The following is a 57,671-nucleotide window of genomic DNA, read 5'->3' on the forward strand; positions in this document are numbered from 1 at the left end:
ACAAATATATTGCTAGTTTTGTTGTTAAGGCAATATGTAGATGGGTGTTTTTATGGAAATGATTTCATATAACTCTTTCATATTTGCGTTATCGAGTGCAAATATCCCATATGTTGCTACCACTTGCACTCAAATTATCAAATATCTGTTGTAATGAGGTCAATAAGATATCAATACCAACAATACCGATTAATTGTCCATTTTTATGTATTGGCATAGCATAAGTAAGACTTGGTTCTCCTGTCACAGAATCTTTATACACTTCTGTTTGAAACAAACCATTGTTTTCTAGTGCACCAATATACCAGCTACGTTGTGTAACATTATAGCTATGTCCTTGACCGCCCCTTACACCAAAAAGAACTGATGTATTTGTAATATTATTTTCTATGATCTCACCTGTTGGCAAACCAATATAACTCGCAAGTAATCCAGCAGTAATCCTGTGCCCTCTTAACAATGGTCCAACATTAGCAATGATTTTTTCTTTAGAATCTAATTCCTCAAAAGGCATAGCCTCTATCATAGACACTAGTCCTTGAAGTGCCATGGTAGATCGAACATTAACATCTTGCAGCATTAAATCCACAGCATGTAATTGTTCGGCTTGTGCGTGTAAGGCATTCTTCATTGACACTTTTTCACTCATTAACATATTGCCCACACTTAACCCTAAAATTGCCACAGCGATAATCAAGCTAGCAATCAATGCTACCCTAGTCTTAACAGCTATATTCACAATCCTCTCCTTTAAGAACAAAATATATTTTTACATACTATAAACTCACTTTTTACAATAAATGCTTTTTGATTAGATGATGCATAATATTGTAAATAAATGGATAGTTTTTTATAGTTTGTATAATGAGGTGAGCTTGGATTATATAAAATAAATTTAATTTTTTTCAAAAAAATATTTATAAAACTCAAAAATTTAATGAATATGTTTCTATATTATACAATTTAATATAATTAAGTGCTTTTGTGTAACATATTATTGCGTATGAGCTTTTTGGTATATTGTTTTATTGGATGACTTTTGATGATTTATATTTATCAATTCCCAAGACATTATTTCACTTTATACAAAACCACAATGCTTACATATACATATAAGTTGCATTTCTAAAAAAATATTACAACTTTTTACCTATCTATCAAACATTATCTTAACATTGCTTTTTTATAGCACTTTCTTTATAGGGTTAAGAGAATAAAAATACTAAAATTGCGTGTAAGGTTCAGAATCTATACACAACACTTTTCAATCAATTATTTTTCAGGGTTTACTCTACCAAAAAGTCCTTCTATACAAATTACCAATACAACCTAATTGTCTTATTAATATTCTAAAAAAGTCTTCAGGCACAAAACATTTATTGCCATTAATGTGAATTAGAATATGATATTATCTGCTTCTTTTAGACGCTCTTGCTGTTCTATTTGTTCATAGTTAATACGTGAAGTATCTGTATAATAAATAGTCTCATCCCCAATTCTTTGTTGATAAACCCCATTTGGCGTTCTAAAGCTTCTTTGCATACCCGGATTAATCTCTAGAGCCCTCTGCATGAAGTCAGCAAATACAGGTGCAGAAATATTTCCACCATATGCACCACCGCCAATAGACATGTTATCATCTCTACCATACCATACTATTGCCTGTAAATCTGGCGTATAGCCGCAAAACCACACATCTCTTGATTGATTTGATGTTCCTGTTTTTCCTGCAACTTGTAAGCCATTGACCTTTGCACGATAACCTGTACCTTTTTGAACAGTGTTACGCAAAATTGATGTAATCAAAAATGCTTGTTGTGGTGTCGTCACGTTATGTTGCGTAGTTTGGAATAAAAATTCTTTTCCTTGAGGATCTATAATCTTTGCAACTACATAGGGTTTTACAATTGTACCTGCATTAGAAAAAAGACTATATTGCATGGCAGCTTTCATGGGTGACATAGATAGGCTACCAAGCACAACCGTTAAATCCCGCGGAAAATTCTCAAAACCAAAGGATTCTAATCCTGCATATAGGGCACCTTCAGTAATCTTTAAAGCAGTGTCAATAGCAGGAATGTTTAATGACTTTTCAAGTGCAGTCTGCATAGTAACAGGTCCCAAAAATTTACGCGTGTCATTATTTGGCTGCCATAGATTAGATCCACCACCAAATCTCTTTGGAGAATCTATTACAATTTCAGCTGGAGAGTAGCCCTTATCAAACGCAAGTTGATATACAAAGGGTTTCATGGTACTACCAAATTGCCTATTTGCTTGTGTGGCACGATTAAATGAACTCTTATTATGATCTATACCACCAACCATTGCTAAGACCTCACCAGTATGAGGATTTGTGACAACAATTGCTCCATTCAGTGTTGTCGCGCTTCGTGCTCTCAGTTCATCTACCTCAGAGTCCGTGAGCTTTGGCTTTTTCTGCCAACTTCTTACATTCTGTGCTCTCTCTACAATTCTATATTGAATATTCTCATATCCCTTTAACAAAGCAGCTCTTGCAGCTTCTTGGTAATCAAGATCTATAGTGAGATAAATCTTATATCCACCCGATTTTAAATTCCTAATATTTGATAATTCACGTAATGCCTCATCGACAACATATGGAGCTTTATTTTGTGTTAATGTCTGATTATATACCTTTGGGATTTCTTTTACTGCTTGATGGAACTCACTTTGTGAAATCCAACCAAGATCATACATGCGTTTTAATATAGCATTTGCACGATTGAGTGAGTTTTTTAAATGCCTAGTTGGATCGTATTTTACAGGAGATTTTGGCAATCCAACAAGCATTGCGATTTCTTTGAGTGTTAATTCGTCGAGATTTTTCTTAAAGTAACCAAGTGCCGCAGTCTTTATACCATAATATCCGTGCCCAAGAAAAATATAATTGAGATAACGTTCTAATATCTGTTCTTTAGTTAATACCTGCTCGGCACGAATAGAAAGTAAAAACTCTTTTAGTTTTCTGTCTAACGTTCTATCATTTGTCAAAAGCATATTTTTTACAAGTTGTTGCGTTAATGTGCTACCACCTTCCATATAACGCATATTAACCACGTTCTTAAAAATAGCACGCATAATGGCATCAAAATTCACACCATCATGTTCAAAAAACATTGTATCTTCAACTGCTAATAATGCTTCTATAACCCGACCAGGTATTTCATCATATTTTACATAGAATCTATATTCTTCATCAAAAAGATTTGCAACCAAACGACCTTTTGCATCAAAAACCTGTGTGACTTCATTTGGGTGATAATCAACCATAGCATGCACCTGTGGCGATAACTCTTTGTAAAGTTGATATCCATAGTAGCCAACTACGCATACTATAACCGCAGACAATGCGAGAAAGACATAAAAAAGTACACCAAAAACCCTAAAAACACCTTTAGCCTTTTTTGGTGTTTCATAAATGTCATCAAGCCGTGCTGCTGCCATTATCTCTAATCCCAACCATTTTTAGATTTTATAATGTCGTTCTGTGATCGCAAATAAGATAGCATATTTAAAATATATCAAAATGCTACATGTCATCGCGTAAAAGCCTTCAAGCTGTAGCCTATTCACGTTCCAAAGTATCTATGATGTTAAGTAACTTACAATTCTAATCTTTATTGGAGGTCATGATTGAGTAGCAACATTGTCACACTAAGATCTTAATAAAAGCACTTGCTTAACTATCCAGCTAAAGACACGACAAGCACTTCTAAAAGAACATGCCATCACACATCTTCACACTAGTTAAGTAACACACCCACTCAACTACTTAAATCTCTAAGAGTTAAAGACTTTGCATACAACCAAAGACATTCAGAGACGATGCTGCTCTACACCTACCCCACTATCTAAAAATTATCCCAAATGTAAAAACTTAATAATATAGAAAAATTACTTACTTTTCTTCTTTAAAGTTCTTAAAGTTGAAGCTGCTACTTTGATTCGAATAGAAGTGCCATCCTCAAGCTTTAAACGCATACTTCTAAGGTTTGGTAGGCTTCGTTTTTTTGTCTTATTATTTGCATGACTTACATTGCATCCCACCATAACACCTTTTCCAGTAATATCACATCTTCGCGCCATAAAATATCCTTAACTATCAAAATAAAGCTTTTATTCTATCGTATATAGTCTTATATATCGCTTAAACTACGCGGTCTTTTTATTCTTTTTTAACTCTTTCTCAAATTTCTTTCTCTTTAGTAATGACAATTTATCCACAAACAAAATTCCATTTAAATGATCCATTTCATGTTGCACAGCCACTGCCATAAAGCCACTAAAATTTTTTTCATGTATAACACCAAATCTATCTTGATACTTCACCTTTATTTGATCAAAACGGCTAACTTCTTCATAGAATCCAGGCACAGACAAACAACCCTCATTCCACAGAATCTCACCTTCTGTATGTAGAATAATAGGATTAATCATCTCAAGTAGATCTTCTTTATATTGTGTATTATCCTCTTCTCTTGGTATATTGACAATTAGAATTTTTAAAGGTTTTGCCACTTGGATTGCAGCTAATCCTACACCATTATGTGCTATCATAGTTTCATACATGGAATCTAAAAATTCATGCAATGAATCATCAAAAACTTGAACTTCCTGCGAAATTGTACGTAATATTTTATTTGGATAATGAATAATTTCTAGTACCATAAGAACACTCCAAATGCAAACTAAAACACAATTCTATCCAAAAATAACTTACATGTAAATGCAAAACAGATTCAATATATAACTTTGAACGGCTATAATATCGCTTTATTTTTATGATTGGAGTGATTATGATTGATACACATATCCATCTTGATTCTAAAGATTTTAGCAATGATCTTGCTTTAGTGTTAGATAGAGCAAAAAAAAATAATGTAGAATCTTTTATAATACCTGCCGCCTCTACGCATACACTAAATGATGCACAACAAATTGCAAATACTTATGATAATGTATATTATGCGGTGGGAATCCACCCTTGTCATGCTGATGAGATGTATTTAGATCTTGCAAATAAAACCCCAAATACGCATGTCTTAGAAACTCTGCAAGAATATATAAAATCATCAAAATGCAAAGCTATTGGAGAGTGTGGACTTGACTTTTATCATATTGAAAAAGATGATACGCAAGCAATAGATATGCAAATAGAAGTCTTTAATATGCAAATAGAATGGGCAATAAAATATGATTTACCTTTAATCTTACATGTAAGAGATTCTAAAGATGATTATAAAGCAAGCATGGAAGTAGCAAAGATTCTCTCTCATTATATAAAAACAGGCAATAAGATTCGCGGGGTTTTTCATTGTTATAATGCATGTGAAGTGTTGCTTGATTTTTCAGAATATTTTTATTATGGTATCGGAGGTATTATTACTTTTAAAAATGCTCATGATTTACTCTCTGTAACACCAAAAATTCCGCTATCAAAAATTGTACTAGAGACAGATGCCCCATATCTTGCCCCTACACCACATAGAGGAAAAAGAAATGAATCAAGCTTTCTTATACATGTCGCAAACAAGCTTAGCGAGATTCTAAACCTCACGACTAATGAGATTATAAACCTTACTACAAATAATGCAAAAAATTTGTTTAGAATCTAAGATATTGGTTTTTAGCAAGAAACAAAAAAGGTTGTGCACATTAGGGACTACAATAACTAAAGATTTAAATCAATAAAATAGTAAAATTAGAGAAAATTTTGAGTGAAGTTGTATCTAAATGGTATTGGTCTTATATAAGGCTTGAGAAATAGCAAGTAAGTCATATATTAGCACTAGTATATAATAAATACCATTCTTCTTTATATGCTTAAGAAAAAAGTAGAAAATTGTAAATACAATGAAGTAATAACTATAGGATTTGAAGATAGAGGTGAATAAAATTTCACTTTATATAATAAATTTTATGCTTTATAGCACGCACCACATTAAGCTATATTTGTAATGTTTTTCGCTTATAATATAACTTAAAGATTCTTGAATATTTCTTACAAATTATATACAAAAATCTTTTTAGGTATTTTTGCATGTGCTATTAAGGCAGTTTTGTGAGTGTTAAGTGTATATAAAATGCAGACTATATCCAAAAAAAGAATCCAATGATTAAGGGTTAAAAAACATGAAAGGTTTAAGTTCCTCTGCATTTTATATAATTATAACTTTATAAAATTGCATATATATATCATAAAGAAAGATTTTCTGCAATTAACTCCAAAGGATGCCTAAAGGCTACATTGACTTTATTTCGTGCCATAGAGTCATCTATTTGCATACGACATGCACTACATTCCGCACTTACAATATCTGCTCCACTTTGTTGGATATTTACCGCCTTTTTATCACCAACAGACTTTGCAAGATCATATTTCTCACTTTGGATTGTAACTCCGCCAAAACCACAACATACATTGTAGTCTTTCATTTCCTTTAATTTAAAGTTTTGTAAAAGTTGTCTAGGCTCTTTATAAATCTGTAGCACCTTTCTAGCATGACATGGATCATGATAAGTTATGCTCCTATCCTCTTTTTTAGAATCTTGCAATAGCTCATTTAAATGTGTGTGATCATGCAACCATTTACTTGCCATATGTGTTTTTTTCTCTAGAATCTTTAACTTTGCGATATATTCACTATTGTCATTACCATACACTTCACTTTCGATCTCTAGTGCATTATGCCAATCATGTAAAAGCATAGCAGCACAAGTAGCCTCTGGTATAAGCAATGCTTCTAAATCTTCAAGTAATGGTAAAAGATAGTTGAGATTTTTTTTGATAAGTTTGGTAGTATTGCGAATATCGCCGCTAAAGAATGCGGGTGCACCACAGCATTCTTGCTTTTTTGGCACAAGCACATCAATACCCAGTTTATCTAAAATCTTTAATAAACTCACGCCAACATTTTTATAGTTATAATTGCTTAAACAACCTATATAAATACCCACTTTGCGTTTTCTATCATTTTGTTTTTGTCTTGATTCTATGAGCCCATTATGACTTTGCAAAAAGCTTTTTGCATTCAATGGCATGATAGCCCTATCACCTATCTTTGGGATTTTAAAACGCATTTTTTTAAATCCATCTTGTGTTTTAAATAAACATGGATTAAAGTAATAGCCCATTGAAAAGACTATATTTAGAACACTTCTTTTACCAAGTAGATAGAACATGATTTTTTTATAAAGTGGGATTCCATATTGTTTAGCAATATCTACACGGGTTCTCTGTATTACCACATCAACAGGTAAATGCATAGGACATTGCTCTACACATGTTGTGCAAAGAAAACATGATTCTATGGAATCTTTTAATTGTTTATCAAGCAATAGTCGCCCTTTTGCATACGCATTTGCTAAGTCGAGATAACCCCGTGGCGATGTAATCTCATCTCTATTTACTCCATAAATTGTGCATGTTGGCACACATTTTGCACACTTGACGCAACTCATTGCACTTTTTTCTAAAATGCTTGGGTGTTTTGTTTGAGTATTTGTATTTATTTGATTGAACTTCCTTATTTCATTTTGGCTTGACACATACTTCCCTTTGTATTTAAATGTGTGGATTCTAAAATATTTTAGTTAATATGCTATTGAGTGAGAAAATATTCATTGGGATTTTATAACCATAAAAACATATATAATGTAATTTATTGTTCTAAAAACTTTTTGACATGCTCTACTATAATTTTTTCGAGTTAGAATTTAATCATATTGGAAAGAGTATTCTACACAACATAATTTCTCTATCATATTAGATAAATTGATAAAAACTAAGCAAAATTACTAATAACATATCGCTACCAATAACATATCTAGGTGGTTTCTAAAAAGCATGAAAGATTCTTACTTTGCATTTTACTATGATGTATAAAATAAAAGATAACATATTAAGCATAGTGTGTGTTTATTATTTTGTCCAAGCAAGTCTATATCAATGGGCTTTATATTACTACATCCTTAGTCACACTAGGATATATATTTAACCAAAAATCAAAATTGTTTTTATAAAACTTATTACTTATATTTACATATATTATAGGAGTATTGCAATAGATCTAAATATTCTTTTGTGTTTATTGTCTGTGTCTCTTTTATAAAACATGAATTATTGAATGCAAATATACGAAAAAGTTTGCACTATTTAGATTCTAAAAACAGCAAAGATGTATAATAATGCTCGATTTAATTTGAGTGAGAGGAAGTTTATGTGTTTTCAGCATCAGCATGGGATTTATAGAATTTTATTCATACTTACAGGCTTTGCATGTATGCTAAATACTATTGGATATGCAAGTGAGATTTCTGCCTATAATAAACACCACATTGCATTATCAAGCGATAATGATGTTTATTTTGAGCCCACAAACTATGATAGATATTATACAGCAGGGCATAATCTTAGTTATACATCAAAAGAGTGGCAAAATAGCCCACTTCAATCTTTGGCTTTATTCTCTAGACTTTTTAAAAAAGATCTAGCAAGTTCTTTTAGTATTGGGTTGGGGCAAGAGATTTATACACCCGCGGCACGTTTTGCAGTACATCCACCTGCAGATGATGCACCTTATGCTGGTTATCTTTACTTAAATACTATGATACAAAATCGCACAAGTAATTTTTTAGAACAACTTGAATTAAATATTGGTATGGTAGGTAAAGCTGCACTAGGTAAAGAAGCACAAGATCTAATACATGCACTAGTGCATTATTATCCATTGGCTGGTTGGGATCATCAAATCAAAAATGAATTTATACTGAATGCATATTATAAAGCAATGTATCGTGTTGATATTGTCCCAAATATTTTTGATATACTGCCTTATGGTGTAATAGCGCTTGGTAATGCAAATACACACTTAGAACTTGGTGCAAAAATGCGTATTGGCTATGGATTGCATGGTGATTTTGGAATCCAAAAAGCAACTTCAAACCATATAGGTACAACAAGTCTAAATGATAATCTTAGATTCTATGTCATGCTGGGTATTGCCGAGCGTTTTATAGGAAGAAATATTTTTATACAAGGAAATTCTTTTGGCGGATTCCAAACAGAACTTGATATGGCAAGATTAATGTATGAAGCAGAGATTGGTGCGTTGATAGCTTGGAAGGGTATATCTCTAGCCTATGTGTATTCATACAAGCAAAAAGAATTTAGCACACAATTACTTGATTCTAACTATGCAACATTGCGTTTAGAGATAAGCTTTTAATTGATTTATAATGAATCCCTGCATGACACAATGTAAGATAAATATGCAAATTTAACAAACTTCAGTGCGATGAGGGCTATTAAATCCTACTTTATCGCTTCATGAGAGTGTATATTGTAATAATTTACAATATGCTTAGATAAATAGAATCTAAAAGCCTCATAACATTTACGCATGTAAGATATTCTTATTTCTTGCGAGATTATTTCTTATCTAAAGATTTTTAATACTACCGATCGTGTGTATACATAACCTTAAATCAGAAATAGTCAATAAAGAATCTTCCATAATGATTATTGTAGGCATATTGATAAGACAATTTATATACAATATCGCTTTAGTGTTTATATTATATAATCGCCTTGATCTTATTTGAATTTAAGTCTACAAAAACTTTTTGTAATACCAAATTAATGCAAATTATAGAATCTCATTTATTGTAAGACATATTATAATGCAATAAAGCTCTTATAAGGCAGAGGCACGGCACAAGACGTTGTTTAAATGCGATATAGATTCTAATATATCCTCATATTTCCATCAAAGCTTTGTGGCACTGCATCACCTTGGGGATTTGTATTTGTCTCCTTGGCATTTTTTGGCATATTATCTTCCACATTAATTCCATCTGGTGTGGCTGGTGGTGGTGCATTTGGTGGGACTGGTTTTTTATTAGGGAAGTATTTTATAAGCTTAGTAAGCTCTGCGGCTTTGTCTGGTTGCATTTGTGCAAGAATATTCCCCATTTGATTTGGTTTCAAGCTTAATAAAATCATAACCGCATCATCTTCTGGCATAGCCGCTAAAATTGGTGCAGCTTTATTATCTTTCATCTTTGCGTAGCTTTCAGCTAATTTTGTATCCTTCGCACCTGTAATTTGCTTTAAAATTTCTTCATTTTGTGCTAATAATCTTTTTGCCTCATTAAGTCGTGCTTCACTTTCTGCTGCTTTTTTTGCTTCTTCGTCTCGCATATCAGCATACATTTTTTTTAATGCACTTTCCTTTAATTTCACCTGCTCTTCTTTTTCTTTCAAAAGCTTTGTATTTTCTGTGGTTAGAATCTGTAGGGTGCTTTGTTGTTGTTGTAATTGCAAAAGACTTGTTGCAAGCTCCTGTTTTCTTGCCTCAAAAATTGCATCACATTGTTTTGCAAGTTGTTGTGCCGCCTCGGGATCAAAACTCGCACTAGCCGCTAGAGACTGCGTTTTTGCCACATTTTTTTCTTCCTTGCTATCTGCAAACACATTTATACATAGACAGCTAACAATAACGCTTCCTAAAAAGACCCTTTTCATTACCATATCCTCACACAATAATTTGTTTATGCCGATTTACAAAATACCACAATATTTAGATTCCATAAAACATTTTCAACTCTATAATCATCAATGTAAATAACATGAAATTTAGATCGTACTATACCACTCTGCACTAACTTTTAGCAAAAATCTCATATTGTTTAGGACAAAATGTCAAGCAAAGAGATACGAAAAAATCAGTAAATCTAGCAGTAATCACTATTTTTATTTCACCTAATTCCAAAATAGCATATACATAAACCTAAATCTCAAATACCAAGGTTTCATACCCCAAGTGCTTCTCGCAAGGCATCTTCTATTTCCGTAGGGTTTGATTTTGTGATAAAGGCATTTGCTTTTAAACTTTGTGCTTTCTCAATATTAGAATCATTACTCATTGATGAATTAACAATGACAGGCATAGTCTTTGTATCTTCATGCTCTCGTATATGTTTTAATACCTCAAAGCCTGAAATTAATGGCATTTCAAGATCAGTCACAACCGCACCAACAGTCTTTGCAATACCAGGCATGTAAAGATACTCAAGCAAAGCCTTACCATTTGGAAAAGTAAAATAGCGTAGTTGCAGTTTTTCCATGATGATTTGAAGTGATTTCTGTGCAGGTTTAGAATCCTCTGCTAACAATATGACCTTATCGCTCTCAATAGCTTTCAACCCTTCAAGTTCTAATTCATGCGATAGCTCTAGTGAGGGAAATGCATCAGTAAGCATACGTTCAACATCCATAATCTGCACAACTGTACCATCATCAAATTTTGTGGTTGCTGTAATCTTATTGCTACCATCAAAACCATACTCACTACCTACAATTACAGAATCCCAACTCCGCTGAATAATACGTTTTACACTCAATATCCTAAGCCCAACAGTGCATTGCGAGAAATTACATAAAATAACAAGATTTTTTTGGCTCTGAATGGAATACTCTTTGAGATCTCGCTTTGGTTCTTGTGCATTAAAATAGAGCCATCTACGCATGTCAACAAGCGGAATACTCTCTCCTCTCACGGTTAAAAATCCAAGTACTATGCCTTCGTTTTCTCCCGCGGTCTCTGTTAGTTCTCCATCATAATAAATTATCTCTCGAATCTTAAAAACATTCATAGCATAGAGTTGAATATCTTGCTCATTTCTTGTGTCTTCTAAGGTAAAGCAAAGAAATTGTGCCTCATTATTTAGATGGAGTGAAGTCGTTTTATCAATATCGCTTATCACAACAAAGCTCCTAACTTTTTTATTCGTTGTTGTTATTTTAACAAAAAAAATCTTTTATCAATACATTTTATATCATTATTTTGTTATAATTGTCCTTTTACACATAATGTTATATTCATAGTTGCTAAAGGGTATTTCTCAATGATTGATGTTAAGCTGTTATTACAAGATTTTGATTATGTAGCACAGAATCTTGCCAATAGGAATATAGAAAAATCATTGCTTGATGTGTTGCAAAAGAGTGCAAGCAATTTGAAGCAGCAAAAAAATATTGCAGAAACTATGCAGGCAGAACAAAATAAGCTTTCACGAGAATATGGCGAACTTATGCGACAAAAAGTGGATTCAAATCGCTTACAAGGCGACAAAGAAAAGCTTGACACATTAAAGAAAAAAGTGCAAGAAGAGGTAGCAAAGGTTAGCCAAGCAGAAAAAGAATTACAAGAATTGCTACTTAAGATACCAAACCTTTTGGGTAAAGAGACGCCAATAGGTAAAGATGAAAATGATAATGTTGTAATTAAGCATGTTTTAGAACCAAGAAAGTTTGATTTTATACCAAGGGAGCATTGGGAGCTTGCAGAAGCAAATAAATGGATTGACTTTGAAGCAGGAGTAAAACTTGCAAAGAGTAGGTTTTCTGTACTTCGTGGTTATGCTGCGAGATTAAACCATGCTTTAATCTCCTATATGCTTGATTTTAATTATAAAAATGGTTTTGAGGTATGCAATGTGCCTGTTATCGTCAATGAAAGAGCAATGATTGGAACTGGGCAATTACCAAAATTTGCAGATGATGTGTTTCGTATTGAGTCTATAAATGATGATACGGATAGTAACATAGAATCAAATAAAGGACATGATCTCTATCTTATTTCTACTTCAGAGATTTCTCTAACAAATCTTTATCAGGACATGATTTTAGCTGAGCAGGATTTGCCTATTATGATGACTGCTTACACTCCTTGTTTTCGAAAAGAGGCAGGAAGTGCAGGAAGAGATACGCGTGGTATTATACGGCAGCATCAGTTTGACAAGGTTGAGCTCGTGGCAATTACTACACCAGAACAAAGCGAGTCTATGCAACAAAGAATGGTAGATAATGTCTCAAAACTCTTAGAATCATTGGAATTGCCACACAGATTAGTGCAACTTTGCAGCGGTGATATAGGCTTTTCTGCATCCAATACAATCGATTTAGAAGTGTGGTTGCCAGGACAAAAGTGTTATCGTGAGATTAGCTCTGTATCAAATTGCACTGATTTTCAAGCACGTCGAGCTAAGATAAGATACAAGAAAGCAGGTAAAAATACGCTTACGCATACATTAAATGGATCGAGTTTAGCTGTAGGCAGAACTCTTGTTGCTATTATGGAAAATTTTCAACGTGCTGATGGTAGCATTGGTATACCTAAAGTATTGGAAAAATATCTTTAGATTCTATATACAAAGTTTATTTAGGGACAAGGAATGGCAGAAGAGCAAAAAAAACAAGAAGATACAGCGGCTGAAGATCTAGCAACACAAGATGATATAAAAGGCTCTGATAATTCTGATGAAAATACAGAATCTAAAGCTAATGAGAAAAGAAAAAAGCCTAACAAGATTATGGCATTTTTTACGCCATTGGAAAACTTTGCTAGAGATAATGTAAAAGATATTCCGCTTATACGTAATGTTGATGAAAAACTTGGGGTCACAGCAAAACGTATTTTGCTTGTTGTATTATTATTGCTTTTTGTGTTGTTGCTTGTTATGTTACTTGTAAGTGCTTTTAAACCAAAACAAGATTCTGAAGCAGAGCAAAAAAATGCTACTCAAAAAACATATCAAACAGATGCTAACAATCAAAATACAAATGGTGCTAACATGCAGGAGAGTGAGGGCACAGACAATCAAGGCAAGGTTATTTTACCAAGCATTCCAGAAGTGACAACAAAGCCTCCAGTTGTAGATAACAAGAATCTTGAAAATTTGATTCAAAAAGCTGATATGCTTTATAAAACAGGTGATAAGCAAGAAGCCCTCATGTTGTTTAATCAAATTGCCACGTATGCAAAAGCCATTGCAAATTATAATTTAGGTGTAATTAATGCTAAATCAAAGGATTATCAAAAAAGTATTGAATATTATGATAAGGCTATTTCAGCAGGTGAAGATGTCGCATTGAGTGCAATTAATGCAGCAGTGAGTGCCTTTAGGTTAGGCGATATGAATAAATATCAATATTATATCAATATTGCAAACACTTATGCTAATCAAATCAGCAATCTCCCACCATATGCATATTCCTACGCTCTAAACCAATACTATCAAGGGCAATATTTTGAAGCACTATCACCACTTAACCATGACACAAACACACACTTTGATAAAGATAGTAAGAGATTGGCAGCAAAAATTTATACGCTTTTTAATGATAATGTGCAAGCCTATGATAATTTAAAGGCAGTGGCAGAAAAGCAAGATGAGCTTGCATTGGGGCAATTATTAGCAAGACAAGGTAGTCTTAATGCTGCAAGAGCACATGTGCATAACTATCTTATTCAATATCCAGATGATTGGCATGCAAAAATGACAATGCAACTCATTAACTTAAAATTGGGTGATTTTATAGAAGCAGCACGCATTATTGATGAATTTGGTGGCGAAAAAACAGAAAAAAATATTATAAATCCCTATCCTATTCAAGCACGAGTTTCTCCTAGTGTTTTTAACGTGCAAATAGCACAGGAAGAGTTTTGGAATAGAACATTTGAGCATTCAAATCTTTTAACAAGTAAAATTTTGTTTTATTATGCTCCTTATCGTGTTTTTAACGTGAATGAAGCATTAAGTATCATTTCTGATGGTGTGTTGGATTCTAAAATCAACCTTGGGAATCTTGAAGAAAGTCACGCAATATTGGTACGAGGAGCCACTATCTCAAATATCAATACAAGCATAGCACAATCCTTGCGTAAAATCAATGAGAATGATTTACGTGGGGCATTAGCAATGATTCAGCATGATGTTGATGAGAATCCAAATCATGCAGTTTTACATTACAATGCAGGACTTATTTATGCTCAGGTTGGTGATTTTGCAAATGCTTATAAGCATTTTTTACGTGCATATCATCTTGATATGACAGACGTGCAAGCAGGTGCATTTGCTATGGTTACTGGTAAGCTTGTGTATAAAGATATAAGCACATTAAATGTGAATCTAGGACAGAGTATAGCTGATAGTAAAATGCCAAGCGAACAGCTTTCGTTATTTAGTAGAATTAAAGAGTGGGTAAATAACCCAAATAATATGGGCGTTTATATACCTGATGCAAATGATAAAAGAGCTATAGCTCTTGCGTTTCAATCAATTAGTGCTATACATATGAGAGACACAAAGAATATTGTTGCTGGATTTGAACGCCTGAAATATTATCAATCAAATGACATTGTGTCAAATATCTTGCTCGATTTAGCTAGAAATTATGGCACAAATGTAAAAAATTCGTCACTGAATATGCAGTATCTCTTTAGAGAAGATAATATGAATCTAGATAATGTCTTTTATGGTCCAAATCTAGCTCGAGAACTTTATATTTATGTCGGTTTTATAACTGGAAATCTCGAGAAAGAGAAAAAGCTATTAAATCATAAGTTAAGCACACAGACCAAAAATCCCAATGGTTTATTACAAGCTTTAGGGCTTTTAAATATTTATCAGCAAAATTTTGAGGAAAGTTATGCCATTTATGATCGACTTATTAATGGTTTAAAGGAAGATGATAGCTATACTCGCTATTTAGGTGCTGTAGCAGCCATTGGTGCAGGACATAAGAATGCTGCAAGTCTCTTATTGCAATTATCAAAAATGGATTCTAGCGTAAATTATGAAAGTCGTTTTGCTTTAGGCGTACTCTACCAAGAAGCAGAAAATTATAATGCAGCAGCACAGCATTATAATAGTATTGCAAACCATGGATTTAAATCGGAATTTATTGATTTTACTATTAATGATTTAAAAGTCAATACTCCAAAATAAGGGGTTAGTATTATGAAAATATTGAATGAATTTGAAAAACATGTGCTTTTGGAAAAAGGCACTGAACCACCATTTAGTGGGGAATATAATGACTTTTTTGAGCATGGGATCTATGTGTGTAAGATGTGTGAAACCCCTTTATTTACTTCAGATTCTAAGTTTAGTGGGCATTGTGGATGGCCGAGTTTTGATTCTAGTATTGGAAACAATGTAAAAGAAGTTTTGGATCAAGATGGAATGAGGACCGAAATCATATGCGCTAATTGTGGTGCACATTTAGGACATGTCTTTAGAGGAGAGGGTTTTACCATGAAAAATACACGTCATTGTGTCAACTCTATCTCTCTTATATTTATACCAAAAGATAAACTCAATCATTCATTACACACTGACTACAATTTATAAATATAGTATAGGTGATTTGTTTTGATTTAATGGAAGTTAAATTTTACAATCAAGATTTATCTCAATATTTAAGTGCAACAATACATTAAGAACTTACAATGTCATATGTAAACTTAATATGTATTTTTGAGAGCTTAATATTTAAAAGTCACATACAGAATGTATCCTTATGTGCAATAAAATATTATTATGTAACTTTAGAGTTTAAGAATATTTATTACGCAAAAAAGATTGAAAGGAAAAATATGCAACAACATGTTTCCCACCAGCAAATACTCCATATTATGCAAATGTTATCCGAAAAAAAGCAGATAATGCCAAAAGATATGCTTGGCAGATCTCTTGCATATACCTGTTTCCTACCACGTTTATCTGATCGATCGTATCTATATGAGAAGTTAAAATGTAGCATTACTCCTAAAAAAGCTTTGCATACTAATGCAGAAAAGTTATCAAAGTTGATACAAACAAGTCATTTAACGCATAATGCAGATTTTAATCAAGAGATTGTCTGCGTGATATTTAGTAGCTTAGAGCAAGTCACAAACAATGAGGATATAAATAGTATAGACTGTTTAAGTATGATAAGGCGACTTTCACCAGCTTTTGTCATCCATGAGAACGTGTTTCTTGATGAATATCAGATTCTAGAATCAGCAATTAGTGGAGCAGACATGATTATGCTTGATATTAAGCATTTGCACACATATTGTGAAGTTTTATATGCTTTAGAATCTAATCCTGCATTGCTAGAATTAAACATAGATGATATTGCTTTGCAAACAAATCTTATAATACAAGATTCCAAACCATATAATAATGATAAAAACTTCATGCATAACATCAAAACACACGTTAATACGCTTATAACATTTGCATACAATCTTGGGGTTATCCCCATTGTGCATGTTGCGAATGCGAATGACTTAAATATACTACAATCACTTGAGGATCTTTTGCATTGTATTTATGCAACAAAGGAAACCATAAATTTAGTATCTAATGAAAATATTATTTTTGCAGATCAAAACCCTATCAATGATAAGTCTTTAATGTATCGTAATATTATTGATATATCTATCGTAAGTGAGTAAACTTGCCAAAGCCAATATTTTAAATCAAAAGGTGATACATAGCAATTATAAAAAACTTTTTTGTAAAAGCAAGGGGGCTATGCACATTATCCCCATTTTTTATTGCTCAATGTAACAAATTATAAAGCTACAATCAGTCTTTTGGCAACTCCGCAACCACACGAATATTTTTGATAATATCCCCCTGCTCTAAAGAATCTAAAACTTTATAGCTTTCCCTTTCGTTCACTGGGATGCGACCAAAAGCAGTGTGTTCACCATCTAAATGCGGTTGAGGAGCGAAACATATAAAAAACTGACTGCCACCTGTGTTTCTTCCCGCATGTGCCATAGATAAAGTGCCGCGATTATGCTTGGTTGGATTATTTTCAAGCTCACATCGTATGGTATAGCCAGGACCACCAGTACCATCACCTTTTGGGCAGCCACCTTGTGCCATAAAGCCAGCTATTACGCGATGAAAATTCAAATCATCATAAAATCCACTATTTGCAAGTGTAGCAAAATTGCTCACTGCTTGTGGTGCATGATTAGGAAAAAGCTGCACATACATGACACCCTTACTTGTTTCAATGATAGCATATTGTAGAGTTTGCAACTCATCTGCAGAAAGATTGTATTCTTTGATTTCTCTCATTATAAAAATCCTTAAAATTTTAGTTATTGATGTATTGATTCTAGCAACTTTGCCAACAAATTTCAAGATTTAATGTTATAATTTAAGACTAAAAGTAAGTTTCGGAGTAGATATGTCGCTTCTATTTTCACGCTTTAAGCTATTCATACCATTTTTCATATTATCTTGTAGCATTTTTGTCCTGCCTCTTTATGCTGATGGATTTGCTGATTGTAACGATTTATATGGATGTATGGACAATAATGCAATAGCAACCCCAACAAATAAAGCAAACGCATATGAGGGCAAGAGTGGTAATACAAGTAAGGCAACAATACACACAAATAAATCAAATGTGAGAAATCAGCAAGGTGGCTTTCTTGCAAGTGGAGCTATGCCTATACTTGGGGCTAGGAAAGGCAGCTTTTTATATTCTGTTGCATTGCTCACGGCATTATTTGATAATGGGGTGCAAAAACAAGGATATGGAATCTTATTGAAGGATGGATATATTCTTGCTGCTGCAGATTTAATGAATGAAGATGGGGCATATCTGCGTAGCGTTATGGCAAAAATGCAAGATGATTCTAGCAAGTCGCTTATGTGTTTTGCTATGCTTCGTTTGCGTGCAACAGATTCTAAGCTTTCATTGCTTAGAGCTGAAAATTATACAGATATCTATTGTAATACCCGTGAAGAGAGCTTCTATCATCAACGTATCAACTTGCATTACTTTACTCCAATTTACAAAGGTATGTTAAAGAATACTATACTTAGTCGTAGTGATACTGTATTGTTTCCTTTTGTAACAGAGAATAATGCTTTATTTTATAAGTCTTCAAGTATTGCAAATATTCAAAAACATAGCGCTATACATGGATTACCTCTTTTTAATTCAAGCGGACATTTTGTAGGGTTTTTGTATAATATGAGTGAACCCAAGAAACGAAATGTAGTTGTGTCAAGTGATGAAGTGCGGGATTTTGTTTGCGATATAGCAAAGAGAAAATTACTGCCCACTAGCGATTTGACACGTGCGTGTATAAAAAATAGTGCTGCGATAAAGTAATGTAGGGAGTGAATGATGCTATTCTTATTAATCATTATTATTGTTGCAGTACTTATTCTTACATTACTTAATATGCAACAAATTAATAAGACTTTTAAAAAGGATAAAGAAATACATCTCGTACAATGTGTGAAATGCGGTATATATGCTACACAAGCAGATATGAAAAAAAAGAATGGGAGAAACTATTGTCGTGAATGTTTATAAAATACAAATTTGCAATAAATGTATGGGATAGTAGTGTGTAAAAGGTAAATTTTGTGTTGAGTCGGTATTTAATCGTTCTTTGTTGTAGCATATTGTTCTCATTTGCAAGTTCCTACACCCAGTATACAGCTCATGCCAATATGCAAGAATTACAACAAGACCCCATGTCTTTATTGCGACAATGTGCCGACGGTATAACAAATTCATGCTCACTTTTGCTTGGGCGAGGTATACCAAGTGTGAATGAGTGCGATTCTCATGTATGTCATATTGTAGGTGCCACATTGAGCGCAAATGGCAATGACAAAGAAGCAATACCTTATCTACAGAAATCTTGTCAATCTAATGAGAATCTTGGTTGTACCCTACTAGGATTACTGTATCAACTACATGGAAATATTAGTGATGCAGAAACTATGTACAATATTGCGTGTAATAATGGTGATGTAATAGGTTGTTATAATATGGGTGTATTACAATCCACACAATTATCACTTCATATGCGTGGACATGCAGCTTTGCAATCTTTTGCTCGAGCCTGCTCCATGCAATACCCACAAGCTTGTTTTAATCTTGCTGTAATATATGCAAACTACAAAAAAGATTCTAGTAATGCACTATATTTCTTTCATGTTGCATGTGATTATGGTATAGCAAAAGCGTGTAAGAATGCACAATTGCTCAAAAAAAATGGTGTTATATTGCCCACGTTGCAGAAAAAACGCGGCCTATATATAAAAAGCCACGACTTTAAATAAACAATTAATTACACATCCTTCTCTGAATAATACAATGATGTTATAGAAAGTAAGAAGCAAGGTTGTTTTTAGATACCTGTTTTTAGTTACATTCAGTTACATGAGTTTATTGAATTCTGAATAAATACACACATAATCTAAGAAAGCATGTATTTTATTGTAAAATAGCGACACTATAACTCCCAAAACTTTTCATTAAGGAGACAATGATGAGCAAACATGAAACGACGCATAGAATGCCACGCACCAATACTATGCTTTTAGATTCTGCGTCAAGTGATACTGCTAATATTGCACTTGACTATAGTCAGAATCCAAAGGGCGACAACCTTACATTCCATACAAAACAATCACTCTTCAATAAGGTTAAGAAACGCTTAGATAAACTTGCAAAGCTTCCTTCACTCAGAGATGAAAAAAATGGTAAAGATTTGAAAGAAGTTCTGCAAGAAAAGGGCATCCAACGAAGAGATTTTATGAAATGGGCAGCAGTTGTTACCGCATCAATTGGACTACCTGCGACTTTTGCACCACTTACAGCACGTGCTGCAGAACTTGCTGATAGAGTGCCTATTATATGGTTACATATGGCAGAGTGTACTGGCTGTAGTGAAAGCTTATTAAGAAGTGAAGATCCAGGTATTGATTCTATTATTTTTGATTATGTAAGTATGGAATACCATGAGACTATCATGGCTGCCTCTGGACATCAAGCGGAAAAAAGCTTAGAAGATGCAGTAAAGAAATATAATGGTCGTTATGTTATGATGGTGGAAGGTGGGATTCCAAAGGATACTGAATATTTTCTTACCATCGGCGCATCTGGTAGAACTGGTGCAGAAGAATGCAGACACGTAGCAGAACATGCAGCAGCTATTTTTGCAATTGGGACATGTTCGAGCTTTGGTGGTGTACAAGCGGCTGCACCAAATCCTACAAATGCGCATCCTTTGAGTGATATTATTGACAAAAAAGTTATCAATGTGCCTGGCTGTCCACCAAATGAGAAGAATATTGTGGGTACACTTATGCAACATATATTATTTGGTGATATGGCACTTGATGCATTTCATAGACCAAAGTGGGCTTATGGACACAGAATTCATGATTTATGTGAGCGAAGGGGTCACTTTGATGCTGGTGAATTTGTGCAACACTTTGGTGATGAAAATGCAAAAAATGGATATTGCTTATACAAAGTTGGTTGCAAGGGACCTTATACTTTCAATAATTGTTCAAAACTTCGTTTTAACTCACATACAAATTGGCCCATTGGTGCAGGACATGGTTGTATAGGGTGTAGTGAGCCACATTTCTGGGATACAATGTCTCCATTTGAAGTACCACTTGGGAATCGCTATCAAACAGCGTTTAGAGGTGCAGGTGCTGATCACACGGCAGACAGGGTTGGTATGGTAGTTTTAGGTGCAACTGCAATCGGTATTGCTGCACATGCAATGCTGTCTGGTGCTATAAAGCCGAAGTAAATTCACATTATATTGTGTTTCACAACACATCAAACACTTATAAATATTAGCAAAAGGAAAAGGTATGTCGAAAAGAATTGTTGTTGATCCTATTACTAGAATTGAAGGGCATTTGAGAATTGAGGTTGTTGTTGACGATAACAATGTGATTACAGATGCATTTTCTAGTTCTACTTTGTGGCGTGGGTTGGAAACCATTATAAAAGGGAGAGATCCAAGAGATGCAGGTTTTATTGCAGGGAGAATTTGTGGTGTTTGCACCTATTCTCATTATAAGGCGGGTATTACTGCGGTTGAAAATGCATTAGGCATTGAGATTCCATATAACGCAAAGCTTGTTCGTACGCTTATGAATTTAGCTTTATTTTTTCATGACCACATTGTGCATTTTTATACATTGCATGGGCTTGATTGGTGTGATATTATAAGTGCATTGAGTGCAAATCCCGCTAAAGCTGCGAAACTCGCATTTGAATACACAGATTCTCCAATAGCAGCAGGTGAAGATGAATTAAGGCTAGTGCAAAAACGTGTTAAAGACTTTGCAAGTAAAGGCTCTCTTGGACCTTTTGCAAATGGGTATTGGGGACATGCGACCTATCGCTTAAATCCAGAACAAAACCTTATTGTGTTATCACACTACTTAAAGTTGCTTGAGATACAACGAGAAGCTGCGAAGATGATGGCTATTTTTGGTGCAAAACAACCACATCCGCAAAGTTTAACAGTTGGCGGTGTTACTTCTATCATGGATATTTTAGATCCTTCAAGACTTGCAGAATATAAAGCAAAGTATGAAATGGTTGCTGATTTTATCAATCGCGCCTATTATCCAGATCTAATCATGACTGGAATGACATATTCAAGTGAACCAAGCGTTTTGGCAGGTTGTAATTTAAAAAACTTCTTAAGTTTCCAAGAAATGCAAGTTGGACACAACGAATATCTACTTGATAGCGGTTATGTGCTTGATGGAGATTTAAGCAAAGTTCACGATGTGAACCTTGAATTAATTGCAGAGGAAGTAACAAATTCATGGTATAAGTATGAAGGTAAGCATAGTAATGGCGAAGTAATCAAACCAACAGATGCACTTCATCCATATGATGGACAGACTACTCCAAATTATACAGGTTTTAAAGATGGTGAAAGCATAGGTTTAAGTGGTAAGAATGAGCGTACAAAGCTTTTACAAACTGATTCTAAATACTCATGGATTAAATCGCCAAGATATGATGGTAAACCTATGGAGGTTGGACCTTTAGCAGCTGTTATTGTAGGTTATGCAAAAGGTAAAAATGAAGCTTTGCATAACGCAGTAGATGCGTTTTTAAAGCGTACTGGTTTAAGCACTAATCATCTATTTAGCACCTTAGGTCGCACAGCAGCTAGAGGATTAGAGGCAAAAGTGTTGGCAGATAATGGATTAAGAGCCTTTGATGAGCTTGTGAGAAATCTTAAAGTAGATACTACAACTTGTGCACCATATATCATTGATAACAGCAAATCGTACAAAGGCTGCTATATTGGTAATGTGCCAAGAGGTATGTTAAGCCATTGGGTGCGTATTGAAGGTGGAAAAGTATCAAATTATCAGGCAGTTGTGCCTTCTACATGGAATGCTGGACCAAGAGATTCTAAGGGGCAAAAAGGACCTTATGAGATGAGTCTTATTGGGACAAAGATTGCAGATTTAACACAGCCTTTAGAAATTATACGACATATCCACTCTTTTGATCCATGTATTGCTTGTGCAGTGCATGTGATGGATACAAAAGGCAATGATCTTGGGGAATATAAAGTAGAACCAGCATTTGCAAGATTCTAATATTGTATGCTTGGATTAAGGAGCTTTTTATGGTAACACGAACAGAGATTGATACAGGTATCGCAAAAGAGATCCAACAACATTTGGAATTTGGTGCAACAACTAGATTCTTGCATTGGGTACGTGCATTTATGATTGTTTTTTTGGTAGCAAGTGGTTTTTATATTGCATACCCATTTTTGCAGCCAGATGCAAGTGGTGAGCCAGTTATTTTCTTACAAGCATATAATAGAGCGTTTCACTGCATGGCAGGATTTGTTTTAATTGCGGCTTCAATTTTTAGAGTATATTTATTCTTTTTTGCTCCATCAAGTAGACCTGAACGCCTATCATTTTGGCAGCTATTAAATCCACTTGTTTGGATAAAAACAATTGGGGCATATCTTTTTATCGCTAAACATCCTCATATCAAAGGAGCATATAATCCTTTACAATTTACTACATATTTTGTATTAGGTTTAGTAACGTTAGTTATTTGTTTAACAGGTGCAAATCTTTATGCAAATGTGTATCATGATGGTTTAGGTGGTGTTATAGGTATATGCTTTGGCTGGGTAGATTCTGTATGTGGTGGATTAGCAAATGTTAGGGCGATACACCATATTGCTACATGGGTGTTTATTGTATTTGTGCCAGTGCATATTTATCTTGTAATTTGGAATTCTGTACGTTATCCAAATGGAGGTGCTGATGCAATGGTAAGTGGCATTCGCTATTCAGAAGAGCAACGAATATAAAGAGAGATTTATAACTTGAATGTTTTAGTGCTTGGTATTGGTAATATTCTTTTTGGAGACGAAGGTATTGGGGTTCACTTATGTAATTATTTAAAAGTGAACTATACTTTTGATAGTGGTGGGGAACATCATATTGAATTTGTTGATGGTGGTACATTGGCAAATATGCTTATTCCCCTTATTGTAGAATATGATCATGTATTACTGCTTGATTGTGTAAGTGTTGAAAACGCACAAGTTGGTGAAGTGTATAGCTTTGATTTTGATAATGTGCCATCATGTATCACTTGGGCTGGTAGTGCTCATGAAGTTGAAATGTTACAAACACTGCATTTAACAAGAATGATGGGCGATTTACCGAGAGTGCATGTCATCGGTATTGTACCTGAAGTAATTGGTGAAGATACTGCTTTTAGTCTAAGTCAATCTCTTTTACGAGGTGCATTAACTATGGAGCAAAGTGCCATCTTATATCTAAAAAATCTAGGATTCCGTATCAATAAGACAAAGAATATATCATTACAAGAAATAGCCAATAGTTCGTATCGAGGGTTTTAGAATCCACCCTTAAATCTCTTTTGTATTAATAAAAATATTTCATAGTAATTCGGATAGATTATCCACTCTATTTCACGATTAAAACATGTACTACTTTTTCCTCATAGCTTTTGTGATGATATAGGTTTGAGACTTATGATTTTTCATGGACATTCTGTAATATGTTTATATAATTAACTTCTAGAAAGTAAGTAGCTTTGTATTATTTAAAACTAGAAAAGCAATAATTTGCAAACCAATAAACTTCAAACAAACACCATAAGCATATGTAAAAATATAATGATAATACGATATGAAAGATAAAAGATGTGGGGGGGGGACATAGTCTAGCTTTGAAACTATGCCCTACTATACTATGATTTTGAAGTAGAATTACTTAGATGACTCGCCTTGTGCTCCTGCTGCATTGTCAGTAGTAGCTGCTGCTTCTGCTGGTTTAGCTTCCTTTGCGTTAGCCTCAGTAGCTCCCTTAGCTTCTTCTTGTGCTCCTGCTGCATTGTCAGTAGTAGCTGCTGCTTCTGCTGGTTTAGCTTGCTCTTGCGCTGTTTGTGCTTGTGCTTTTTCTTCTTTTTTATCACCACACGCAACAAATAAAGTCGCCAACCCTGCGATAACTGTCATTGCCAAAAACTTTTTCATAATAAAACTCCTAGAAAAAATAAAAATAGGTTGTGCATTATAGCATAGATTCTAAAAAATTTAAAATATTTTTACTCTTGAAGTTCGTCAAACATAAATTTTAAAAAATATTTAGTTGTGTAATCCAAAAATAAGCTATGCTGAAAATTGTATTTTTGAAGAAATTTTACTCTAGTATCACATAAAACAGGAATTAAAGTGTAGAATCACACAATAAGAAAATAACAGGACTGATTCCATGTGCGATGATTTAGACTTATTGGGCTATGATTTTGTTTTACCCAACAATTTGATTGCAACAACACCTATTACACCAAAGGAGAATGCAAGACTTTTAATCTATCATGATGGTAAAATAACACACACAACATTTCATAAACTATTTGATTATATTCCACAAGATTACCTTATTGTATTAAATGATACAAAGGTGATCAATGCACGACTTTTTGTCAATAAGTTATCCCTAGAATCTCTTCATAAGACACGACCTCATGAAATGCAAACTTTGCAAGATTATATTTTGCCAACAAAAAGGGAAATCTTTTATCATAAATGGCTGTCTAATAATTTACATTTAGTTCAAATAAAAGGCAAGGCAAAACTATATGATATATTTGTTCTCCGATGGAATAACATAGATATATTTATACAAGTATTAGATATAAAGAATGATGGATATAAACTTGTCTCATTCTTCACATTACATGATATTGCTGCAGTAAGAGAGATTGCACTATGTAAATCTCATACAGACATATTCTCCCATGTTGATGTATTATCACAATCACAAGTCCTCTCTGTATTGCAAGCATGTGGCAATATTCCTTTACCTCCTTATATGAAACGCACAAGCACAGAAAAAGATTCCAAGGATTATCAAAGTATTTTTGCAAGACATGATGGTTCTGTAGCAGCACCTACTGCAAGCCTCCATTTTTCAGAATCTATGTTTAAGGTTTTGAAAGAAAAATATGATCATGCCTTTGTAACTCTGCATGTTGGTGCAGGCACCTTTAAACCTGTAACAAGTCAAAACATACTCAATCACAAAATTCATTCAGAATCTTGTCTTATCAAAGAACAAGAAGTTAAAAAGATTTTAAATGCAAAAAAGCTCTTGTGTGTTGGTACAACCAGTATGCGTAGTGTAGAATGGTTGATAAGAGAGGATTTGACACAACTAAATGGTGATATTATGGGTGAAAATACGATATTTTTACATCCACTTAATCCACCAAAAAAAGTCCATGCCCTACTTACAAATTTTCATCTACCAAAATCAAGTCTATTAATGCTTGTTAGTAGTATGATTGGCAGAAAAGAAACTCTTCGAATTTATCAAGAGGCTATAGAAAATAAATACAGATTCTACTCTTATGGCGATGGTATGCTTATTATTTGAGATAATAATGTGTATATTTTTTGCTTATAAGATTCTACAAAAAAGATATTTGAATTTAAAGGTTATATATGGCTTCTATGCAGAGCAAAGAGCTTACAAGATGGCGTATTTTTGGACTTAAGAAATACATAAAGTTTAAAACATTTTTGCATAATCTAGATTATATTCTTATTTTTTTCCTTGCCCTTTTGTTATTTAGTTTGATTTCATTGTTATTATTCAAGCAAAAAGGTGTGCAATATAGTAATCATGCAGAGGAGATTCCAAAGCTTGAAATGTTTGACTTCACTCTACATCGCCTCAATACAAAGCAAGTAGACATGATTGTAAAAGCTAGTAAGGGTATGCAATATAAAGATAAGGAGCTGTATATTGACTTTTATGGTAGTCGCTTTAATGATGACTCAAGCATAGAAACATTGGAAGGAAAGGAGGTATGGCATAAAGGTAATGAATATGACTTTGTCGCAGGGATTAATTACACAAAAAAACCAAATAGAAAGTTTTTTTCAGAAAAAGGTGTATATAATACATTAACAGAAGTTTTTGCAGGAAAAGGAAGGTTTTTTATCGAAGATACTGATATGACCACAGAGGGTGAAAACATTTTCTATGATGAAAAGACTGATACAATTAGAGCAAAAAATATCGTGACAAGGCTTATAAGATAAAGGGCGAAAATGAGAATATTGTATATAAGTATGTGTATAATCATGACAAATCTTGCATATGCAATAAAACCAGATATTATTGACATTGTGGCACAAAATTTTCAAAGTATTGGAAATACAACAACAATTACAGGGGATGTAGATATTAAAAAAGGGAGTGATAGACTCTTTTCTGACAAGGTGATTGTCTACACAGATAAGGCACGAAAACCCATAAGATATGAGGCAATAGGCAATGTCCGCTTTAGCATCATTACTTCAGATAAAAGAGAGCTTAAGGGTAAGGCAAATAGACTAATCTATTATGTGAAGCAAAATGAATACCGACTATATGATAATGCATTTGTAGAAGAGATAGGTAAACCAAATGTATTGAAAGGTGATGAGATAGTGCTATCAGGCAACGGAGATTATGCAAATATCGTCGGAAAAAAAAGAACTCCAGCAAGAGTTACTTTTACACTTGATAAAGATGAAGAATAAAATCTTGCTTGTATTATAGGAGGCGGTATGATGCGGACTTTTCGATCAAAAGTGCTTTTTACTCTTTTTGTTTTTATTGTATGTAGTTTTGGTGGACTTTATTTCACTATTACAAATGGATTTAATAAAATGGCAGCAAAAGAGGGTAGAGAAATCGCACAAATGATTGGAAATTCTGTATTTCAAACCATACGTATGAGTATGAATATTGGTGTGCGAGAGATAATGGATTCAAGTATTGAGGAGGCAAATAAAATTGAAGGTATAGAATCCATTGCAATATACAGGGCAAAGAGTATTGATGAAATATGGGGTGAAAGGTATTCTCATGATATCCCTGCTAATATTCAAGAGGTATTTACAACAAAGAAGCAACATATTGATAGTGGTGAACGCAAAGGTAGCTTCACATTAAAAAAACCCCTCATTGCAAATGCAAGTTGCCTTGAATGTCATGCAAATGTGCAACAAGGCGATATACTTGGGGTACTAGATTTAAACATATCTTTAGATAGCATGTATGATCAAATTGATGAAACACAGCGATATTTGCTTCTCACAATGGTAGGTGCAGGGATTTTGGTTCTTATTGGCTTGTATATCTTTTTTGAAAAAGAGTTAGTAAAACCGCTTAATAATTTAAGAGATATGGCAAAAGATTTGACAGAGGGTGGAAGCGGTGATTTAACCAAGAGAATTGCAATTAAAAGTCAAGATGAAGTAGGTATCACTTCAACCTATGTAAATCGTTTTATAGAAACAATACAAAATACAATAGCGTTAAGTAAAGGTGTGAGTGAAGAGAATACTGCAACATGTCTCATGCTTTCAGAAGTTGCTGAAACATTATCAGAAAATGCTGACAAGCAATTTATCCTTGTTGATAAGGTTAATGAGCTAACACAAGAAGTAGGAAAGCAACTCGTTATCGTGGAACAAACCGCAAGTCATACAATCCATGACATTGATGAGACAGAAGCAACACTTATAGAATTTACAACAAAATTACAAGATTCTATCAATCTTATCACAGAACTTGCTAAAGATCAAGAAAGTGTTGTTGCACATGCTGATGATCTAACAAGACATGCAAATCACATCAGAGAAGTGGTCTCTATTATTAATGATATTTCCGATCAAACAAATGTATTAGCTCTAAATGCAGCGATTGAAGCAGCAAGAGCAGGTGAACATGGTAGAAGTTTTGCTGTTGTAGCAAATGAAGTAAAACAACTTGCAGAACGCACAAGAAAATCTCTAGGTGAAATTAGCAGTAATGTAAATCTTGTAACCCAAAGCATAAGCGATATGCAACATACAATTATTGATGTGGCAAACTCTATGAGAACAATCACAGATACAACAGAACCATTAATTACTCATGCAAACGATGCAAAAGATAAATTGCAGATTACAAAAAACAACTCGCTAAAACTCAAAGAGACAAACAATACAATTGTGCAAGGCACAAATGATTTAAGCGTGATGATGAATGATATGATGTCACATAGTAAAAGTACGCAAGCAATGGGATATAATATTAATGAAGCAGTAAGTGAAATGACACAAAAAGCACAATCGCTAGAAGATTCTATTTCAAAATTTAAGACTTGATATTATAATATTTCCCATTGGGTTCTTGTCATAACCTTATGCAATAAGCAGGAGAGTAGTATATGATTCTACAAATACTCTATATTATAGCAATCGTTTCAGAATCTATTACTGGTGCATTGGCAGCTGGTAAGTATCGAATGGATTTATTTGGCGTTTTGCTTATATCCTTGGTAACTGCTATTGGCGGTGGAACAATACGTGATATTTTATTTGATATGCACCCCATGACTTGGGTAAAGCATCCTGAATATGTCATTATCCTGTGTTTTTTTAGTATGCTTACTACTCGTATCCCTTATTTTTTTGCCAATATTAGTCGATTCTTTTTATTGCTTGATGCAATTGGGTTGATTGCTTTTAGCATTATTGGCGTTAATAAAGCATTAGAACATGATTTTGGTTTTGTGATTTGCGTTATAGCTGGGGTTGTAACTGGAATTTCAGGGGGAATTTTACGCGATATTTTATGCAATAAAATACCACTTGTTTTCCAAAAAGAACTCTATGCAAGTGTGTCCATTGTAGCATGCGTATTATACTATTGCCTTTATTCTTATACTTCTATACCTAATGATGTTGCAGTTATTATTACTTTAATTTTTGGCTTTTCATTCCGTATGATTGCTCTACATTATGAGCTTAGCCTACCTGTATTTTCATTTGATGAGACAAATTTACCCCATGATAAGCAAAAAGATACAGAAGGAATTTGTAAGCAAAAGCCCCTACTAAAGAACGCTGTATTAAAAGACTCAGATGAACCTAAAAAAGAGAATGTAGCACAACAAGACACTCAACTAAATACAAAAGAAGATAGATAACATAAAATTTAACTCTACAGAATAAACGTATAGAATTTAGAATGTGCCTAACTCCATTAAGTTCTAAAAATCTCTCTCACACATTTTAGAATATAGATTTTATAGCTTTCAAGCCTTTAGCTTATAGCCTTTTATATAACTTGCAAGGTTTTTCTATTTATAACAATAGCCATTTATATTGCTATGCAAGACGATCTTGTATACTACCAATCAGTATATTATCTTGTGTTTGTGTAATATGCACGTTATAATAACCAGCACCGCTATATTCACCATCATTTATAAGAATCTCGCCATCAATATCTTTTGCCCATCGCATATCTCTTGCACTATAAAAATGTGGGCTTAGCGTACTTTTACCCTCAATAATACAGGGAATATGAGTATCAAGCATTGCAGAAAAATGTTGCTTATCAATCTTTGCTAGAATCTTTTTTATTTTATTAATGCGTTGTGTGCGTATCTTTCTTGGAAGTTCATCAAGTATACCTGCTTTTGTATCCTCTTCTTTTGAATATTCAAATACATTTAGTCTATCAAAACGAAAAGATTCTAAAAAGTCGCAAAGTTCATCAAAATCGCTCTCAGATTCTGTTGGATAACCCACAATCACACTGCTACGTACAAAGCTATTTGGTATTTTTCTCATATATTCAAGCAGCTTCATCATATCTTTATGACTTCTTTGCATATGCGACAAGACAGATTTTGCACTATGTTGTATCGGCATATCATAATAATTTTGGAATATTTGTGAGTTTGCAATGCCATCTAGCAACTCTATATCCGTAGAACTTGGATATAGATAAAGGATTCTAGCACTCTTAATAGCCCCTTGTGCTTCTATAGCATTGATTAATTTTAAAAGTCCATCATTTATGCCTTTATCACGCAAAAATGAGCTTGTATCCTGTGCAATAAAGCTTATATCTTTATAACCTTCTTTTGCAAGAGACTCTATCTCACGCAATATGGAATCTATACTTCTACTCTGTAATTTTCCTTTAAAATTAGGAATGGCACAAAATGAGCATTGTTGATTGCAACCCTCACTAATTTTTACATATGCATGGATTTGTGAACCTGTAATAATTCTCTTTTCATCTTTCTGAAGATATACATTATTATTTATGACACCTTTTTTTTCTGCAATCATTGTATCTATTTTGTCATAATCGCTTACACCCGTAAGGATATCAATTTCTGGAATCATTTCTTTAATTTCTTTTGCATAACGTGCTACAAGACAACCGCTTGCAACCAATAATGCCCCCTTCTTACGTCCCTCCAATGCCTCAAATATATGTCCCAAGCTTTCCTTCTTTGCAGCTTCGATAAAGCCACAAGTGTTAATAATGATCACATCAGCGCTACTTAAATCCTGTGTGATTTCATAATCTTGTAATTTGCCCAACATAACTTCAGAATCTACGAGATTTTTAGAGCACCCAAGAGATACTACATGCAATTTTTTCATGACTATTATTCCTTTTATCAGTTTGCTTTTTACTTGTTTATCACATAATTCAAAAGAGAGTTTATAGCAAAATTTTATGAGATATGGCAAATATAAATAGTTTGCTACTGGCTTAATAAGCCAAAACAAAACCGATGTTAAATTATATATGCAGTATCTATAAATTAAACTAAAATTTAGATTCCTTATATAACTTTTTAAGCTTTTAGATTCTATAATTCACGTTTCTATTTTTACAAATTAATCCCCGATAAAAGTTTTGATCATAATAAAGAAGGTAATATGGAAACTTTAGATATTGTATTGATTGTATTTTTGTTATTGGTTGTCCTTATTGGTTTGGGTGGTTATATTTTCTTTGCCTATAAGAATAAGTAAGGAGTGATAATGTTGGTTCATATATGTTGCAGTGTCGATAGTCATTATTTCTTAAGTGAACTTCACAAAGCATATCCAGACGAGAAGCTCATAGGTTTTTTTTACAACCCGAATATACATCCAAAAGAAGAACATGATTTAAGACTGCAGGATGTAAGAAGGAGTTGCAATATGCTCAATATTCAACTCATAGAAGGTGAATATGATACACAAGTTTGGTTTAATAATGTAAAAGGCTTAGAAAATGAACCAGAAAAAGGAGATAGATGTAATGTGTGTTTTGACACAAGGCTTGTTAAAACCGCACAACTTGCAAAAGAAATGCAAATACAAAAATTTACCACAACGCTTTTAAGTAGCCCTATGAAAGAGCAGCAAGTCCTTTATAGACAAGGCGATGTAATCGCAGAAAAAAACGATTTAGAATTTATTAAGATTAATGTTAGGGCAAATGGTGGTGTCAATAAACAAAATGAACTTGCAAAAGAAGATAAGCTTTATAGGCAGAATTATTGCGGTTGCCAGTTTGCCCTAAAACAGCAAAGAAGTAAGCAAGACAAGATTGTCTTTGAGATGATGAGCAGTGTTGGCGGACAAATTATGCCAGCAAGCAATGAGTATAGAAAACTAACATTCAATCAAAGAGATATATTAGAAAAAGAGGGAAAGGGCTATATCTTAACACAACAGGAGAATTTAGCATGGCGACTTTTGCTAGGTAGAGCATGGCATAAAAAAGAGGTTATCCACTCATACATTATCGCTAGATCTAATTCCAAAAAGAAAGCAAAGAGCAGTAAAATAGTATGGACTAAACCAAAAATTGATAATTTTTACCAAATCTTTCAAACACAATTAAACTTGCTTTCAAGTAAAGAAAAGATTAGTTTACTTAGTCAAAAAGAGGAGCAATATGCACTCGATTCCAATCTCCTTGTGGGTTTTTCACAAAAAGATGATAGTGTGTTTATAGACATAAATACTTTGAACTTTTTCCTTAACACAGATTATAAAGATGTGATTGATATGATAAAAAATCCGCCAAAATACATACAAGAAATGCATCTAAGGTATGGATTATGTGGTATGGAAAGTATCAACCCCATCATTATTCTTGATACACAAATTCCACATGATGTTACTTTAGAGATACAAAGTGTATTTCAAAACGAGCGCAATTTTGTAGTATTTGAAGAAATGTAACAGGGCTTGTCTGATAATATTATAAAAACTGAGACATTTTTGTAGAAAAATGCCACATCTGTAATATTTTATGTGTATAAACTTAATTTTATATTATTGCTTTCATGTTATAATCTCATTTTACACTGATAATTATTGAAACTATGAGGAATAATATGGCAAGTACAAGTGTGTTTAATCTTAATCCACAAAAAACTACACATGATCTTAAAGTAACTCCACAAGATATTGATTTTCATGCTGAACTTAATACAAAAATGATTACACCACTATTATCTGGAGATGCATACCATATTGCCATAAAAGAGTTTGATCCACTTGCAAAAAGCCCTCTTTTAACACGTTATAATGAGTTTGGCTTAGCACAGGATCTTCAAAAGGGTTATCGCAATGAATACAATATTGTATTCTATCCTTATGTTGTGAGTTTTGATTTTCATTATGACAATATGTATTTGGAAAATCTTCGCACACTTTTTGCACAGCTTTCAGGTCAAACCTACTGCTCCAATGAAGTTATACGAAACTTAAAAGATTTGCGTCATTTTGATATGTCCTGCGTAGTGTTTGGTGATTTTGATCTAGAATATATAGAATATGAGGGTTGGTATGGAATTAAACATTTTTATCTTGATAATTTTCAAGCCATTCCACTTGAATATTCTCGCTTACTCGCACAAAAATTACATCGCATTTCATCATATCTCTACTTTTCGTTTATAGATTCTACACAAGAGCATATTGTTGGTGTGTATTCAGACTTTAGAGATTATAGCCTTGATTGCTACAATACAAAAATGGAAAGAAAGATTAGCCGTTTACTTGCCAACACAAAACGCACCACCTTTGCAACCTATCAGGTTGAGCCATTAAGCCCCATGGCTTTATCATATCGTCTGCGTTCATTCTTTCTTGTGCGAGAAAATGCAGTAGAAAACAATTATGCATTTATTATATTTTTAAGCGAAGAAGAAATAAGTCGTATTACAAATATCCGTGCGTATGCTAGGGCAGAATAGACTTTATAATGATATAAAACAGATTTCAAAAATGATTGTATTTGCTTACATTTCATATCAAATAATTACAAATCATATCATTATAAATCACACAGCAAGGAAGATGGGAACTAAACGATACAGGTTTAATATATAAACATGGATAAGCTGGGTAAAAATATTAAACTATCTAAAAGAATAGCCAAGCCTATATTTATTTTATTGCGCCATTATGTTGCATTGTGATGAAAAAGACTTGGTGTGTCATATTTAATTTTTCCAATATTGCCATAAGTGCTGCATAACTTGCACTCATATCATTTGTGCCTTGTGCCTTTGTTTTTTCAATATTAGTAAGATTGGTATAAAGTTCACGTATAGCTGGTAAGGCATCTGGATTTGGCTTTCTACGTACCGAGTAGTAACCAATAATGTTACCATGAGTATTAAATGAAGGTGTTACATTTGCATAAACCCAGTATTCCAATCCCTCTTTGTTTTTATTCAAAACAAAGGCATTAATTTCTTTGCCATTTTGTATCGTATCCCATAATATTTTAAAAATAATGCGTGGCATAAGTGGATGTCGTATGAGATTATGATTACGCCCTATAAGCTCTTCCTCATTGTATCCGCTAAACGCCATAAAATCAAAATTTGCATAGGTAATGCAACCGCGTAAATCCGTTTTTGAAGTGATAAGACTGCTTTTATGTAAAATAAGTTCATTACCATTTCTTTCTATTTCCAAAACTAATCCTTTTGTTTTATTTAGATAATTATAACGAATATGCAGTAAAATACACCTTATGACTCTAATTAATAAGGGCTGTTTTTGCAAGATCTTACAATACCGCAAAATTTTTTTGCAATTGCTTATAAACCACCAAATATTTCAAGCCTTACTTTCGCAAATGCACTCAAAAGAGGTTTTAAACAACTAGGCTTCCCTATTAAAAAAATAGGTTTCTCTGGCACACTTGATCCATTTGCGCATGGCATGTTGATACTTGGTATTAATGGATGTACAAAATTATTGCCACATATCAAAAAAGATTATAAAACTTATAGGGCAGTATTGTTTTTAGGTTTAGAGAGTAAAAGTCTTGATACTGAAAATGTTATAAAGATTCATAAAGTAAAACCATATAGCTATGCAGAAATATATAAGGCGGTAGAAGGTATAAAAGGGGTTATATCATATAAACCGCCAAAATTTAGTGCAAAACATATTAATGGTGTACGTGCCTATGAGCTTATGCGTAAGGGTGTTGATTTTGACATGCATACGATTACAACAGAAGTGAAAACTATAGAGATTTTAAATTATTCACATCCATTTTTAAGCTTTGAGGTATGTGTGAGTGAGGGTGGATATATCCGCAGCATAGGGGATATTATTGCTAAAAATTTGGGTGTATATGGGGGTTTATGTAGTTTGGAACGATTGGAAGAAGGGCAGTGGAATTATCATACTATGCTTAAAAGTTACACCACGAATAAACAAACTGATATCTTAGATTGCATAGAAGTGCCACTGCAGATACAGGGGATAGAGCAAAATGCAAAAGTTATACTTTTAGATATGAAAAATGCCTTAAAATATGATACAATTCGGCTTACAGAATATGCGAAGGTAGCATATAATGGTGCAAAGTTTATACTTAATCCCTCTTTGTGTGCGGAGATTTTTGGCGATATAATACATATAGAGAAGATAGATTCTGATCTATTGAAGCATGACTATATACAACAATCGCAAAATATACAAGCAACTCATTTAGAATTAGGGTGTCATAACAAGGAAGTTTGCCCAGATACCATACATAAAAAGTCTGTAAGTAAAATAGTGCTCGCAGATTTTGATACGCATTTTGGAATCATTGAAGTATTTCAAGATGGTAGGGTAAAATATATTTTAAATAGGATTGATAAATGTTGATTTTGTCCAGAAAACAGGAAGAGAGTGTTGTCATCGGGAATGATATCATTCTTAAGGTGGTAAGTATTGATAAAGGCAGTGTAAAGTTAGGTTTTGAAGCACCACCAAAAACACTTATTTTACGTGCAGAGCTTACTGAAGCTATCAGAAGTGAAAACGCAAAAGCTACAAACGATTCTGTGAATATGGATATGTTGGATGCTCTTGGTATGCAATTGAAGCTAAAGAGATCAAAAGAGATGAATGCAAAGGATAAATTTAAAAAAGAACAAAATAGTAAAAAATTATAGATTCTGTGGATTGTATATATCTATGTTTATCGGAATTTATGATTATATATGTTGTAGATTAGGATGTGGGGTTAGGTACATCTTCATGTAACCTTATGTGATATATTCTAGTGATATCGAGTGAGGGTATTTGTAATTTAATGCTTTAAGCTACATAGAGAAAATAATCTAAGATAAGATTTTGAGATTTATTTTCTACTATATTTTTAGATGTAAACAGATCTCTCTTTGTAGAATCTCTATATTTGGATCTTTTTGTCATTTGATACATAAAAGCCAAAATCAGATGATTGATATTGTTGAAATAAAAGCAATAAATTAGATTGCTTAGAGTTTCATAGACTTTTTCTTTGAAATGCAGATGATTTTCATACCTGTAAAACAATGGAATGTATGGGGATTTTTATATTTAAGACTAAGTTTTAATTGCATATAGAATATAAACAATGAACAACATATTTTAGAGATCTTTATCTTAAAAACTTCATAGCCTATTTATTTTAAATGGTAAAACCCAAACCCCACTATTACAACAACGTAAAAAAGTAGAGTTAGAAAAAATCAAAACAACATACATCCTAAAATAACACTCATATAAATTAGGCACTAATTTTTACCTACTCTATATATTTGCTTGTTTAGAGGCTATTTCTTTTGCTCTTTCTACTGCCTTGACACATGCGCGCGTAATATTACCTTGCACACTATTTTCATCACAAAATAAAAGTGCCTCTGCTGTCGTGCCACCTGGACTTGTTACTAAATCTTTTATTTCTTGCGGACTTTTTTCTTTTAATAATGCTGCCATACCTTCAAAAGTTTTTTGCACAAGTCTTTGGCTTGTTTCTAATTTTAAACCTTGTTTCACACCCGCATTTATAAGCCCCTGTGCAACCAAGGCTAAAAGTGCGGGACTACTGCCATTTGTTGCAATACTTGCAAATAGTTCTTCTTCACTCTCAACAAACTCACAATTCCCAAAACTTGACACAAATCGCATAATTTGAGTTTGAATATGTGCATTATTTTTTTCGTGTGCCTCCTGCATATTATGACTATCTATCATAAGATTTAGCACCTTGCCCACTTCTTTAATAGTTTGGTTTTTTGTAGCATGTTGTTGCCACAACACTGCACTTGAACTCAAATTATAACGTGCACCAACATTTGGCATAATGAGGGCATAGTGATAAGATTGGATATGATTATGTAAAACCCCTGCATTTATACCTGCTAAGACACTATAAACAATATGAGCACGCCCATGAAATATGAAAGAATCTAAATTATATGGTTTACAGGCAAGTAAAACCACTCTACCATCACACTCAATATCATATGTTGTCTCATAAATCACATCGTTCAAAAATTCACTACGACATGTTTGCATACTCTCTTGAAGCCATGCTTCTATCTTGCGAGGTGCTCTCCCTGCAATCACAATCTTTGTGATGTCAAGAAGTTCCTTAGATTGTCGTATTAACCCACCTAGGATTGCCTTTGCCATATTGCCATAACCTACAACGACTAACTCCATATCCTATCCTTTACTTAGCAATTTACATAGAATCATAACATATTTTTGTGTGCTTATTAAGATACAAATCGCTTGAACTTTTCACAGGACTTACATTATAACTCTACATTATAGTAAGTGTAAGCCAGAATGATGTCTGCTCAATGTCTCCCAATAGAGAACGGCTTGACTTGTTTTTTTCTTGTAGGATTGTGGTATCGAATAACCAGTCTCGATAGAAAAGTTTTTGTTACAAAAGGATACGAATGAAATTTATCAAAAAGATATTGTGGCTCAATAAAGCAAATCAAAGAGAGACCTATAATACAAGTTTATCGGACACGATCAACAATGAATATCCATCATTTTGTATAAGAGCGGCAAATAACGATACTGTATTCTCATCTTTTAGAACAAATCCCACGTATACAGAGATATTAGAGCATGTTGATGATAATATGGGGCGAAAATATCTTGATTTTATCCTACAAACAACATGTTTTACTGAAAAGGATTTTGAAACATTTCGGCAAAATGATTGGTATGGTGGAGCCAATATTCGCTATTACGAAGAAGTAGGCTATATGTCTCCATCAACTCTACGTTATATTAAAGTTTTAGCAGATTTAATAGAATATTTTGGTGATTTACACGATAAAGATATTTGCGAACTTGGCGTGGGATATGGTGGACAAGCACGCATTATTATGTCAATGTTTAATGTAAGAAGTTACACCTTTATAGACTTAGATTCTGCTTTATCGCTCAGCAAGAAATACTTGTCGCACTTTAAGGGGATAGAAAATAAGCTACGTTTTATATGTATGGAAGACCTAGAAGTAAGAGAATACGACCTCTTCCTAAGCAACTATGCCTTTAGTGAACTAAGGCGAAATATACAAGATATATATGCTGAGAAAGTTATTAAAGGTGCTAAACATGGGTACATTACATTTAACAATATTGAACCAAAAAACTTTAACTATCCATTAGAGCAATATGACACACTATTAAATAAACCTATACATATAGCAGATGAGATTCCAAATAGTCATCCGTTCAATAAGATCCTCACATGGTAAAGCTCTTACAAACTACAAAGATAATAACCTTATCACTTATTAAAGCTTTTTATTAGACATAAACACAAAATATAACAATGCTATACAAAAACAAAAGCGGTAAAAAAGCTTTAATTCCTCTAAAAGATTGCAATTACACAATCATAGACACATTTGATATATGCATAAGCACAACAACACAACTATATAATGCTAAAACAAAAAATATAATATATCTCTATTTTTGTATATAGAACAAAAAGATAAAGAAAAATCCAATTAGCTCTATATTTTTGCAGCCTGCAACTACTCAATTCAAGGATAAGAAATGATCTGCTATATAAAAACCTGAATTAATATTTAAGAATACAAATCATCATTTTTATGTTTAACTTTTATTCTGCCTAGATATTTAAAATAATGCTTAATAGTAAGGTTTTGAAGTGTAAGACACATGGGCATAAAAATAGGATTTATGCAAAATTGATAAAAACTGCTAGGAACCTAAAATCAGATCCTTTCATATTATCCCTTATAAGTTTGCCTTATATTTAATACATTTTCTCCAGCAGTCTATCTTTATGCATAAGAACCTATAGAGATTCACACTTGATTAAATCTCTATATTACTATTAAAACTTATGCTTCTTAGAATCTTCAACAATATCATGAACAATGCTTTGCATACTTTGTGCAATCACATCGGTTTGATTAGCAATAGCAGCATTTTCTTGCGTGATAGCTTCTAGCTGATTAGTAATATCCCTAATATGTGCTATACCTTGCGTTTGATCTTTGATTGATTGCGACATATCATTGACTGATTGTATAAGTGCATTAGCATTTTGTTCTATCTCACCCAAGGATTTATTGGTACGTTCAGCTAGGTTTCTCACTTCATCAGCAACAACTGCAAAACCTCTGCCATGCTCCCCTGCCCTTGCTGCCTCAATTGCCGCATTTAATGCTAACAGATTGGTTTGATCAGCTATATCTTTAATAATATTAATCACAGATTTAATCTCATCAGCCTCTCTTGTCAGCTCACCCATAGAATCTTCAATGAGTTGCATAGAAGAGTTAATATTCTCAACAGATTTTGTATTCTCTTGCAACGAAGTAACTTGTGATTGTGATGTTGCAATAAGATTTTGCACCATGCTAAATAGTTGATCTGCATTGCCGCCAAGTTGCTTTGCAATCTCGCTAGAATTACCAAGCATTGTGCTGATACTTGTTCCTAGGTGATTAACATTTGTTGCCATCTCTAATATTTTTCCTTCTAGACCATCGACATTTGCCCGTGTTGTATAATCGTTGTTAGCATAAATATCTAGCATATTAGATATCTTTGTAAGATGTAAGTCAAGGATTTTGAATAAATCATTAAATATATTCTTCAATTCATTCAAATGAGGCGAAGAAGCACTAGCAGTGATTTGATTTGCAAAATTACCATGTCGAGCTTCATTTGCCACACATAATACCTCATCAATAAATCGATTATCTTCTTCCAATTCTTTATGTATTAACAAGATATTCTCATTTATTTCTTTTGCCATCTTTCCTAATTCATCATTGGAATTCACTTTGATTAATGGCGCATTATCGCTTTGATGATTAATATATGCAAAAAAGCTTTGCAACCCTTGAGAGATTGTGCCAATTGGTGTTAAGAGCTTTTGAATCACAATATAAACAACCAATATCATAATAAGCCCTATAATCACTGACATAAGGATTCTCATCTCCAATCCTTTTCGTGCATGAGCGATAATATTATCCATACTTTCACCAACACAGATAGAATAACGTATGTTATTCTCATTGACGTGGCGACATACCCCAAGTCGCTCAGATCCGCTCAAGGAAGTGTAGGTAAATGGCGTCATATCTCCTGCTTCAAGTGCATGTTTATAATAATTCTTTAAACCCTCTGTTGTATTAAATAACTTCATTCCTTTATCGGTTGATACAAATATAGATTGCTCTGAGTCAAATCCAAAGATTCTAGTAGGCATCTTATCAAACTGACTTTGCAAGTTTGATAGTGGTGTATCAATCGATAGCACTCCCAAAACTCTGCCATTTTTCACCAATGGGATAGAAAATGTAAAGGTTGGGAGCTTACTTACAAAGTCCTCATATGCAGACGTCATAATCGCTGAATTACTTTGAACTGCACTTTTATACCAATCTCTTGTTCGCGAATCATAGTCTTCTACTTTACCTGTACCTTTCCCATACCTCCTAAAAGGCACTCGTTCTGCATCAGATTCTATATCACTTACAATCATGCTGCCATCTGCCAAGCCCACATACGCAGCCAAATGTGCCCCACCAAGTTTAAATCCAAATAAAAGCGGTCCTACATTTTTTACCAATGCTTCTGTAGATTCTAGCTTTTCTTCAGGAAGTGAAAGAATATGCTTTGCCATAAGCTCTAATGAGTCTATCCTATCTTGACTAAACATCTGTGTAGTAAGACTTGCCATCCGCACATAATCCACTTCCGCCTCTATAGCCTTCTCTAAGAGGTTGTTTTTATTTGAAATCATATTGATTATTTGCTGCACACCCAACCCAACAAGCACTAGCAACATAACAATAAACGACACTTTCGATTTTATACTTCTCATATTACTCCTTCTAATGTAAAAAAACACGTGCGATAATAACAAAAAAAACAAATAATATGGTATAATTCTCAAACTTGCAATATCATAATATTTTATATAATTTTAACCTATTTATTACAATAATTTTAAGATATCTTTAAAGAATATGTAGCACTATCTGAATTAAAATCAAGACTCTATAAGAGATTACGTCGATAATAATGCTCTAATTTTGAAAATATAAAGCTCAAAGGTAATAACACAATTAAATAAGCAGCAATAAGCAGAAAAAGAGCTTCATTTGTCTGTCCATAGTTGCTAATCACTTCCTTTGCGATCGACATTAAATCTTGCAAGGCAATAACGCCAACAATAGAGGTTTCTTTAATCAAAAACAATACATTAGCACAAATTGATGGTATGCTTAAAGGTATACTTTGTGGAAAAATTACATAACGCAAAATCTGTATACGACTAAAACCTAATGATAAAGCAGATTCTATTTGTGAAACTCGCACAGATTCTAAACCTAAGCGAAAAGATTCCGCCATATAACTACCACCTAGAAAAATCACACCAATAACTGCACACCAAAAATTTGGAATCTCAATCCAATAAGACAATCCAAAATAAAGAAAAAACAAATGTATAATAAGCGGTGTGTTACGCGATATTTCTATATATATACGCGTTATCCATACAAATGGTCGTATTTGATAGTAAAGCACAAGAGAGGCAATAAAACCAAGCAGTATTGCTCCACAAATCCCATAACATGAAATTTCTAGTGTGAGAAGCAATGCACGCCAAAATAATGGCAATATACTCACAATAAAATCTATATCCAAAAAATCATTAAAATTCATTATATCCATTATATTTAGATTCCAAAAAAGTGTAATTATATATTTCAGAATAAAGCAGTGTATATTAAAAGTGTTAAGTAACTTTTAATATTTCTAAAGTGTTTCATGAGAGGTTTAGAAAACTTACAACTAAAGTTAAAAAACCCATAAGTTACCATGTAACTTGCAATAATGATTTCACCCTATGACAAAACACAATCATAAATATGTCTCAAAGCTTTTGTAATACAAATTATATGCTTCCTGTAGGGATATAGCAATATCGTTGATTTTAATGCAATCGTTACTAGTTATATCTGTAATTTGCGTATATTTATGTGTTACTTTACCAATGACACACAAGGAAAGTCCATTACGTTTTGCCAATATTGAGAGCGCTTGTGCCGATTCTATATTTGGAGTTTCACAGATTACTTGTGTATGATTTTCACTAAAAAGCATAAGTTTACTAGAAGGAGAATGAGAGAATATAGACATATAATCTCTGGAATCTTTCATAAGATTTTCATAATTTGCAAAATCTTTAGCTAAAGTTGCCTGTATAGCATCAGTTAAGACTTCAATGCTTGCCTTTCCTACAACAGCCATCTTGCAAAGAGCAGTTGCAAGCCCTCCTTGTGCTATATCTTTTGCACTTATAATATGCCCTTGTGCTACACTCTCCCTTAAAGTCTCCCAAAGTTTTAATTCAGATTCTAAATCTATATCATGCAATACACCGCTATTTTTTGCACCGACCACTTTTTGCAATATACTACCGCTAAGGCATAACTCCCTATTTACAACGCCCAATACGCAAATATATGAATCTCTTGCGATAAAATGACTACTAATTGCCTTATTAGAATCCTCTAAAAGTCCGACACATACAATACTTGGTGTCGGATATATTGCTTCATCATTTGTTTGATTATAAAGCGAGACATTTCCACTTACAACGGGTGTTTGCAAGGTTTTACATGCTTCCTTAATGCCTTCACAAGATTCTTTGAACTGCCACATAACTTCTGGATTTTCTGGACTACCAAAGTTGAGACAATCAGTAATTGCCAAAGGTTTTGCCCCACTTAGTGCAACATCTCTTCCAGCCTGTGCTACAGCTATCTTAGCTCCAATTTTTGGATCCAAGTAGCAATATCTTACATTGCATTTTACACTAACTGCAATGGCTTTTTTCGAGTTATAATTATGTAAAGCCACGATGCTAGATGATAGCATCCCTGCCCCTTTAATGGTACTTGCTTTAATACTATCATCATACTGATTATAAATCCATGACTTATCGCATATATCAAGGCTTTTTAAGATCTCTCTTGTAAGTATATTAAGATTAGCACTATCATATTGCATAGTGTCTATCTGTTCTGTATTAAGTTGATCTTGCAAGAATTTGTTAGTAATTTTTAAGTCTAACATGCTACAAGATTCCAAGTATTTTGGCTTTTGTGTGGGGCGATTAAGCATGGGTGCGTTTTCTACAATGGGTGCAATGGGTAAGGTAGCACACATATCACCATGCCAAAATAATTCCATTTTCCCGGTATTACGCACCTCTCCAACAATCTCTGCACTCAATTCATATTTTGCAAAAATAGTCTTTATTTCCTCTTCTGCTCCCCTTTTTGCACAAAGCAACATACGCTCTTGCGATTCTGATAACATTAACTCATAAGGTGTCATACCGCTTTCACGCATAGGAATCTTATCAAGCCACATAACCATGCCACTACCGCTTCTACTTGCCATTTCAAAGCTTGAGCTTGTAAGCCCTGCTGCACCCATATCTTGAATACCCACAATAAGATCTTTTTGAAACACTTCAAGACATGCTTCTAAAAGTGATTTTTCTACAAATGGGTCACCAATTTGCACTGTTGGTCGCAGTGCCTTGCTCGTGGAATCAAAGCTATCGCTGCTCATCACAGCCCCACCTAGCCCATCTCTTCCTGTCTTACTCCCAACATACATGATAGGGTTGCCCTCACCACTTGCCTTTCCATAAAAAATCTCATCTTGCTTTGCAATACCCAAACTAAAAGCATTCACAAGGATATTACCATTATAACAAGATTCAAAGCTTGTCTCACCGCCAATAGTTGGTATCCCCATACAATTGCCATAATGCCCAATACCTTCTACTACACCATGCAACAAATGGATATGCTTTTTCTTCATTTTAGAATCTATAATATTACCAAAGCGGATACTATTAAGATTTATTATCGGATTTGCACCCATTGTAAAAATATCACGCAAAATTCCACCAACACCTGTCGCAGCTCCCGCATTTGGTTCAATAAAACTTGGGTGATTATGCGATTCTATCTTAAAGACAGCAGCTAGATTATCCCCTATATCAATAACCCCTGCATTTTCCCCTGGACCTTGTAATACCCAACTAGCCTCTGTTGGAAAACCTTTTAAATATATCTTGCTTGATTTATAACTGCAATGCTCACTCCACATCGCAGAAAAAATTCCAAGCTCAATTAAATTTGGCTCTCGTTCTAAAATTGCCGTAATCTTTTCATAATCATTAGAATCCAATTTGTGTTTTTTTAAAACAGCATTTAAATGTTCTTGCTTAATGCTCCATTCACCCATATTTATTCCTTTTTGAAAATGCAAATATTTATCAAAAATAAAAATAGCGATTCTAACCAAAGTTTGCAAGGAAATAGATATATCAAATTATATTTTTTTTAGTTTTTAGAAAATTTTTAATCATTTTTTGACTTTTTTTTGACTACAATATAAGCATAACCTTTTTACATTTAAATGGAGTTCATAGTAATGAAGTATATTAAATTCTTTAAAGAGTTGAATAACAGGGATGTGCCCCTTGTTGGTGGTAAGAACGCAAGTATTGGTGAAATGTTTCAGGAGCTTGTCCCTGTTGGCATTAAAGTTCCAGATGGTTTTGCAATCACAAGTGACGCATATTGGTATTTGCTTAGAAGTGGTGGCATTGAGGATAAGATCAAAGATCTTTTAAGAGATATTGATTATACAGAAATGGATGTATTACGTAATCGTTGCAGCAAGATTAGAGAGCTTATTTTCAGCACTCCATTGCCTCAAGACTTAAAGGATGAAATTTTTCAAGCCTATGATATGTTGAGTCAAGAGTACAATATGGCAGAAGCAGATGTTGCTGTCCGCAGTTCTGCTACAGCTGAAGACTTGCCAGATGCAAGTTTTGCAGGGCAACAAGACACATATTTAAGTGTTAAGGGTAAGACAGATTTAGTGCACTATATTAAGTCGTGTTTTGCTTCACTTTTTACACATCGTGCTACAAGCTATCGTGCAAGTAAGAATTTTGATCACTTCAAAGTTGCTTTGAGTGTTGGTGTGCAAAAAATGGTGCGTTCAGATAAGGGTGCAGCAGGAGTTATGTTTAGTATTGATACAGAAACTGGGTTTAAAGATGCAGTCTTTATCACTTCATCATGGGGGCTTGGTGAAAATGTAGTTGGTGGTACTGTAAATCCAGATGAATTTTATGTATTTAAACCAACATTAAAAGAAGGAAAGCGACCTATCCTCAAACGCAAACTTGGCACAAAAGATGTAAAAATGGTATATGCTCCAGCAGGTAGTGAAAAGCCAACAATGAATGTGAAAACAACACATCAAGAAATGGAAACATTCTCAATTACTGATGAAGACGTCTTAACACTCGCAAAATATGCTATAAGTATCGAAGAGCATTACACAAAAGAAGCAGGCGAATATCGTCCTATGGATATGGAGTGGGCAAAAGATGGACAAAGTGGAGAGATTTTTATCGTACAAGCACGCCCAGAAACAGTGCAAAGTCAAAAAACAAAGAGTGGCGCAAAGATTGAAAAATTTCATTTCAAAAATCCAGAAGAAGAACGTGAAGTTGTCTTAAGGGGTATGGCAATTGGCACAAAAATTGGTAATGGTAAAGTAAGAATTATCAATAATATAGAACATATGAACACATTTAAAGAAGGTGAGATTTTAGTTACTGATAATACCGATCCAGATTGGGAACCAGTAATGAAAAAAGCTGCTGCAGTCATCACAAATCGCGGTGGCAGAACTTGTCATGCTGCTATCGTTGCACGTGAAATTGGTGTACCAACAATCGTAGGAGCACATGGTGCTACTGAAAGACTATACACAGGAATGGAAGTAACAGCCTCATGTAGTGAAGGTGAGGAGGGGCGCGTATATGCAGGAATACACCCTTATGAAATAGAAACCATATCTCTAGATCATCTTGGTAAAACGAAAACAAAAATTTACATGAATGTTGGTGATCCTGCGAAAGCATTTGGCTTTGCACAGATTCCCAATCATGGTGTTGGTTTGGCTCGTATGGAGCATATTATCTTACACCAGATTGTAGCACACCCTTTAGCACTACTAGATTTACAAAACGATAAACCAATACACAACCATGATGAAGTATCAAAGCTTATACATGGCTATGATAACCCTAAAGACTTTTTCATTAAGAAGATTGCCGAAGGTATGGGTATGATTGCTGCAGCTTTTTATCCAAATCCAGTCATTGTTCGCACAAGCGATTTTAAAAGTAATGAGTATCGCGGTATGGTTTCAGGGGAGCATTACGAACCTCAAGAGGAGAATCCTATGCTTGGCTATCGTGGTGCAAGTCGATATTATTCTGAACAATATCGCACAGCATTTGAATGGGAATGTCAAGCTTTAGCTATGGTGCGTGATGATATGGGACTGACGAATATGAAAATCATGATTCCATTTTTACGTACACCTGAAGAGGGAAAAAAGGTGCTCGAGATTATGAGGCGAAATGGATTAGAATCTGGTAAAAATGGGTTAGAAATCTATGTTATGTGTGAATTGCCAGTTAACATTATTTTGGCTGATGATTTCTTAAGTATGTTTGATGGCTATTCTATTGGATCAAACGATCTGACACAACTCACATTGGGTGTAGATAGAGATGGTGATTTAGTAAGTCATATATTTGATGAGAGGAATCCTGCTATGCTTGAAATGTTTAAACAAGCAATACAAGCATGTAAGAAACATGGCAAATATTGTGGAATCTGCGGTCAAGCACCAAGTGATTATCCAGAAGTCGCAGAGTTTTTGGTGCAACAGGGTATTAGCTCTATTTCACTGAATCCAGATTCTGTTGTGAAAACTTGGGAACGTATAGAAAAGCTTGAAAAAGCGATGCAAAAATAAAGGGACATACAATGAAGAAACAAAAACCTAAAAGTTATTTACGAAAAATTTCTGATGCGGCTATTTTAGGTGGTATGAGTGCGGTATTAGTTGCGGGATTACTTGGCTGTGATAATGGTTCAAATGATACGAATACAGCACAGCAAGTAAGCAAAAAGCAAGGTGTCACTGTTATCCTGCAAGAAGAGGCTGATGGTAGTTACAAGATCGTTGATGAACAGCCAAGTAATGATGGTGATACAACAATTATTGTCAAAGATACCGCAGGTAACAAAAGAATATTAAGCAAGGAAGAAGTAGATGCGCTAGTCGCTGAAGAAGCAAAGAAAATTGATAATGGTACCAGTACACTTACAAGTAGTGATGGTGGTGGGCTTGGCATTGGTGGGGCTATCCTTGCAAGTGCGGCTGGAGCTTTAATAGGAAGTTATATAGGTAATAAATTATTTAATAACGCAAATTATAAAGCAAATGCACAAAGGGGCTATAGCTCACCATCAGCATACCAACGATCACAAGCCAGCTCTACAAGAGCAACCACAGGCAGCAGTACAACAACCACAAAAGCAACGCCACAGAATGCAAAAAGTGGCTTTTTTGGTGGAAACACCAGTTCAACTGCAACCTCTTAAATCTTATATACTCTCCCACATTTGTTTTTCAAGTTTTAAAGTATCATATCATGCTTAAACAAGTGTGGGGTGGTGCCTTCAAAGTTACATGATTTCTAGATTCTATATTTCAACTCCTTTAAGTAGATCATATAAAAGCCACAACTTTTAGACTTTTAGATATCCAAGATGATAAAACTTGCAATAACAAGGAAATTATTGTGTAACTTAAAGGTAAAATTGCTTAGTTAAATATCCAATATAAGTAGAGTTCTTACTTACTTCCCATAAAATATTACTACATGTTATTAAGTAATCTTGTAGGCATGATATATTGAATAAAGATTATTATGTATTAGGAAAGTATAAGCATATTAATACATGGTATTTCGTTACAAAATCTTAGATATAGTAGGCATCAATTTTACTTATTTGCAGCCACTTATATATTGCTTACAAGGATGTGATTTAATCTAATCCTCACACCAACACCTACTGCAAATAAAGTCTGATTTTAAATAGAACTATCAATAAACTCTAAATAAGATAACTAGCAAAGACTAATTTATAGAGACTTTTAGTCTCTATCCACCCCCTACTTTTATATATTATGTTTTTTATTCACTTCCTTCCAATTCATCTGGTAAAGGCATAATTTCATCACTTGTACCAATTTGTTCTTTTATCTTTGCGGCAATTTCATTTGCTATATCAGCATTTTCTTTCAAAAACACCTTTGCATTTTCTCTACCTTGCCCAATCTTTTTGTCACCATAAGAAAGCCAAGCACCACTTTTATCGATAATATCAAGCTTCACACCATAATCAATGATCTCACCCTCTTTGCTTATGCCCTCACCAAACATAATATCAAATTCTGCCTCCCTGAATGGTGGTGCAACCTTATTTTTCACCACTTTTGCCTTCGCACGATTTCCGATGATATTATCGCTTTGCTTAAGTGTGGCCACTTTTCTGATATCCACACGCACACTAGCATAGAATTTTAACGCATTACCACCTGTTGTTGTTTCTGGACTACCATAACCCATAGCACCAATCTTCATACGAATTTGGTTGATAAAAATCACTGTAGTATTCATCCTTGACAATACACCTGTGATTTTACGCAAAGCATGACTCATAAGTCTTGCTTGCAAACCAACATGTTGATCGCCCATATCCCCATCAATCTCTGCTTTAGGCGTTAAAGCCGCAACAGAATCTACAACAATCAAATCAACTCCACCACTACATGCAATCGTCTCTAAAATGCTTAAAGCTTGTTCACCATTATCTGGTTGACTTACCAATAGATTCTCTGTATCAACACCAAGATTTTTTGCATAATACACATCGAGTGCATGTTCAGCATCAATAAAAGCACACACGCCACCATTCTTCTGACACTCCGCAATAACTTGCAATGAAAGTGTTGTTTTACCACTTGACTCTGGTCCATAAATTTCAATGATTCTGCCCTTTGGAATACCACCAATACCAAGTGCCAAATCAAGCCCCAATGAGCCTGTGGATATAGAATCTATCTTTTCCACCTGCTTGTCTCCAAGCCTTATAAGCACACCCTTGCCAAAGGCTTTATCTACTTGTTTCATCGCATTTTCAAGTGCTTTTTGTTTATTTGGATCAATCGCCATTGTTACCCTTTATTCAGTAATATTTATAGGATTCTAGCATGATAATGTAGATTTTAAAAACGAAAATATTTTATTATGGAATTTATGTTTTAGATTTTTAAGCCATATTGATAGGAGATTTAAACATATTATATGGTTTTAACAAAAAAGACTGCATTACACAACACACACTATTTTAAGCTATGTTTGTAAAATTTTAGCCTAAGATATACTAAATCTCTGATACCTTTTATAAACTATATAAAACATAGTAGAAATACGATGCACATCACAAAATAGACGCAAATCCTGCTTAATATAATCCCTCTAAATATTGACGCATATTTATATGCTATCAAATCTGCATTGATTTATGCTACACTTACAAGCTTTAAATTACAACATAAAGAAGTCTAATATGCAAATAACATGGCAAACAAAAGAAGCTCAACAAATCGATGTACTCTCGCAAAGAAACAGCCTTTATCCCTTTCCACATAAAGAAATAGCACAGCATATAATGAATACACAACACAAGAAAAAGCAAAAAGCTAATAAAGAAAATCCAATTATTAGCAAAAAGATTCTCAATATTGTTGGTCGGACAAATGCAAAATATAATCTCATTAAAGAGGGAGATAAAATCTTACTAGGACTAAGTGGCGGTAAGGACTCTATGTTGCTTGCAACTATTTTTGCCTATATGCAAAAACATGCACCTTTTAAATTCGAATTTCTTGCTATGACGGTTGATTATGGTAGAGGTGGTGAATATGAATATATTTTTGAATATTGCAAAAAATTAGATATTCCCTATGAACTTAATCGTACACAAATCTTTAAAATACTTGAAAATCACAAAAAAGAAGGTACAATTTATTGCTCATTTTGTTCGCGCATGAGACGTGGTGAACTTTATAGTATGGCATTAGAAAGAGGGTTTAATAAGATTGCATTAGCACATCATTTAGATGATGCCGCAGAAAGTTTTATGATGAATCTTACTTACAATGGTGCTTTGCGTTCTATGCCTCCTTACTACAAAGCACAAAATGGACTTGGTGTTATCCGTCCGCTTATCTTTGTGCGTGAACGACAAATTATAGATTTTATTGCAAGCAATAAAATCTATATCGCACCTGATTGCAATTGCCCAATAAATTGGCTACCAGAAGATAAGAGACCAAAAGCTAGGGCTGCAAACAAAGAGTTATTAAAAGAATTGGAATCTAAAAACCCAAATCTATTTAAATCGCTAAAAAATGCCTTTAGTAACATCCATGTGCAAAGCTTTTGTGATGAAAGGTTTATGGATTCTGAATAAATATATATAATAAGTTAAAGTTTAAGCAGCAGGGCATAGGCTTAGAGTAAAAAGATTGTGTGAAGACATCATAAATAAACACCAACATTGCATTTGCATGCAGATAACCCCAAAGCCATAGCTGTATTACTTCAGCATGATATCAAATAAGGCACCGCTACAATAATATATTATATATTAGGATTTATAATATATTATTCACATAGGTATGCAGGAAAGTTCCTTGTCAAAAAATTGACATCTGCTTAATACTTTCATCTATAGATTTGATAACCATATTGTTAGATTTAACACAAATCTACTATATTATTGGGCAAAAGTAATCTATAAAACCATATTATTACTAAAAAAATAAATAATAAAATTGACATTAACATATGTGGTTAAACCTAATTACTATTATCATATTATTCTAATATATCAAAGGCTATTCTTAAAATCAATATTGTTTATTCTAATGAATAAATTAGTTTGTATTGTTATTAGCATAGTGCTATTGTCAATATTTATTTCGAAACAATCTGGCACCTGTGTAGGTATATTAACCACATATCTATTAAAAAATTCAACCTCCCTAAATTTCCTATATCATTACTCGCTGAAACTTACCAGCACACAATAATTATACATGATAAACAAAGATATGTCTGGCTTTCCTCTGTTTATTCAATTAATTGATATACAACTCAATATGACTAAAAAGGATATTCCGTAAATATACCTTCATGAAGCAAATTATGTATGTTGAAATAAGTTTTAGATACTACATCTTTAACCCCATGGGAACTAGGCTTGAAGATAAAAACCTTAATTGAAAAATCAGTTACAGTATCTTATGCAATTTATAAAAATTTTTATAAATTTACACTTACTTAAAAATAGATATTCAATTCAGCCTCTATGTGTGATATATGTGAAAGGTATATCAAGTTATTTGATAGCATAGAGTCAAAAGTCACTGAAACATATAATTTAGAAACGAATTATTTAAAGTACTGTGTTACAATTATTAGAAGGTTGTGAATTAAAGGGGTAGTTATGCAATATAGCGAACATTTGGGTTTCAATAAGTATGCTATTATATGTGGTAATGGACCAAGTCTTGCAGAGATAGATTACAAAAGGTTACCCTTAGAATACGATGTATTTCGTTGTAATCAATTTTATTTCGAAGACAAATATTATATGGGCAAAAGGGTAAAATTTGCGTTTGCCAATCCATCTGTTCTTTTTGAGCAATCATACACCTATAGAACGCTATCATATACAAAAGAATATGAAATAGATAACATTGTTGTTTCGAATTTTAATCTTAATCATATAGATTCGTGCTATTTGCAATATTTGTATATTTATGATGACATAATTTGTGGCTCAAGACAACTTGCTAGACTCAAAGACTTTTATGCTTTTATACGCTATAACGAACTCTATTGTGAAAGACGCATAACTTCCGGAATCTACATGTGTGCATTTGCTGTTGCATTAGGGTATAAGGAAATCTATATAGCAGGTATCGATTTGTATAGTACGAAAGAAGCTTATGCCTTTGATATTATGCAGCAAAATCTACTAACAATAGTCCCATCGTTTAGCACCACGCCGAGCAGCTGTCATGCAAAAGAAATAGATGTTGAGGCCCTGTTTTTTTTAGAGCAACATTATAATGTAAAATTTTATAGTGTATGCCTAGGTAGTCCGCTGAATGAATATATACCATTAGCAAATTTGCATAATAATACGACACTGCAAATAGTACAAAAAACAGAAAAGTCCATAAGAGATATGCTTATACCCCCTGCAAGTGCCTATAAAAAACTAAATTATGGTATAGAAATTCAATCACAGCACAACCCACTCGATCATACAAAGGAACAACAAGAGTACAAGAAAATGCTAAGGAATAACAGTATATATAGACTTTATAGAGACTTCATAAGATTTCCAAAAGCCGTATATTACTATGTGAAAGGTTATAAGATATGCAGAAAATTAAAACAATCAATCAAAAACAATAGGAACGTAATATGACATACGCGCTCCAAGGACAATCTATTTTCTTAACAGCACTAAAGACATTGCATTGTTGCGCCTTTATATATTTTTTCATACCTGACACATATTGCTATAGAAAGCAATACATATATGAGGGGTTATGTATTGCATAATAGTAAATCGCATATTATAACGAAAGATGTGCTAGGTCTTGGGGGAGGGGTAAGTTATAGAGAATTGTCTTTCGAAAAATATGCAGATTTAAAGAAACTCACATTTTTAAGCAAACACTACAATGTAAAATTTTATAGCCTATGCCCAAATAGCCCACTGACAAGCTATTTTCCTTTGGCACCCATTACAGGCAATACTTTCATACCCAGTAAGAAACCAGACAACTATACAAAGGACATCTTAATACCAAAAGGTAATGGGGTAGAATCTATGCGAGACATTTTAAGACTTGATTTACATTTGTATGATGAAGACGTTAGGAAGAGAAATAGAATTAAAAACAACATTTACTTTAGAATTTTTGATGATTTAATGCGACTACCAAGAGATATTAAACATTATCTTCAGAATTTAAAAAAGGGGTAATCATGACTGCAGTAAAGATAGGACATTTAGATATTGATGAATCTAAGCCACCGCTTGTTGTTCCAGAGATTGGCATAAACCATAATGGTAGCTTGGAGATAGCAAAACTTATGGTGGATTCTGCTTTTAGAGCTGGTGCCCAAGTTATCAAACATCAAACGCACATTGTAGATGATGAAATGTGTAGTGCGGCACAACAAGTAATCCCAGGCAATGCAAATACAAGTATTTATGACATCATGAAAAAATGTGCTCTAAGTTTTCATGACGAACTTACATTAAAAGAATACGCGGAAAAGAAAGGATTAATGTACCTTAGCACACCCTTCTCAAGAGCAGCCGCAAACAGACTGCAAGATATGGGTGTAAGTGCATTTAAGATAGGTAGTGGGGAATGCAATAATTATCCATTATTGAAACACATTGCGGGCTTTAGAAAACCTGTTATTTTAAGTACAGGCATGAATAACATAGAAACTATTACTAAAAGTGTAAAGATTTTCAGAGATTTTGAAATTCCATTTATATTGTTACATACAACTAACCTCTATCCCACACCCCCACATCTTGTACGACTTAATGCGATGTTGAGACTTAAAGAGGAATTTCAATGTCTTGTTGGTTTAAGTGATCACAGCACAAACAACCTTGCATGTCTTGGTGCAGTGGCACTTGGTGCATGTGTGTTGGAGAGACACTTTACGGATTCCATGGAGAGAAGTGGTCCTGATATTATCTGTTCCATGGATGAACATGCCTTAAGAGATCTGATTATACAAAGCAAAGAACTATTTATTATGAAGGGTGTGTTGACAGAACCCAAGATAGCTACTCAAGAAGAACAAGTAACAATTGATTTTGCTTTTGCAAGCATTGTAAGTATCAAACCTATCAAAAAAGGTGAAATCTTAGATATGTCCAATATTTGGGTAAAAAGACCAGGTAAAGGTGGTATCCATGCGTCAGAATTTGAAAATATATTAGGTAAAAAAGCAATGAGAGACATTGCAGAGAATGTACAGATTCAGTATGAGGATTTCGCTTGATCCACTTGATTGCTTAAAAATGTGTTATGTTTCATGGCACTAAAATTCTAAAGATAGGAAGTAAAGGGACGTAGAGATTGAAAAAGATAGTTTTTGTAAGCGGAACACGTGCTGATTTTTCAAAAATAAAATCCTTGATGCTAAAAATTGAAAAATCAAATGACTTTGAACTGCATATATTTGCAACAGGTATGCACTTAAGCAAGCAGTTTGGCTTAACTGTAAGAGAGATAGAAAAGTCTAACTTTAAACATATTTACAAGTTCATTAATCATGACAGGTATTATCAGATGGATTTAGCTTTGTCACACACTATTGATGGATTTTCAAAGTTTATTGCTGAATATGAACCAGATCTAATTGTAGTGCACGGCGACAGAGTAGAACCATTAGCTGCTAGTATTGTCGGAGCATTAAATAATATCCTAGTAGCACACATCGAGGGTGGTGAAATATCTGGTACAATAGATGATAGCATTCGCCATGCTATTTCAAAATTAGCACACATCCATTTAGTTAATGATTCTAAGGCTAAAAAGAGACTAATACAACTTGGAGAAGATAAAAATGCTATATTTATTATCGGTTCGCCAGACTTAGATATTTTGGATAGCGACAGCATAAATTTAGAGGAAGCAAAAAGGTATTATAACATGAGTTTTCAAGAATATGCTATTGTTATGTTTCATCCTGTAACAACAGAATTAGATTCTATGAGAAAACAAACAGATGAACTTGTAATGGCACTTCAAGAAAGTGAAGAAAACTATATTATCATTTATCCCAACAATGATTTAGGATTTAATTTTATTCTAGAATCTTATGAGATATTACGAAATAACCCACGTTTTAAATTCTACCCATCTATTCGATTTGAATATTTTATTGCGTTTTTAAAAAATGCAAAATTTTTAATCGGCAATTCAAGCTGTTTATTAAAAGAAGCCCCTTATTTGGGCATCCCTAGTATCAATGTCGGTACAAGACAAAATGGTAGAATGGGAAGTACATGTCCTAGCGTGTTCCATGTGAATGCACAAAAAAGTGATATACTTTACACGATAAGCAAAGCAAAGACCTTCAAGCATCAACATAAAAATCACAAAGCAAGAAGAAAAAGTGATGAGTTGTTTTTTGATTTATTACAAAAAGGTATATTTTTTACTATACCAAAGCAGAAGAAATTTCTAGATATATAAGACTTATTTATTAAACTAAATGGTATTTTATACAAGGAGATATGATGCAACTCTTACGATATATTAAGACTTTGTTTAAAACAAATACGGCAAACAAGATGTTACACAATATACATTTGCAAACACTAGATTCATTTACACCCACAAATGTTTTAACGCAAATCAATAATATTTGGACATATAAAGCAGCCATGGGGGGGGGGGGGACGTCCCGCCATTATATCGGTGCGATGATAATGCGAAAGATACAAAATCCGCACTTAATCCATGGGCATTCATTCGTGTAAAGAATGAAGAAACCACTTTGCGTGCGAGTTTAGATTCTATCTTACCTGCAATTCAGCGAGGAGTAATTGGCTATAATGACTGCACAGATAGAAGCGAAGCTATAATCTTGGATTTTTGTAAACAACACGCAAGCTTTATTCCAGTAAAATATCCCCATGAAGTAATGTTAGAAAATCCACAACATGAATACAACAAACTGCATTATTATTATAAATTTGTACTAGAGCATATTCCTAAAAATGAATGGTTTATCAAAATAGATGTTGATCATATCTATAATGCAAAAATACTTTTTCAGACGTTTTATTTACCACAAATACAGAAACACGCCGTTGTCTATCCGAGAATAAATTTTATTGTAAAAAAAGAGCAAAATTTACATAAAATTTATATACAAAACAATGGTGTAAATGGTTTCGTTGATGGTTATGATCAATTATTGATATGCAACAAAAACATTGATTTTGTCGAACGAAAAACATCTAAATCTGCACAATGGATTGATAAAAGCAGTCATGCAAATATATTATATTCTGAACAACAGGTCGTACCAAATAATATAGTCTATATCAATGCACCGCTTACACAATGGCACTTTCCAGCTGTAAAGCAGAGGAGGCATGATTTTAGTGGGCATCTAGACATAATGACATTACAAACTTTTAAGGAATATAATAAGCATCTTATTGGCTCAAAAATACCTAGCTGTATGCTTGAAGAAGATTTGATAAGATCAATATATGATCAATTTGAGCTAAATTAATCTAAAGTCTTAATCAATAATACAAATAGCTACTCTCTTATTCTGCATTTCAATCATATCTCTTCCAGTATGTCCGATCAAAGAAATCTGCCTCATTAAGCAAAGCCTCAAAGGGCTTATACCTCTCTTTATACCCCATAGATTTATGGTTCTTAATCCAATATCCTGGGTAAAAATATTTAAGGTTAAGTTTTTTTGCAAGATTTAATAACAATATAATGTTAAGCGTCCCCAAACTAAGCTTCTCATAATCATGATCGTAAAAAAAATAATTTGCACTCATAGAGCTAAGGACAATATCAAAATAACTTACACCAATAAGCCTACCATCACGATACAAACACATTTCATAGCCAAAATATTCACTGCCAGCAACAAAGGAGTTTGTATAACGTGCCATATCGATATTATTCATACTCCAATTTTTCTTACGCATC

At 33.6% G+C, this 57,671-nt stretch carries 49 protein-coding genes (1 of these 49 running past the window's edge); 32 read left to right on the forward strand and 17 right to left on the reverse strand.

Annotated features, from left to right (window positions below):
• Window positions 1-88 precede the first annotated feature (88 nt).
• The 4 genes from LS81_RS02590 to def form a co-directional block, all read right to left on the reverse strand.
• A complete protein-coding gene (locus LS81_RS02590) occupies window positions 89-739 on the reverse strand; it encodes a cache domain-containing protein (protein ID WP_034346762.1) in 651 nt (216 codons plus the stop codon).
• A gap of 656 nt (window positions 740-1,395) precedes the next feature.
• A complete protein-coding gene (locus LS81_RS02595; protein WP_034346763.1) occupies window positions 1,396-3,468 on the reverse strand; it encodes a penicillin-binding protein 1A in 2,073 nt (690 codons plus the stop codon).
• 450 nt (window positions 3,469-3,918) lie between these two features.
• Complete coding sequence (gene rpmB, locus LS81_RS02600) at window positions 3,919-4,110, reverse strand: 50S ribosomal protein L28 (RefSeq protein ID WP_004087777.1); 192 nt, start codon at window positions 4,108-4,110, stop codon at window positions 3,919-3,921.
• Between the two features lie 66 nt (window positions 4,111-4,176).
• Window positions 4,177-4,692, reverse strand: a complete 516-nt coding sequence (gene def / locus LS81_RS02605) for a peptide deformylase (protein WP_034346765.1) — start codon at window positions 4,690-4,692, stop codon at window positions 4,177-4,179.
• Window positions 4,693-4,820: 128 nt separating this feature from the next.
• Between def and LS81_RS02610 the strand changes: the two genes are divergently transcribed.
• A complete protein-coding gene (locus tag LS81_RS02610; protein ID WP_034346766.1) occupies window positions 4,821-5,639 on the forward strand; it encodes a TatD family hydrolase in 819 nt (272 codons plus the stop codon).
• Between the two features lie 580 nt (window positions 5,640-6,219).
• Here the strand turns inward: LS81_RS02610 and LS81_RS02615 are convergent.
• Complete coding sequence (locus LS81_RS02615; protein ID WP_052096569.1) at window positions 6,220-7,572, reverse strand: (Fe-S)-binding protein; 1,353 nt, start codon at window positions 7,570-7,572, stop codon at window positions 6,220-6,222.
• A gap of 671 nt (window positions 7,573-8,243) precedes the next feature.
• Here LS81_RS02615 and LS81_RS02620 point away from each other — a divergent pair.
• The gene (locus tag LS81_RS02620; RefSeq protein WP_034346767.1) at window positions 8,244-9,251 is read left to right on the forward strand and encodes a lipid A deacylase LpxR family protein; all 1,008 of its coding nucleotides are present in this window, start codon (window positions 8,244-8,246) and stop codon (window positions 9,249-9,251) included.
• A 518-nt stretch (window positions 9,252-9,769) separates the two neighbouring features.
• Here the strand turns inward: LS81_RS02620 and LS81_RS02625 are convergent.
• Entirely contained in the window at window positions 9,770-10,549 is a 780-nt protein-coding gene (locus LS81_RS02625) for a MotE family protein (RefSeq protein WP_034320939.1), read from the reverse strand.
• 287 nt (window positions 10,550-10,836) lie between these two features.
• Window positions 10,837-11,790 carry a chemotaxis protein gene (locus tag LS81_RS02630; RefSeq protein WP_034320942.1) on the reverse strand — a complete coding sequence of 318 codons (954 nt, stop codon included), beginning with the start codon at window positions 11,788-11,790 and terminating at the stop codon, window positions 10,837-10,839.
• A 141-nt stretch (window positions 11,791-11,931) separates the two neighbouring features.
• On the opposite strand from LS81_RS02630, the gene serS reads away from it, so the two are divergent.
• From serS to LS81_RS02650, 4 genes are all read left to right on the forward strand, one after another.
• Window positions 11,932-13,227, forward strand: a complete 1,296-nt coding sequence (serS, locus tag LS81_RS02635; RefSeq protein ID WP_034346769.1) for a serine--tRNA ligase — start codon at window positions 11,932-11,934, stop codon at window positions 13,225-13,227.
• Between the two features lie 33 nt (window positions 13,228-13,260).
• Window positions 13,261-15,816 carry a tetratricopeptide repeat protein gene (locus LS81_RS02640; protein ID WP_034346770.1) on the forward strand — a complete coding sequence of 852 codons (2,556 nt, stop codon included), beginning with the start codon at window positions 13,261-13,263 and terminating at the stop codon, window positions 15,814-15,816.
• A gap of 12 nt (window positions 15,817-15,828) precedes the next feature.
• Window positions 15,829-16,221: a methionine-R-sulfoxide reductase gene (locus LS81_RS02645; RefSeq protein WP_034346771.1), complete on the forward strand. Its 393-nt coding sequence runs from the start codon at window positions 15,829-15,831 to the stop codon at window positions 16,219-16,221.
• Between the two features lie 245 nt (window positions 16,222-16,466).
• Complete coding sequence (locus tag LS81_RS02650; protein ID WP_034346773.1) at window positions 16,467-17,315, forward strand: hypothetical protein; 849 nt, start codon at window positions 16,467-16,469, stop codon at window positions 17,313-17,315.
• A gap of 133 nt (window positions 17,316-17,448) precedes the next feature.
• Here LS81_RS02650 and LS81_RS02655 read toward each other — a convergent pair whose 3' ends face one another.
• Complete coding sequence (locus LS81_RS02655) at window positions 17,449-17,952, reverse strand: peptidylprolyl isomerase (RefSeq protein ID WP_034346775.1); 504 nt, start codon at window positions 17,950-17,952, stop codon at window positions 17,449-17,451.
• Window positions 17,953-18,064: 112 nt separating this feature from the next.
• Between LS81_RS02655 and LS81_RS02660 the strand changes: the two genes are divergently transcribed.
• The 7 genes from LS81_RS02660 to LS81_RS02690 all read left to right on the forward strand — a co-directional run bounded on the left by LS81_RS02660 (window position 18,065) and on the right by LS81_RS02690 (window position 24,575).
• A complete protein-coding gene (locus LS81_RS02660; RefSeq protein ID WP_034346777.1) occupies window positions 18,065-19,000 on the forward strand; it encodes a hypothetical protein in 936 nt (311 codons plus the stop codon).
• 15 nt (window positions 19,001-19,015) lie between these two features.
• Entirely contained in the window at window positions 19,016-19,207 is a 192-nt protein-coding gene (locus LS81_RS02665) for a hypothetical protein (RefSeq protein WP_138069869.1), read from the forward strand.
• A gap of 140 nt (window positions 19,208-19,347) precedes the next feature.
• The gene (locus tag LS81_RS02670; RefSeq protein WP_233715906.1) at window positions 19,348-19,965 is read left to right on the forward strand and encodes a tetratricopeptide repeat protein; all 618 of its coding nucleotides are present in this window, start codon (window positions 19,348-19,350) and stop codon (window positions 19,963-19,965) included.
• A 209-nt stretch (window positions 19,966-20,174) separates the two neighbouring features.
• Complete coding sequence (locus LS81_RS02675) at window positions 20,175-21,452, forward strand: hydrogenase small subunit (protein ID WP_104696498.1); 1,278 nt, start codon at window positions 20,175-20,177, stop codon at window positions 21,450-21,452.
• Window positions 21,453-21,516: 64 nt separating this feature from the next.
• Window positions 21,517-23,280 carry a nickel-dependent hydrogenase large subunit gene (locus tag LS81_RS02680; protein ID WP_034346780.1) on the forward strand — a complete coding sequence of 588 codons (1,764 nt, stop codon included), beginning with the start codon at window positions 21,517-21,519 and terminating at the stop codon, window positions 23,278-23,280.
• Between the two features lie 29 nt (window positions 23,281-23,309).
• Window positions 23,310-24,017: a Ni/Fe-hydrogenase, b-type cytochrome subunit gene (cybH, locus tag LS81_RS02685; protein WP_034346781.1), complete on the forward strand. Its 708-nt coding sequence runs from the start codon at window positions 23,310-23,312 to the stop codon at window positions 24,015-24,017.
• Window positions 24,018-24,032: 15 nt separating this feature from the next.
• On the forward strand, window positions 24,033-24,575 hold the full coding sequence (locus tag LS81_RS02690; protein WP_034346782.1) for a HyaD/HybD family hydrogenase maturation endopeptidase: 543 nt from the start codon (window positions 24,033-24,035) through the stop codon (window positions 24,573-24,575).
• Between the two features lie 372 nt (window positions 24,576-24,947).
• Here the strand turns inward: LS81_RS02690 and LS81_RS02695 are convergent, their stop codons facing one another.
• On the reverse strand, window positions 24,948-25,214 hold the full coding sequence (locus tag LS81_RS02695; RefSeq protein ID WP_034346783.1) for a hypothetical protein: 267 nt from the start codon (window positions 25,212-25,214) through the stop codon (window positions 24,948-24,950).
• Between the two features lie 238 nt (window positions 25,215-25,452).
• On the opposite strand from LS81_RS02695, the gene queA reads away from it, so the two are divergent.
• The 5 genes from queA to LS81_RS02720 all read left to right on the forward strand — a co-directional run bounded on the left by queA (window position 25,453) and on the right by LS81_RS02720 (window position 30,211).
• Window positions 25,453-26,619, forward strand: coding sequence for a tRNA preQ1(34) S-adenosylmethionine ribosyltransferase-isomerase QueA (queA, locus tag LS81_RS02700; RefSeq protein WP_034346785.1), 1,167 nt, complete (start codon window positions 25,453-25,455; stop codon window positions 26,617-26,619).
• Between the two features lie 68 nt (window positions 26,620-26,687).
• Complete coding sequence (locus LS81_RS02705) at window positions 26,688-27,290, forward strand: hypothetical protein (protein ID WP_034346787.1); 603 nt, start codon at window positions 26,688-26,690, stop codon at window positions 27,288-27,290.
• Window positions 27,291-27,299: 9 nt separating this feature from the next.
• Window positions 27,300-27,773: a lipopolysaccharide transport periplasmic protein LptA gene (gene lptA, locus LS81_RS02710; protein ID WP_034346789.1), complete on the forward strand. Its 474-nt coding sequence runs from the start codon at window positions 27,300-27,302 to the stop codon at window positions 27,771-27,773.
• A gap of 27 nt (window positions 27,774-27,800) precedes the next feature.
• The gene (locus LS81_RS02715) at window positions 27,801-29,387 is read left to right on the forward strand and encodes a methyl-accepting chemotaxis protein (RefSeq protein WP_034346790.1); all 1,587 of its coding nucleotides are present in this window, start codon (window positions 27,801-27,803) and stop codon (window positions 29,385-29,387) included.
• A gap of 62 nt (window positions 29,388-29,449) precedes the next feature.
• Window positions 29,450-30,211, forward strand: coding sequence for a trimeric intracellular cation channel family protein (locus LS81_RS02720; RefSeq protein ID WP_034346792.1), 762 nt, complete (start codon window positions 29,450-29,452; stop codon window positions 30,209-30,211).
• Between the two features lie 181 nt (window positions 30,212-30,392).
• Here the strand turns inward: LS81_RS02720 and rimO are convergent, their stop codons facing one another.
• Complete coding sequence (rimO, locus tag LS81_RS02725) at window positions 30,393-31,688, reverse strand: 30S ribosomal protein S12 methylthiotransferase RimO (protein WP_034346794.1); 1,296 nt, start codon at window positions 31,686-31,688, stop codon at window positions 30,393-30,395.
• Between the two features lie 387 nt (window positions 31,689-32,075).
• On the opposite strand from rimO, the gene LS81_RS02730 reads away from it, so the two are divergent.
• Together LS81_RS02730 and LS81_RS02735 are read left to right on the forward strand one after the other, a co-directional pair.
• A complete protein-coding gene (locus LS81_RS02730; RefSeq protein ID WP_034346796.1) occupies window positions 32,076-33,269 on the forward strand; it encodes an epoxyqueuosine reductase QueH in 1,194 nt (397 codons plus the stop codon).
• A gap of 155 nt (window positions 33,270-33,424) precedes the next feature.
• Complete coding sequence (locus tag LS81_RS02735) at window positions 33,425-34,288, forward strand: hypothetical protein (RefSeq protein WP_034319919.1); 864 nt, start codon at window positions 33,425-33,427, stop codon at window positions 34,286-34,288.
• A 193-nt stretch (window positions 34,289-34,481) separates the two neighbouring features.
• Here LS81_RS02735 and LS81_RS02740 read toward each other — a convergent pair whose 3' ends face one another.
• A complete protein-coding gene (locus LS81_RS02740; RefSeq protein WP_034346797.1) occupies window positions 34,482-35,018 on the reverse strand; it encodes a PAS domain-containing protein in 537 nt (178 codons plus the stop codon).
• Between the two features lie 84 nt (window positions 35,019-35,102).
• Between LS81_RS02740 and LS81_RS02745 the strand changes: the two genes are divergently transcribed.
• Window positions 35,103-36,209 carry a pseudouridine synthase family protein gene (locus tag LS81_RS02745; RefSeq protein ID WP_052096570.1) on the forward strand — a complete coding sequence of 369 codons (1,107 nt, stop codon included), beginning with the start codon at window positions 35,103-35,105 and terminating at the stop codon, window positions 36,207-36,209.
• A complete protein-coding gene (gene csrA / locus LS81_RS02750) occupies window positions 36,203-36,499 on the forward strand; it encodes a carbon storage regulator CsrA (RefSeq protein WP_034346799.1) in 297 nt (98 codons plus the stop codon). Before LS81_RS02745 ends, csrA begins: the two co-directional genes overlap by 7 nt.
• A gap of 622 nt (window positions 36,500-37,121) precedes the next feature.
• Here csrA and LS81_RS02755 read toward each other — a convergent pair.
• The gene (locus LS81_RS02755; RefSeq protein WP_034346800.1) at window positions 37,122-38,036 is read right to left on the reverse strand and encodes a pyrroline-5-carboxylate reductase dimerization domain-containing protein; all 915 of its coding nucleotides are present in this window, start codon (window positions 38,034-38,036) and stop codon (window positions 37,122-37,124) included.
• A gap of 245 nt (window positions 38,037-38,281) precedes the next feature.
• On the opposite strand from LS81_RS02755, the gene LS81_RS11830 reads away from it, so the two are divergent.
• A complete protein-coding gene (locus LS81_RS11830; RefSeq protein WP_034346802.1) occupies window positions 38,282-39,097 on the forward strand; it encodes a putative sugar O-methyltransferase in 816 nt (271 codons plus the stop codon).
• Between the two features lie 611 nt (window positions 39,098-39,708).
• On the opposite strand, the gene LS81_RS02765 is transcribed toward LS81_RS11830, so the two are convergent.
• From LS81_RS02765 to purL, 3 genes are all read right to left on the reverse strand, one after another.
• Window positions 39,709-41,715: a methyl-accepting chemotaxis protein gene (locus LS81_RS02765; protein WP_034346803.1), complete on the reverse strand. Its 2,007-nt coding sequence runs from the start codon at window positions 41,713-41,715 to the stop codon at window positions 39,709-39,711.
• 176 nt (window positions 41,716-41,891) lie between these two features.
• Window positions 41,892-42,560, reverse strand: a complete 669-nt coding sequence (locus tag LS81_RS02770) for an amino acid ABC transporter permease (RefSeq protein ID WP_199769752.1) — start codon at window positions 42,558-42,560, stop codon at window positions 41,892-41,894.
• Window positions 42,561-42,758: 198 nt separating this feature from the next.
• Window positions 42,759-45,164, reverse strand: coding sequence for a phosphoribosylformylglycinamidine synthase subunit PurL (purL, locus tag LS81_RS02775; protein WP_034346806.1), 2,406 nt, complete (start codon window positions 45,162-45,164; stop codon window positions 42,759-42,761).
• 189 nt (window positions 45,165-45,353) lie between these two features.
• On the opposite strand from purL, the gene ppsA reads away from it, so the two are divergent.
• Both ppsA and LS81_RS02785 read left to right on the forward strand, forming a co-directional pair.
• Window positions 45,354-47,771, forward strand: coding sequence for a pyruvate, water dikinase (gene ppsA, locus LS81_RS02780; RefSeq protein WP_034346808.1), 2,418 nt, complete (start codon window positions 45,354-45,356; stop codon window positions 47,769-47,771).
• An 11-nt stretch (window positions 47,772-47,782) separates the two neighbouring features.
• Window positions 47,783-48,403, forward strand: a complete 621-nt coding sequence (locus LS81_RS02785) for a UPF0323 family lipoprotein (RefSeq protein WP_034346809.1) — start codon at window positions 47,783-47,785, stop codon at window positions 48,401-48,403.
• A gap of 596 nt (window positions 48,404-48,999) precedes the next feature.
• Here LS81_RS02785 and recA read toward each other — a convergent pair.
• Window positions 49,000-50,040, reverse strand: a complete 1,041-nt coding sequence (gene recA / locus LS81_RS02790) for a recombinase RecA (protein WP_034319887.1) — start codon at window positions 50,038-50,040, stop codon at window positions 49,000-49,002.
• Window positions 50,041-50,539: 499 nt separating this feature from the next.
• Between recA and LS81_RS02795 the strand changes: the two genes are divergently transcribed.
• From LS81_RS02795 to LS81_RS02825, 7 genes are all read left to right on the forward strand, one after another.
• A complete protein-coding gene (locus LS81_RS02795) occupies window positions 50,540-51,343 on the forward strand; it encodes a tRNA 2-thiocytidine biosynthesis TtcA family protein (RefSeq protein ID WP_052096614.1) in 804 nt (267 codons plus the stop codon).
• A 1,038-nt stretch (window positions 51,344-52,381) separates the two neighbouring features.
• The gene (locus LS81_RS02800) at window positions 52,382-53,374 is read left to right on the forward strand and encodes an alpha-2,3-sialyltransferase (RefSeq protein WP_052096571.1); all 993 of its coding nucleotides are present in this window, start codon (window positions 52,382-52,384) and stop codon (window positions 53,372-53,374) included.
• 81 nt (window positions 53,375-53,455) lie between these two features.
• Window positions 53,456-53,938 (forward strand): alpha-2,3-sialyltransferase, encoded by a 483-nt coding sequence (locus tag LS81_RS02805; protein ID WP_473806585.1) that lies wholly within the window; start codon window positions 53,456-53,458, stop codon window positions 53,936-53,938.
• A 2-nt stretch (window positions 53,939-53,940) separates the two neighbouring features.
• Complete coding sequence (locus LS81_RS02810; RefSeq protein WP_104696497.1) at window positions 53,941-54,984, forward strand: N-acetylneuraminate synthase family protein; 1,044 nt, start codon at window positions 53,941-53,943, stop codon at window positions 54,982-54,984.
• Between the two features lie 77 nt (window positions 54,985-55,061).
• Window positions 55,062-56,183: a UDP-N-acetylglucosamine 2-epimerase gene (neuC, locus tag LS81_RS02815; RefSeq protein ID WP_034346811.1), complete on the forward strand. Its 1,122-nt coding sequence runs from the start codon at window positions 55,062-55,064 to the stop codon at window positions 56,181-56,183.
• A gap of 44 nt (window positions 56,184-56,227) precedes the next feature.
• Window positions 56,228-56,470, forward strand: a complete 243-nt coding sequence (locus tag LS81_RS02820; protein ID WP_034346812.1) for a hypothetical protein — start codon at window positions 56,228-56,230, stop codon at window positions 56,468-56,470.
• A complete protein-coding gene (locus LS81_RS02825) occupies window positions 56,461-57,234 on the forward strand; it encodes a beta-1,4-N-acetylgalactosaminyltransferase (RefSeq protein ID WP_233715909.1) in 774 nt (257 codons plus the stop codon). Before LS81_RS02820 ends, LS81_RS02825 begins: the two co-directional genes overlap by 10 nt.
• 49 nt (window positions 57,235-57,283) lie before the next feature.
• On the opposite strand, the gene LS81_RS02830 is transcribed toward LS81_RS02825, so the two are convergent.
• Window positions 57,284-57,671: the 3' portion of an arginyltransferase gene (locus LS81_RS02830; protein WP_034346814.1), read on the reverse strand. 335 nt of this gene lie beyond the right edge of the window; 388 of the gene's 723 nt are visible here — the last part of the coding sequence; its start codon lies beyond the right edge, outside the window; the stop codon is at window positions 57,284-57,286.

Origin of the sequence: Helicobacter trogontum, assembly GCF_000765905.2 — a bacterium.
Lineage (GTDB): Bacteria > Campylobacterota > Campylobacteria > Campylobacterales > Helicobacteraceae > Helicobacter_A > Helicobacter_A trogontum.

Coding starts and splice junctions, on each gene's coding strand:
- LS81_RS02595 (WP_034346763.1), bottom strand. CDS start 3,468: ATGGCAGCAGCACGGCTTGATGACATTTATGAAACACCAAAAAAGGCT.
- rpmB (WP_004087777.1), bottom strand. CDS start 4,110: ATGGCGCGAAGATGTGATATTACTGGAAAAGGTGTTATGGTGGGATGC.
- def (WP_034346765.1), bottom strand. CDS start 4,692: ATGGTACTAGAAATTATTCATTATCCAAATAAAATATTACGTACAATT.
- LS81_RS02610 (WP_034346766.1), top strand. CDS start 4,821: ATGATTGATACACATATCCATCTTGATTCTAAAGATTTTAGCAATGAT.
- LS81_RS02620 (WP_034346767.1), top strand. CDS start 8,244: ATGTGTTTTCAGCATCAGCATGGGATTTATAGAATTTTATTCATACTT.
- LS81_RS02625 (WP_034320939.1), bottom strand. CDS start 10,549: ATGAAAAGGGTCTTTTTAGGAAGCGTTATTGTTAGCTGTCTATGTATA.
- serS (WP_034346769.1), top strand. CDS start 11,932: ATGATTGATGTTAAGCTGTTATTACAAGATTTTGATTATGTAGCACAG.
- LS81_RS02640 (WP_034346770.1), top strand. CDS start 13,261: ATGGCAGAAGAGCAAAAAAAACAAGAAGATACAGCGGCTGAAGATCTA.
- LS81_RS02645 (WP_034346771.1), top strand. CDS start 15,829: ATGAAAATATTGAATGAATTTGAAAAACATGTGCTTTTGGAAAAAGGC.
- LS81_RS02650 (WP_034346773.1), top strand. CDS start 16,467: ATGCAACAACATGTTTCCCACCAGCAAATACTCCATATTATGCAAATG.
- LS81_RS02655 (WP_034346775.1), bottom strand. CDS start 17,952: ATGAGAGAAATCAAAGAATACAATCTTTCTGCAGATGAGTTGCAAACT.
- LS81_RS02660 (WP_034346777.1), top strand. CDS start 18,065: ATGTCGCTTCTATTTTCACGCTTTAAGCTATTCATACCATTTTTCATA.
- LS81_RS02665 (WP_138069869.1), top strand. CDS start 19,016: ATGCTATTCTTATTAATCATTATTATTGTTGCAGTACTTATTCTTACA.
- LS81_RS02670 (WP_233715906.1), top strand. CDS start 19,348: ATGCAAGAATTACAACAAGACCCCATGTCTTTATTGCGACAATGTGCC.
- LS81_RS02675 (WP_104696498.1), top strand. CDS start 20,175: ATGAGCAAACATGAAACGACGCATAGAATGCCACGCACCAATACTATG.
- LS81_RS02680 (WP_034346780.1), top strand. CDS start 21,517: ATGTCGAAAAGAATTGTTGTTGATCCTATTACTAGAATTGAAGGGCAT.
- cybH (WP_034346781.1), top strand. CDS start 23,310: ATGGTAACACGAACAGAGATTGATACAGGTATCGCAAAAGAGATCCAA.
- LS81_RS02695 (WP_034346783.1), bottom strand. CDS start 25,214: ATGAAAAAGTTTTTGGCAATGACAGTTATCGCAGGGTTGGCGACTTTA.
- queA (WP_034346785.1), top strand. CDS start 25,453: ATGTGCGATGATTTAGACTTATTGGGCTATGATTTTGTTTTACCCAAC.
- LS81_RS02705 (WP_034346787.1), top strand. CDS start 26,688: ATGGCTTCTATGCAGAGCAAAGAGCTTACAAGATGGCGTATTTTTGGA.
- lptA (WP_034346789.1), top strand. CDS start 27,300: ATGAGAATATTGTATATAAGTATGTGTATAATCATGACAAATCTTGCA.
- LS81_RS02715 (WP_034346790.1), top strand. CDS start 27,801: ATGATGCGGACTTTTCGATCAAAAGTGCTTTTTACTCTTTTTGTTTTT.
- LS81_RS02720 (WP_034346792.1), top strand. CDS start 29,450: ATGATTCTACAAATACTCTATATTATAGCAATCGTTTCAGAATCTATT.
- rimO (WP_034346794.1), bottom strand. CDS start 31,688: ATGAAAAAATTGCATGTAGTATCTCTTGGGTGCTCTAAAAATCTCGTA.
- LS81_RS02730 (WP_034346796.1), top strand. CDS start 32,076: ATGTTGGTTCATATATGTTGCAGTGTCGATAGTCATTATTTCTTAAGT.
- LS81_RS02735 (WP_034319919.1), top strand. CDS start 33,425: ATGGCAAGTACAAGTGTGTTTAATCTTAATCCACAAAAAACTACACAT.
- csrA (WP_034346799.1), top strand. CDS start 36,203: ATGTTGATTTTGTCCAGAAAACAGGAAGAGAGTGTTGTCATCGGGAAT.
- LS81_RS02755 (WP_034346800.1), bottom strand. CDS start 38,036: ATGGAGTTAGTCGTTGTAGGTTATGGCAATATGGCAAAGGCAATCCTA.
- LS81_RS11830 (WP_034346802.1), top strand. CDS start 38,282: ATGAAATTTATCAAAAAGATATTGTGGCTCAATAAAGCAAATCAAAGA.
- LS81_RS02765 (WP_034346803.1), bottom strand. CDS start 41,715: ATGAGAAGTATAAAATCGAAAGTGTCGTTTATTGTTATGTTGCTAGTG.
- LS81_RS02770 (WP_199769752.1), bottom strand. CDS start 42,560: ATGAATTTTAATGATTTTTTGGATATAGATTTTATTGTGAGTATATTG.
- purL (WP_034346806.1), bottom strand. CDS start 45,164: ATGGGTGAATGGAGCATTAAGCAAGAACATTTAAATGCTGTTTTAAAA.
- ppsA (WP_034346808.1), top strand. CDS start 45,354: ATGAAGTATATTAAATTCTTTAAAGAGTTGAATAACAGGGATGTGCCC.
- LS81_RS02785 (WP_034346809.1), top strand. CDS start 47,783: ATGAAGAAACAAAAACCTAAAAGTTATTTACGAAAAATTTCTGATGCG.
- recA (WP_034319887.1), bottom strand. CDS start 50,040: ATGGCGATTGATCCAAATAAACAAAAAGCACTTGAAAATGCGATGAAA.
- LS81_RS02795 (WP_052096614.1), top strand. CDS start 50,540: ATGAATACACAACACAAGAAAAAGCAAAAAGCTAATAAAGAAAATCCA.
- LS81_RS02800 (WP_052096571.1), top strand. CDS start 52,382: ATGCAATATAGCGAACATTTGGGTTTCAATAAGTATGCTATTATATGT.
- LS81_RS02810 (WP_104696497.1), top strand. CDS start 53,941: ATGACTGCAGTAAAGATAGGACATTTAGATATTGATGAATCTAAGCCA.
- LS81_RS02820 (WP_034346812.1), top strand. CDS start 56,228: ATGCAACTCTTACGATATATTAAGACTTTGTTTAAAACAAATACGGCA.